The organism is Pseudoalteromonas sp. DL2-H2.2 (genome assembly GCF_021532535.1).
Lineage (GTDB): Bacteria > Pseudomonadota > Gammaproteobacteria > Enterobacterales > Alteromonadaceae > Pseudoalteromonas > Pseudoalteromonas rubra_A.
The window spans coordinates 112,588-163,587 of the sequence record NZ_JAKGBD010000011.1 but is presented as its reverse complement, the minus strand read 5'-3'; the positions used below and the strand labels follow the sequence as shown (position 1 = coordinate 163,587).

Sequence of the window (51,000 nt, the reverse complement as noted above, 5' to 3'; positions counted from 1 at the left end):
ACAGATGATTGCTTCATATTTTTAAAGAACAAAGTAACTAACCTTGGTTAGTTACCGCAGCCTTGCTGCGAAGTGGAGCGCCATATTAACCGCTTCACTTTTAAAGTCAACTAGAAAATTTAATTTTTCTTAATTAAGCTTTCCGTTTGGCTTTCCCATCACTTGGCTCGTTGCTTTTCAGCGTTCTACGTCGTAGCGAGCGCCCCGTGTCGGTGGATGCGCATTATAGGGAAATCGAAACTCAGCGCAACCCTTTTTTTGAAGAAAAGTGAGAAAAACTCGCCTTTCGTCCACTTTACATACAGAACACGACAAAACCACCTGTTTTGTCATCAAATATTCACCTATTTGACACAATTTAACTGCTAGGGGATCTAAGTATTGTACATTTGAGAAGAGACGCAAGAAAAAATGGCGCTTTTTTGCGCCATTTTTATTAGAGAAAAGAATTAATACAAAAGACTGTAGAGTTTTCGTCGGTAGCGAGCCGCAATTTCATCGCCCTCGGGTAAAGACGCAATGATATCAAGGTAGCCCTTCTTGGCGTCTCCAAAGTTCATGTCTTTTCTTAGCACAGATATCAAGCTTTCCAATGCATCGGCTTTCTTTCCTGCGTCGACCTGAGCCTGAGCCAGTTGACATAATATAGATAAATCATCTGGTGAAGCTTCAGCTTCAACCATAAGACGCTTAAGTTCAGGTGACTCCTGAGCCTCTTTTGCTTGTTCCAGCTTTGACTTTAAGTTAGTGAAGTAGGCATCCTGTGCTTGCGCCGGGACAGACGCTAATAGCGCCTCCGCTTCTTCTACTTTTTGTATCTGAATACAGATATCTGCAAATACCAGCAAAACTCTTGGGTTATCTTTTGCAACACCATAAGCCTGCTTTGCCAGTGCAAAGGCATCATTCAGTTCGCCATTAGCAAGCGCTTGCTTGGCTTGATCAAGTAAGATCAGTTCAGGTGAAGGCAGGTGCGCCGACAAAACCTTGGAAATCTCTTCTTGTGTTTTCGCACCTGGTAGAACATCTACAGGCGTACCGCCTTTCAGCACTACCAAAGTTGGTAACGCCTGAAGGCCCACTTGTTGTGCCAACTGAGAAGCAAGCATTTGTTGTTGATCACAATCGACCGTAGCGACCACTATATTATTTGGATATTGCTGAGCAAGCGCATCGAGAATATCAGCTTGTGCAATACAGTTTGGTTCCTGGGCGCTAAAAAACGTCATTAATACGAGCTTTTCAGGATCCGAAGATGCCAACACCTGTTGAATGTTTTCCGGTGTAAGTAAGATTTTATTTTCCATGTTCAAACCAGCTGTGATATTTGACTATCTATATGGTGACATCCATACCAATTACAAGGCAAATATAAAATCCGATTAAGCCGCCGACTTTCGACGACCATTCAGAGTACTTGCGCGCTTTTTAGTTCTTTTTTTAGAAAATGAACCTCTCGATCCTGATTTACCACTTTTCAGGCCGCTAAATATGGAACTGTCACTCGTATTCGCGCGTTCAATAATACCTGTTATTTCATTTTCAAGGGGATGCATAAAAGTCTGATAGGTTTGCTCTTTCATTGCGATTTTCGCCAGTTGTGACTCCCACAGTGCCGTTCGGTCTGGCAAAGAGAGATCTTCGGGAAGTGTCTTGACTAGCGCTGCGCCTAGTTCAGTTGATTTAATGCTTTTACCATTACGTTGCAAAAAGCCTCTTTTAAATAATAAATCGATAATTCCGGCTCTGGTTGCCTCTGTACCGAGCCCATCAGTCTCTTTCAACACTTTTTTGATGTCAGCGTTCGACACAAATCGGGCGATGCCAGTCATGGCGCCTAATAATGTGGCTTCTGTAAAGTGATTGGGGGGTTGAGTATGTTTCTCGATGACTTCTCCTTTAAAGCAGTGAAGTAATTCGCCAACTTCCAGCTGAGGCAACATAACTTGTTTCTTTTCTTCCACTTTAAATAAGCGTTTAAAACCAAGGTCGATGATCTGCTCCGCCTTAGCAACAAACACTCCGCCTGCAATTTCTAGCTCCACTTTGGTTTCTGTATACTGATAAGCAGGATAAAACTGCGCGAGATACTGAGTACAAATGAGCTGGTAGACTTGCTGCTCGTACTGGCCTAACTGGGCCGTCTTTAGCTTCTTTGCTGTCGGAATGATGGCGTGGTGCGCCTCAACTTTTGCATCATTCCAGCATTTGCTTTTCAGGCTCAGATCTGCGCCCGCAACTTTATCTTCTTCCAACCCCTGGTTATTTAGTGCCGCATCCAATACCTGCTTAGACTCGCCAAAGTGCCCCTTCGGTAGGTAGCGATTATCCGATCGGGGATAAGTGATCAGTTTATGTCTTTCATAAAGCGCCTGACAAACATCCAACACTTGTTTAGCCGACATACCAAAGCGTTTGTTGGCATCGATTTGTAGTGCCGATAAGTTATAAGGTAAAGGCGGGTTGTGCTTCTTTGGCTTAGCATCAATTTTTTTGACCTGAGCGTCCTGCCCCTGGATCCTTGACGCGACATTTTCTGCCAGCCCTTTAACCAGCACTCTGCCTTCCTCATCCATATATGGCTGACATGCCTCACTGGGTTGCCACTTGGCACTAAACTCTGCCCCGTCGCTTTTTCTTACCAGAGCTTGCACCTCAAAAAACGGTTTAGAAACAAAGTTGGCTATTTCCATATCCCGCCTGACAACCAAACCAAGGACTGGCGTTTGTACTCTGCCAACTGACAACACCCCCTGAAATCCTGCTTTTTGCCCGACCAAGGTATACGCCCTGGTCAGGTTCATACCATACAGCCAGTCTGCCCTTGCTCTGGCCAAAGCCGACACACTTAAAGGTACAAACTCCTGGTTCGTACGCATTTGGTTTAGCGACTTCTTGACTGCCGCAGGGTTTAGATCGCTGATCAGCAGTCGCTCAGTGGCTTGCTTTTTAGATGCCGACGGCTTTGCTTCTTGCAATACCTCATCAACCAGTAACTGACCTTCCCTATCAGGATCACCCGCATGGACAAGACTGTCGGCTTGCTTGATCAGTTTTTTTACCACACTGAGTTGCTTTTTGGTTTTGGGTTTGGCTTTGAACTGCCAATGCTCTGGGATGATAGGTAAATGCATCATTTGCCATTTTTTGTATTTAGGGTCGTAGTCCTCGGGAGCGGCCTGCTCCAGCAAATGACCAATACACCAAGTGACACAATCTCCATTGGCTACTTCAATATAACCATCATGCTTTTTATGTGGCTTAGGCAATACGTCTGCAATGGCTCTGCCCAGAGAAGGTTTTTCGGCAATATAAAGTTTCATTCTTCAGAACAACTGTATGTATTTACAGTTATGATAGTCAACTCTGGCAGTAATTACCAGAGCTGACTCGATCGGACATAGTGACTGGAGCGGGACTTAGGTTTTCAGTAAATTTAACTGCTTGTGCTTTTGCTCCACTATATACGTCATTGCACTCGCCGCCTGCTCTACCTCATCGGCAAAACCAGACAACTCAGCTGCCGCATCTGATATACCTGTTGTATTGGTGCTGATCTCCTCAGTCACCATGCTTTGCTCTTCTGCTGCGGTCGCGATTTGTGTTACCTCATTTGAGATACTGCTTAGTTCGCCCACTAAGCTACTCATTAACTCGGCAGACTCCTGGCAGTATGAAACCGCCTGCCCACCTTGGCTAACCGTTCTTTCGATGATCTGCTCGGAGCCCGTGACTTCACTTTGCAGATTATCAATCAGCTTACTGATGTCATCCGTTGAGGCCTGTGTTTTTGACGCCAATGCCCGTACCTCGTCGGCAACCACTGCAAAGCCTCTCCCTTGCTCACCTGCCCGCGCGGCTTCAATTGCGGCATTAAGCGCCAGTAAGTTGGTTTGTTCAGCAATGGCGCGTATCACATCCAAAATCTTAGAAATGTCTCCGCTGCGCTCAGAGACTTTCCCGAATGCGTTTTTGGCTTCCAGGACCTGCTCGGCAATTTGCTGAACCGTTTCTGTCGTTTTTACTATGCTACGTTCGCTGCTCTGCACCGTTTCAACAGCATGGTTTGTACTTGAGGCGGCTTTTTCTGATGCTCTGGCCACTTCTGTTGCCGTTGCACTTAACTCGTTAATCGCTGTAACAACACTGTCTATTTCAAGATGCTGATTAGAAACCTTGTTTTTGATATTAATCGCGGCCTCAGTGGTTTTATGCGACTGAGCATAAGACTCCTCTGCCAGTTCTTTGAGGTCAACTATCATGCTTCTTAGTTTATCGGTGAAGCGGTTGAAGCCGTTGGCCAAAGAGATCAACTCAGCATGATGACTCACTTCCAGTTTATGAGTTAGATCGCCTTCACTGGAAGCAAGGCTCTCTACCCGCTTTTCAATATAGGTGAGCGGACCAATAATGGTATTGATCAGTACCAAAGCAAGTCCAAGCGCCACAACCGCAACCACAGTACCCAAAAACAGCATCCAACGCCCTAATGAGTTGGTAGATTCCTCTATCTGTTGCTCTATCTGAGTGACAGAAGCCAGCGCAACCTCTTTGGGTAATTCAATGACTAAAGACCAGGTCGTGTTAGCAAGCTTGATTTCAATAGGCACCGCAATCGCAAGCATATCACCTATTTCGCTAAATCCACCCTGTTGGTGTAAGTTAAGCAGTTGCTCAGCCACATTGGGATTTACGGATTCGTTCAGTGGCCTGGCAAGTTTATCGTAGTGACTGGCACCCACAACCAGCCCAAGTTTACTAAGTAAAGAAACTTTTGCCTGTCCCTGATAAAGAGATTCAGATAACTCATCGACCAACTGCTGAAACACAGGTAAGTTCACATCTACCCCGACCAGCCCCTGAAAACGCCCGTTGGCATCAACTGGCACAGTTAATGAGGTCATCAACATTTTATTGCCCGGAGAGATTTCGTACAGGTAAGGTTCCATAATACAAGGGGCAACACTGTCGCGCGCGCACAGATACCATTCGGCTTCCCTGAGCCCAAACTCGTTGCGCTTGTCTAAATATTTGTCGGCAGCCGATTCAATTTGGTGCTGGGTGATGCCACTTGCATCTCGGGTAAAATATAGCTCCAGCGTACCGTCGCCTGGCGCCGAGTGGCTGGCCCCGGATGTATAAGCCTGATCTTGTCGATCATAGCCATTGGGCTCAAACTGGGCATACATGGAAGAGACAAATCGGTTTTGTTTCAATGCACCTGCAACAAGGTCTTGTACCTGGTTACGTGCAAGAGGTTCGCTAACTGAGGTTTCTTTCAGCGCACCTGCTAATGTGTATGGCACCCGATAAGCCGAATTGATAAATTCAGCTACCTGCTGTGCATAATATTGTCCCTGCGCTGTTAGCCCGGTTCTTATCTCCTGATAAACCAGCTCTCTGAGCTGTTTACTTTGCGTTTTGTTCTCTTTTTGCAGGTTTATCCACATGGTTGTTACTAACAAGGCAACGAGGGCGGTAACCAGCGTAATCACAAACAGGATAAGCTTCTTCTTGATGGACATATGCTGCATATAAAACACTCACAAATGGTTGTTTATTTAGATAACTTTAGCAAAAGTTTCGCTTTTTTGGGTATTCTAAAATGACAGCTTTAAGTAATTATGACTACACTAATCCGCGATTTTTTTTACACCAAACAATAATAGTACATTAATTGAACTAATTTAGTGTAAACGAACAAGGTATAACAGTATCAGAAATTCAGGCAGGTCGTATAACAGGGTTTGTTGACTAGAAAAAGAGTCGCTGTTGAACAGCGACTCGGTATTAAAAGGAAACTCAGTCTTCCTCAATCTTATCTTTACCACGGGTAGACTCAATGCTATCTAACCTGTGATGAATCGCAGATTTAATCAGCATATATCCACTGATAGGCGCGGTAATCAGCAAGAACATAGAAATAAGCACTTCTTTTACACTCACGCCTTCACCGTAAAAGCCATAATAAGCCATTGCGGCGAACAACAGACAGGCCATACCGAGTGTTGTTGCTTTAGTTGGCCCATGCAGGCGCATGAAAAAATCAGGCATTTTGACCAAGCCTATGGAGCCAACTAAGACTAAACTGCCGCCTAACAATAATAAAAATGAAATAACCCATTCCATCATCTGCTTCCCCTATTCAATGATATCGCCGCGCAGCAAGTATTTACATACTGCAACCGTGCTGACAAAGCCGAGCAAGGCAATTAATAGAGCAGCCTCGAAATACAGCGAAGTGCCCATATTCATGCCATACAGCACTATCAGCGCAATGGTATTAATGTACATGGTATCCAATGCCAGAATGCGATCCGGAATAGAAGGCCCAACAACAAGTCGCCACAAGTTTAGTAGCAAAGATACACCGATCATCGCAAAGACAATCAAAATCACCGTCTCTAACATGCAAAGATCTCCTTAATGGGTTTTTCATAACGCGTTTTAATCGTCTCGATCAAGGCCGCTTCGTCATCCAGATCCAGCACATGGATCAGTAAGTAACGCTGTTGCGGCTCAGCCCCATCAGCCATGTCTTCAGGCCAGGGGTAAACTTCGGCACTCACTGTACCCGGTGTCAGCGATACCGTACTCGCCAGGATCGTAATAGGCATGGACTGAGCCAAATCAATTGGCACTTTCACAAACGCGGGTTTCAACTTTCGTGTCGGTCCCAGAATTTTGATTGCAACTTCAATGTTTGCCATCAAAATATCGTACAGAACCAGCAACAGATATTGCAAAGCTTTGCCTGGCTTCAATACCAAAGGCTGTTTAGTCCGAAACGGAAAAGTGACAAGGGGAATGGCGACGGCCAGGATAGCCGCCAAAATCAAGTGCCCCGGCGCTACGCTGTTATTTAGCAGCAACCAAACAACAAACAACATCAGGCTGCGAAACGGAGTCGGCAACCATCTATATTTAGCTTCCAAACGCATTTAGTTCACTCCTCCCAACACGTCCTGCAGTAGCCCCGTGAAGTCATGCAATTCCTGCGCTGCATGCAGTGCATATTCACTCAGAGGACCGGCAAAAATCACCATTAGCGGCGCGCACATCACCAGTAATAATACGGCACAGATCTGTGCAGGATGAGCCCGCTCTTGTTCGCTTTCGCTCTTACCGGTGTGGTGCCAAAAAACGGTGCTGCCCGCTTTCGACACAGATACCAAAACGGCCAAACTTGCGACCAGATAAACCAGCCAGAACCAGTTTCCATAAGGTGTGTCCAGAGTCGACCTTAAAATCCAGATCTTTCCCACAAAGCCGGATAGAGGCGGCATGCCAATGACCGCGACCGCGGCAATCAGGAAAGCGCCGCCAAGGAATAAAGGTTGTGCAACTGGCCGGCCTGCGGTGATCCTGTCTGCTACTTTGCCTCTTTGTCTGGCGATCAGATCAGCTAACAGGAACAAAGCTGCACTAACCAGGGTCGAGTGCACCAGGTAATACACGGCAGCCGCGCTGCTTTGTACACTTTGAACAGCCACCAGAGCAACCAAGGTACCCACAGATACAACCACTAAATTCGCAACCATTTTACGTAAATCCTGGCTCGCTAATACACCGATAGCGCCCATTACTATGGTTGCCATGGCCAGCCACCAGAGCCAGTTTTGCGCCATGTGGCTTAGTTCACCCGCTTCTTCACCAAAGATCAGGGTGTATACGCGCATCATGGAGTACACACCTACTTTGGTCATGATTGCGAACAACGCAGCCACTACTGGCATTGCCGTCGAATAGGTGTTAGGCAGCCACAAGTGAAGCGGAAGCAATGCGCCCTTCAGAGCAAACACAACCAACAGCAACAAGCCACCTATCTTAGCCAGGTATACATCATCGCCTTGCAGCAGCGTTACTTTTTGTGCCATATCAGCCATATTCAGCGTGCCCAATGTACCGTACAAGATCCCCAGGGCAATCAGGAAAACGGACGAGCCGACCAGGTTTAAGATCACATACTGCAAAGCTGCTCGCGTGTTGCGCTTATCTCCACCGTGCATTAGCAAAGAATATGACGCAATTAACAAGACTTCGAAAAATACAAACAGGTTAAACGCATCTCCCGTAAGGAAAGCCCCATTAACCCCGAGCACCAGGAAGTGTAACAACGGGTGGAAAAAACTGCCGCGCTCATCGTCGCCGGCGCAGCTGTACAGACCACAGACCAAGCCCAGGAAAGACGTTAGAGTGACCAGCAAGGCCGATAGTGGATCGGCAACTAACACGATACCAAACGGCGCAGACCAGTTACCTATGGCGTAAACCGAAGTACCATGCTCCTGCGTCATCAACAGCAAAATTGCCGATGCTATTGTCGTGATCACGCCCATCCCAACCGAGACAATGCGGCGCGCTCTGAGGTTCTTGCCACAGGGCGGCATTAACATAAAAATAGCGGCCAGCATTGGCAACAATACTGGCAATGAAGTTAAATGCTGCGTCATGCTTTACCTTGCTCCTTACGCTGAGAACCAGCGTTACGAGAAGTTGCAGGTACTTCACTGCCATTGACATGATCATTACCTAAATCTGCACGACCGCGGATAGCGAGAATGACCACAAATGCCGTCATAGCAAAGCCGATCACTATCGCGGTTAAAACCAATGCCTGCGGCAGGGGATCAGCGTACCCGTCGCTAAAGCCCAAAACCGCGGCTTTGTTCATCGTCAGTCTGCCTGATGCAAACAAAAATAGGTTTACTGCATACGACAGCATCGTCAGGCCCAAGACCACCGGAAAGGTGCGGGCTCGTAAAATCAGGAACACACCGCAGGCGACTAACAAGCCTACGCAGGATGAATACAATAGCTCCATTAAATATTTACCTCTTCTTTAGGTGCATTGGCTGTCAACTTACCCAGGCTTGCCAGGATCATCAAAGTCGCGCCAACAACCGTAATATACACACCCAAGTCAAATACCAATGCGCTGGCAAGCTCAATCTCACCAATCACCGGCAAATCAAAGTAATCAAACCAACTGGTCAGGAACGGTCGGTCAAATGCCCAGCTACCTAAGCCAGAAATCAAGGCTATCGCAATGCCCGAAGCTATGATCTTCCGGTAGTTAAGCGTAAAGCGCTCTGAGATCCAGTTCGACCCGTGTGCGATATACTGCAAGATAAAGGCAATCGCGGTTACCAGACCAGCAATAAAGCCGCCACCCGGCAGGTTATGACCACGCAAGAAGATATAAACCGACACCAGCAAGGCAAGCGGCAACAAGCTCTGTGAGATAGAGGCTAACAGAATAGGATAACGCTCTTTCGCCCATGGGCGACCTTCTGAGTCACTACCCGGCATAAACAGTGGCAGATTGATCAACAGCTTATAAATACCCAACGCAGCAATACCAAGCACGGTGATCTCTCCTAAGGTGTCAAAGCCACGGAAATCAACCAGGATGACGTTCACTACATTGGTACCGCCACCGCCGGTCTTCGCATTGGCAAGGAAGAAGTCGGAAATTGAACTCAAAGGACGTGTGATTAAGGCATAGCAAATGCTTCCTACAATGACACCAATCGCAGAGGCAATACCTAAATCGCGCAACACGCGCACCGAGCTGCTCTCTTTGGGTGTTCTTTGTGGTAAGAAAAATAAAGCCAGCATCAACAGAATAATAGTGACTACTTCTACCGTTAGCTGAGTTAGGGCCAAGTCCGGCGCAGAGAAACGGGTGAACGCCACCGCCACCATCAGGCCTACGACCGAGATCATCAACAAGGCAACCATTCGAGTGCGATGCCAGATCACCGTGCCAATGGCTCCAATCATCAGAAGGCTAGCACCAATGGCGTTGTGCACATCAATAGGAGTCGGTTTATTTTCGCCTACCAGCTGACTCATCTCGAACAGCGGCCAACCAGCGCTTAACATCACCACCATCAGCATCAGCATCAGATAGCGTTGCAATGAACCATTTTCAATGGCATCAATGCGGGCGCGGCTCCAGCTCACCACCTTATACATGGCATGTTCGAAGCCTTTTTTCGCATTGATAGGCGGCAACGAAGCCTGGAACGCAAATAAGTAGCGGCGCTGAGTATAAATGAGTAAACCACCACACACTGCAATACCACTCATCAGCAGGGGCAGATTAAAACCATGCCAGATTGCAATCTTAAACTGCGGCGGCTCTGTGCCTAGCACAGCAGCCGATGCCACATTCAGGATGTCGCTAACGATAAAGCCCGGGAACATGCCCACAATCAGACACAGTGCGACCAAAATTTCGATAGGCACACGCATATAGCGTGGCGCTTCGTGCGGCTCCTTAGGCAGGCCAACCGGCTCCCCGTTAAAGAATACGTCGTGGATAAAACGCGCTGAGTATGCCACAGAAAAGGCAGCGGCAACGGTTGCCAAAATCGGGATCAGCCAGGACATTGAGCCAAGCAACTGCTGGTGCAAGGTTTCAGCAAAGAACATTTCTTTTGATAAGAAGCCGTTCAACAGCGGAACACCCGCCATAGAGGCTGCAGCGACCATAGCCAGCGTTGCTGTGTACGGCATAAATCGCCACATGCCGTTGAGCTTGCGCATATCCCGCGTACCGGTCTCATGATCTATGATGCCCGTTGCCATAAACAGCGACGCTTTGAAGGTCGCGTGGTTAATGATGTGGAAGATGGCTGCCACCGTTGCCAGTTCGGTGTCCAGACCCAACAGCAAAGTGATCAAACCTAAATGGCTGATGGTCGAGAATGCCAGTAGCCCTTTCAAGTCATGCTTAAACAAAGCGATGTAAGCACCTACCAGCAAAGTCACAAGACCGGTCAGGCCAACCAGAATAAACCAAATTTCCGTTCCGGCCAGTGCCGGATAAAAACGCGCAAGCAGGAAAATACCGGCTTTCACCATAGTTGCCGAGTGTAAGTAAGCACTCACAGGCGTGGGTGCCGCCATGGCATGAGGTAACCAGAAGTGGAACGGGAATTGCGCAGACTTAGTAAACGCCCCCAGCAATACCAGGATCAATGCCAGTTCATACAGGCCATGAGCCTGAATAAGCTCACGACTGGCCAGGATAATATCCAGGTCATAACTGCCAACAATGTCACCTATCAGCAACAGACCGGCTAACAGTGCCAGACCACCGCCGCCAGTGATCGCCAGCGCCATTTTTGCCCCTTTACGGGCTTCGGATTTATGCCACCAATAGCTTATCAGCAAAAATGAGCTGATACTGGTTAATTCCCAGAACAGCCAGAGTTGCAATACGTTGTTAGACATCACAATGCCCAGCATGGCGGTCATAAACAACATTAGGTAAGCGTAGAGTTTGGGCATAGAGTCGTTACTACTGAGGTAGTAACGCGCGTAGAAGATCACCAGTACGCCAATTCCCAGGATTAGGAAAACGAACAGAAGTGATAAACCATCTAAGCGGAATGAGAGTTCCAAGCCCAACAGCGGGATCCACTCTATGGTGGTACGCAGCTGTTCATTGGCGAATACGTCGGGTGCCAAATAGCAGGCCAACGCAAGTGCCAATCCGGGCGCAAGTAAAGTCACCGCAGTCGATTGATTGCGGGATAGTTTACCTGTTAATGATGAGAGTAAACTGCCTAATAAGGATAGCAAGGGTATCCAAAGCAATGTCATAAAGAAAACCTTTTATCTTCAATAACCGTAAATAAACGGAACAGCGCGCAGTATGTAGCTAGTGTTATGCATAGACTATCTGATTTATTTAGCGCACGTTTTTATCACACATAACGCTTACCAGTTATACTTGATTAGTATTTGAGTTGTCTAGACTTTCTCGATCTATACGCTGCCATTTTAGCCAACATTTACAAACAATTCAGATTAAATTCATAAATAAACTCGGCTTTTAACCCTTTGCGGCCAATCTAACCTGAATAAATTGCTGAAAGTCGGTGGGTTTATTTCTTTGTTGCTGAAATGCCAACAGCCAGAGCGCTTTGTAACGCTTGGTCAAAGCCAGACTCTGATATTGCATGTTAGACATCGCTTGCTGTGGCTTATAGGCGGGTAACAGCCCAGCCTCGCAACTGCGACTGGGATACCAGCCTTCAGGCGGCTGATGGCCAACATATAAATTAGGCGCTTTCAGCCCGGGAGTTGCACATAACCAGCGAGCTTTTGATTCGCCAATGGCGTATTCGTCTTCAAAGCCGCTAAAGTGCATCAGCTCATGAATAAACACATTATAGTCACTGCTCAGGCTCAAGGTCATCACACCCCGGCTGACATTGGCATCGCCGTGCGTCGTCATCAGCACCAGATGATCAGCCGATGACCATTTGGCTCTGCCGGGTAATGTCAACAAGTCACAGAAGGCGAACTTCTGCGCTTTTAACCGGCACTGTAAGTCTGCCCCCAAATACACTGGATCGGCAAAACAATAACTGCCAGCAAACGGCAACGGTGCTCCGAGATACTGCGCTTTCAGTTGTGTCAGCTTATTCAGCCCCTGCCACGAATCGCTCAGCATCACTACCCGCCGGGCACATTGAGTGCTCCCCCAACTGATCTCATCAAGCGTTTTTATCTTCAGCGCCTGTAGGTCAGCGCCGCTCAGTGTACTGGCCGGTGCTCCCTGCATTATCCGTGACAGCGTCATATACGGGTGAGGCAATGTAAATTGAGAAGCCAACTGCTGTACTTCAGATACCGCCTCTGCACCGATAAGTGATTCTAATAAACGCCGCCGGGAGTGCTGACTGACCGCTTCCCAGTGCGCACTGGCCAACAGCAGTGCCGTATGAAGCTCCCCCTGCATGACTTGGCGAAGCGCCCATTCAAACGCCGCCTCAGGGTGTCCGAGCTGACGCAGTGCTAACACCGTGTCGTCTGGTAACTCAGGCAGGTGTAATTTCGCCCGCTGGACATCAAGGTAAAAACTCTGCGGGCTGCGTTTAAGTACAGAGAGCTGCGCCTGGCGTGCGTTAGGAGAGTGAATTTGCCAGGGGTTGAAGGTGCTGCTCGCGATGAGGGTGCAGCAAACAAGCAGCACCACATAGCGAAGCATCAACAAAGACATAAGCTCAGCTTACATCCGCCCGATTCATTTCATCGGCAATAATTTGTAGCTCCAGCCGGGCATATTTATGCTCTACAAATTCGTATACATTGGTCGCCAGGGCCAGTTTAAAAAACTCAATCGCTTTGCCGGTCTTGCCCTGAGCTTGATAGCGTTTTGCCAGATAAAAATAGGCCTCACATAGACGCTCTGCAAACTCCTGCTGCGATTTAACACCGTCTCCCACCTGAGCAAGAAAGGCTTGCTGAGACAGCTCACCCAGATAAAGCTGGACCAATTGCGTTGCCCATTCGTCATTATTTAACGCCTGGCTATGCTGCTTAAGCGCCGCTTTTGCCGCAACTGGATCGACTTCTGATTCAGCCAGATAAAGCCACATCAGCCGATACGGGTCCTGAGGAGAACGCGCTAGAAAGGATTCGAAATCACTCACTGCCAGCGCCGGGCGCTCACCATAATACAGCGCGATGCCACGGTTTAAATAGGCATACTCATGATCTGTGTTCAGCTCCAGCACCGCGTCAAACATTTCATAAGCCGTGCCATACTCTTGTCTGAGTGTGTGGTGAATGCCCAGAAAGTTGTAGACCTCTGCCAAGTCTGGCTTTAGTTTGACGGCACGATTGAAGTCTATGCGTGCCAATGTGGTTAGGCCCAGACTGTCGTACAGCATGCCACGGTTATAAAACAACTGGGCTTGCTGTTCACTATCTAATGTTTTGTTCTGTAACAGCTCGCTGTATCTGGCAATGGCTATTTCATTGCGAAAATTGGCCGCCAGAGGCACGGCAAAAGGTACGGTTACATTCGGTACATCCGCCGCCTGCTGAGTTGACTGACACCCCAGCAAACTCATACATAGCAAAGGTAATAATAACAGTCTCAATCTATTTCCCCTTTTGGGCATGGTGCGAATTGGTGATCCGCTTGTCGCTACTCGGTTTGAGCAATCATTAAAGCATAAAAAAAGGGGCCATTCAGCCCCTTTCATCGAAACTCATTGTTTCTTTGTCAGATCTTACTCAGCAGCAGGTGCCGCTTCTGACTCTAATGCTTCTTTGATGCTCAGACGCACACGACCCTGACGGTCTACTTCCAGTACTTTTACCTTCACTTCCTGGCCAACGCTCAGGTGGTCAGCTACGTTGTTTACGCGCTCTTTGCTGATCTGTGAAATGTGTACCAGACCATCTTTACCAGGCAGTACATTTACGAATGCACCAAAGTCTACGATACGGTTTACTTTACCTGTGTAGATAGTGCCTACTTCCAGCTCAGCAGTCAGCGCTTCGATGCGAGCAATCGCTTCTTTCGCACTGTTACCGTTGGTTGCAGCAATCTTAATAGTACCGTCATCTTCGATTTCGATGGTTGTATCTGTTTCTTCCGTCAGCTGACGGATCACAGCGCCACCTTTACCGATTACGTCTGCAATCTTCTTCGGTGGAATGCTCATAGTGTAGATGCGAGGTGCGAACTCAGACAGGTCCTGAGATGGGCTGGCGATTGCCTGGTCCATCACGCTCAGGATATGCAGACGTGCTGCTTTTGCCTGACGCAGTGCGATCTGCATGATTTCTTTCGTGATACCTTCGATCTTGATATCCATCTGAAGTGCAGTTACACCGGCGCTGTTACCCGCTACTTTAAAGTCCATGTCACCCAGGTGGTCTTCGTCACCCAGGATGTCAGAAAGTACGACAAAGTCATCGCCTTCTTTAACCAGACCCATCGCAATACCCGCAACAGATGACTTGATTGGTACACCCGCATCCATCAGGGCCAGAGACGTACCACATACAGACGCCATTGAAGACGAGCCGTTTGATTCAGTGATCTCAGAAACCACACGTACAGAGTACGGGAATTCTTCAAGGGTTGGCATAACCGCTTGTACACCACGCTTAGCCAGGTTACCGTGACCAATTTCACGACGCTTAGGCGAACCGATGAAACCTGTCTCACCCACACAGAATGGAGGGAAGTTATAGTGCAGCATGAAGTGATGCTTCTGCGTGCCAATCAGGTTGTCCATCATTTGTGAATCGCGTTCTGTACCTAAGGTAGCAGTAACCAAAGCCTGAGTTTCACCACGAGTGAAGATGGCTGAACCGTGTGTACGTGGCAATACGCCAGTCATCACGTCAAGTGCACGAACCATATCTGGTTCACGGCCATCGATACGCTTCTCACCCGCAATGATACGGCCACGTACGATTTTCTTCTCAAGTGAGCTGAACAGCTTAGACACTTCCTGCTCGTCCAGCGCTTCGCCTTCAGCCAGCTCAGCAGTCAACTTCTCAACCACTTCCGCTTTTGCTTCGCTTAGTGCATCTTTACGAGCCACTTTATCAGTGATGCGGTAAGCGTCACCTACTTTTTGTTCAGCGATAGCTGCGATTTTGTCAGACAGCTCAACATTTTTCTCTGGTGCAGCCCAGTCCCAAGCCGGCTTGCCTGCTTCTGCAGCAAACTCGTTCACAGCCTTGATGATAGCCTGTGATTGCTCATGACCATATACAACCGCGCCCAGCATTTCCTCTTCAGTCAGAATTTCAGCTTCTGACTCAACCATAAGTACAGCACCTTCGGTACCAGCAACAACCAGATCAAGCTTGCTTTGCTCAAGTTCTGTTACTGACGGGTTTAGTACGTACTGACCATCAGTGAAACCAACGCGCACGGCACCGATTGGACCATTGAATGGCACGCCAGAAATTGCCAGCGCTGCAGAAGTACCAATCATTGCAACCATATCTGGTTGAATTTCAGGGTTTGAAGAAACCACTGTCGCGATAACTTGTACTTCGTTTACAAAGCCGTCCGGGAACAGAGGACGGATTGGACGGTCGATCAGACGCGCAATCAGCGTTTCATTGTCTGAAGGACGGCCTTCACGCTTCAGGAAGCCACCAGGGATACGGCCTGCCGCATACATTTTTTCCTGATAGTTTACTGTCAGAGGGAAAAAGTCCTGACCAGGTGCCGCTTCACGCTTACCTACAACAGTGACTAGTACAGAAGTGTCGCCAATACTGGCCAATACAGCACCGTCAGCCTGACGCGCAATCGCGCCTGTTTCCAGGGTTACTGTGTGTTGACCAAGTTGGAATTCTTTAATAATTGCTTGCACAAATATATTCCTTACAAAAATAACATATAAGCGCCAACAACGACCAATTACAGTCTTAAGCGGACTAATAAGGCTAATAACTATTTGATAAAACTGATTAAACCAAACAGAGCTAGGTGATCCGCTTAAGCACTACAATTGGCTGCAGACTTGGCGCTGAACCGCCAGAATAGAGGTTCGGGCATAAGTATACTGAGTATATACCCACAAAAAAAGGGGCGATTTAGCCCCTTTTTTCTTATCGGATAAAAATCCGACAAATAATCAAATTCTTAGCGACGTAGGCCAAGCTCTTTGATTAGTGCAGAGTAACGCTCTACGCTCTTACCTTTAAGGTAGTCAAGCAGGTTACGACGCTGGCTTACTTTACGTAGCAGACCACGACGTGAGTGGAAGTCATGCTTGTGGTTCGCGAAGTGACCTTGTAGCTTGTTGATATCAGCAGTTAACAGTGCAACCTGAACTTCAGGAGAACCAGTGTCGCCTTCTGCGCGTGCGAATTTTGCTACGATTTCTGCTTTTTCTTGATTGCTTAGTGACATAATAAACTCCAATTGTTTAAGTAATGCTTTAGCCGATCACTAATTCAGCCAAAGCGACAAAGCGGGCGGCATTGTATCAGCAATTACCCCCGCTGACAAAAAATTTTATTGTGCGCTGGATAAGGCCCGCTTGGCCTTTAAATGGCCGTGCTGGTTGCGCTCGCCAATACCGACAAAACGACCATCAGCCACGACTTTTAATACGCCCTCTGGCAGCTCACCAACCACCACGGTCTGACCGTGGCTGAATGCCACGCCCTGCTCCTCACTGATCTCTACCGCCGGTAAATCTACCAGCGCCGTATCCATCGGGAGTAACAACGCATCGATGTAAGTCGACGGCGGCAAGTCTTCAGCTTTGGCCTGCTGAAGTTTTTCTTCAAGCTCTTCCAGCGTGATCATTTTATCACTCGGATAATGGCCCACTTCAGAACGATGCAGCATAATGACATGCGCCCCACAGCCAAGCTTTTCACCCAGGTCATCCACTATGGTACGAATGTAAGTCCCTTTTGAGACATGCACCGTCATCTGGATCTCTTGCGCCTGCTCGTCGTATTCATCCAAAGTGATCGAATAGACGTTGATCTTACGACACTTGCGCGGCACCTCGATGCCTTCACGGGCGTACTTGTATAAAGGTTGGCCCTGATACTTTAGCGCTGAGTACATCGACGGATACTGATCCGACTCTCCCAGGAAGCTGGCGACGTCCTGCTCTAGCTGCTCGCGAGTGATCTGCACCGGGCGTGTTTCAACCACTTCGCCATCAGAATCCGAGGTCGTGGTACGCTCGCCTAATTTGGCACGCACGACGTAGGTTTTATCGGTATCCAGCAGGAACTGGGTAAACTTAGTCGCTTCACCAAAACAGATTGGCAGCATACCCGTTGCCAGCGGATCGAGTGCCCCCGTGTGACCGGCTTTTTGTGCAAAGTAAATGCCTTTGGCTTGTTGCAGCGCTTTATTGGAGGAGATCCCCTGCGGCTTGTTAAGCAGCACAATCCCGTCTATTGGACGGCCTTTACTACGACGCGCCATCAGGCTTCTCCGTCGTCGCTTTTCGTATCTGGCTGCGCTTCGTCACCACGCTTTTCATTGTCTTTGCGGATCACTTCATCAACCAGATTAGAGATGCGCATACCTTCCATCAGGGAGTTATCCAGCACAAAACGCAGCTCCGGCATGATCCGAGCGCGGATCCGTTTACCCAGCAGTGAACGGATATAGCCTGTCGCTTCATTTAAAATCGACAGATTTTCTTTGGTTTTGTCATCGTCACCGCCAAGCACAGTGATAAAGACCTTGGCGTAGGACAAGTCGCGCGACACTTCTACAGCCGATACGGTGACCATGCCCAAACGTGGATCTTTAATCTCACGCTGTAGAATCACGGCAATTTCTTTTTGGATCTGTTGTGCAACACGATCAGTACGAGAAAATTCTCTCATTTTCACCACTTCAATTTAATCATTAAAACGGGCAATGCATACACTCGCCCACTAGAGGAAACACAAACACAAATGGGGGCTAACGCCCCCATTTCAAGGTTTAACCCCGATTGGATTACAACGTACGTTGTACTTCAACGGTTTCGAATACCTCGATTTGGTCACCGACCTTAACGTCATTATAGTTCTTAACGCCGATACCACACTCCATGCCGTTACGAACTTCTGCCACGTCATCTTTAAAGCGGCGTAGTGATTCAAGTTCACCTTCGTAAATAACAACATTGTCACGCAGTACGCGGATAGGTGCACTACGTTTAACCACACCTTCAGTTACCATACAACCCGCAACAGAGCCGATCTTAGGCGACTTGAACACGTCACGTACTTCAGCCAGACCAATGATTTCTTGCTTGAATTCAGGTGCCAGCATGCCCGACATTGCCTGCTTCACTTCTTCGATCAGGTCGTAGATTACGCTGTAGTAACGCAAGTCCAGGTTTTCAGCTTCAATCACTTTACGTGCAGAGGCATCAGCACGAACGTTAAAGCCAACGATGATGGCGTTAGACGCAGCAGCCAGGGTTGCGTCAGTTTCAGTGATACCACCTACGCCGCTACCAACGATCTTCACTTTAACTTCGTCTGTAGAAAGCTTAACCAAAGAATCAGAGATAGCTTCGATTGACCCCTGTACGTCTGCTTTCAGTACGACGTTCACTTCAGACACATCGCCTTCAGTCATGTTAGTAAACATGTTTTCAAGCTTCGCTTTTTGCTGACGCGCCAGTTTCACATCACGGAATTTACCCTGACGATATAGTGCAACTTCACGGGCCTTACGCTCGTCTTTAACAACAGTAGCTTCGTCACCCGCAGCTGGTACACCCGACATACCCAGGATCTCAACCGGAATTGAAGGACCTGCAGTCGTGATGTCTTTACCGTTTTCGTCTTTCATTGCACGAACACGGCCATATTCCAGACCACACAGCACGATGTCGCCCTGGTTAAGCTCACCAGACTGAACCAGTACAGTTGCAACCGGACCACGACCTTTATCAAGACGAGATTCGATAACCACACCTGACGCCATGCCTTTGTGTGCTGCTTTCAGCTCAAGCAGTTCAGACTGCATCAGAATCGCTTCTAGCAGGTCGTCAATGCCAAGACCAGTTTTCGCTGAGATGTGAACGAATTGCGTATCACCGCCCCATTCTTCAGGGATAACGTCCAGCTGAGCCAGTTCGTTTTTAACACGATCCGGGTCAATGCCTTCTTTATCCATTTTGTTTACAGCGATGATCAGAGGTACTTCTGCCGCTTTGGCGTGTTGTACCGCTTCTTTAGTCTGTGGCATTACACCATCATCAGCCGCAACAACCAGTACTACGATATCCGTCGCTTTGGCACCACGTGCACGCATTGAGGTAAACGCTGCGTGTCCCGGAGTATCCAGGAAAGTGATCATGCCACCTTCGGTTTCAACGTGGTATGCACCAATGTGCTGGGTAATACCACCGGCCTCGCCTGCAGCAACCTTAGCTTTACGGATGTAATCCAGTGTTGAAGTTTTACCGTGGTCAACGTGACCCATTACGGTAACAACTGGTGCACGTTGCTCAAGCGCTTCACTTTCGCTACGCTCGCTCAGTACTTTTTCTTCCAGTTCATTCTCTTTTACCAGAACAACTTTGTGACCCATTTCTTCGGCCACAACCTGCGCAGTTTCCTGATCGATGACCTGGTTAATAGTAACCATTTCACCCATCTTCATCATAGCCTTAACCACTTCAACGCCTTTCACTGCCATGCGTGATGCCAGCTCAGCAACTGTAATGGTCTCACTGATGCGTACTTCCTGCTTCACTTCACTCACTGGCTTTTTAAAGCCATGCTGTAGTGAGGTAGGTGCCTTAAGCTTGCCTTTTTTACCTTTGCCACGTACTGGCTGAGCCGCTTTTTCAGCTGGCTTTTTCTTTTTCTTACGACGTGCACTCTTTTCTTCCTGTGCATCTGACTCGTCTTCGGCTTCACGCGCGTAAGTCGAGGTCGTAAGGTGGTGATCTGCAGAAGCTTCGCGACGTGCACGCTCTTCTTCTTCAGCTTTCCAGCGGGCTTCATTCTCTTCTGCTAAGCGCTTTGCTTCTTCTGCTTTACGCTTGGCTTCTTCTTCTGCTTTCTTTAGGGCAGTCGCTTCTGCTTCTTTGCGCAGACGCTCTGCTTCTAGTTTCTCTTTCTCTTGTTGGGCGCTATCCACTTCTTCACTCTGCTGTTCTTTCGCTTGACGTTCAGCTTGCGCTGTACGTTTTGCCTCATCTTTAGCCTTGCGCTCAGCTTCCTCTTTTGCCTTACGCTCGGCTTCCTCTTGTGCCTTACGCTCGGCTTCTTCTTTGGCTTTTTGCTCAGCTTCTTGCTGAGCTTTCAACTCTGCTTCTTTGCGCGCAGCTTCCTCTGCAGCGAGTCTTTCCTGCTCTTTTTGCTGCTCGATTGCGCTCTTTTTAACGTAAGTGCGCTTTTTACGTACCTCAACCTGAACGGATTTTGCTTTGCCATGCGAGCCGGTCACACTTAATGTGCTCTTGCTCTTGCGTTGCAAAGTCATACGCTCCGGTCCTTCCGAACCGGTGCCGCCATGTTGCTTACTCAAATGGTCCAGCAATTGTGCTTTCTCGTTTTCAGTAACATGGTCGCCAGTGGCTTTGGTGATCCCTGCATCTGCCAACTGCTGGAGTAATTTATCAACAGTTGTACCAATGTTTTCGGCTAGTTTCTCTATGCTCACTTCTGCCATATTATGCGTTACCTCCCGTTAATAAACTACTATTGATCACCAAACCAACAAATATTACGTGCGGCCATGATCAAGTCACCCGCCTGTTGTTCAGATAATTCAGTGATTTCGACTAATTCGTCAATGCCTTGCTCAGCCAGGTCTTCCAGCGTGATGACGCCTTTGCTGGCCATCACGAATGCCAGGTGACGATCCAACCCTTCCAGGTTCAGCAGATCTTCCGCAGGCTCAGCCCCTTCAAGGCTTTCTTCGTCACGTAACGCTTTGGTCGTCAATGCATCTTTTGCACGCTTACGCAGCTCTTCCACTGTGTCTTCGTCCAGACCATTGATTTCCAGGAACTCTGCAACTGGTACGTAGGCCACTTCCTCAAGTGTTGAGAAGCCTTCGTTGATCAGTAACGTTGCGAAATCATCGTCAATGTCCAGCGCTTCGGTGAACAGATTGATCAGTTTGTCGGACTCTTCTGCGCTCTTACGCTCCATGTCTTCCACTGTCATCACGTTCAGTTCCCAACCCGTCAATTGGCTGGCAAGACGTACGTTTTGACCGTTACGACCAATCGCCTGCGCCAGGTTGTCGGCTTCTACCGCGATTTCCATCGTACGTGTGTCTTCATCCATCACGATCGATGCTACTTCTGCTGGCGCCATTGCGTTGATCACAAACTGAGCCGGGTTGTCATCGTACAGTACGATGTCAACGCGCTCGCCACCTAATTCGGTAGACACAGCCTGTACACGCGCACCGCGCATACCAACACACGCGCCGACAGGGTCGATGCGTTTATCATTTGATTTTACCGCAATTTTAGCACGCGATCCCGGATCACGCGCTGCACCTTTGAGCTCGATCATCTCTTCGCCGATTTCTGGTACTTCAATACGGAAAAGTTCCATCAACATTTCAGGCTTAGAGCGTGTTACAAACAGCTGTGCGCCACGCGCTTCTGGTTTAACCGCGTAAAGCAGGCCACGTACACGGTCACCCGGACGGAAGCTTTCACGTGGCAGCATGTCTTCACGGTAAATAACGGCTTCTGCGTTATTACCCAAGTCCAGTACAACCGTGTCGCGTGATGCTTTTTTGACTACGCCAGTAACCAGCTCGCCTTCTTGATCTTTGTAGGCGTCAACAATCAACGCACGCTCAGCTTCACGTACTTTCTGTACGATAACCTGTTTAGCCATCTGCGTTGTGATGCGGTCAAACTGAATTGATTCAATCTGCTCTTCAACATAGTCACCCAGCTGGATCTCAGGCTCTTCTACCTGAGCGGCTTCAAATGTGATTTCTGCATACGGGTTTTCCAGTGAGCCATCTTCTTGTGGGTTAACCACCATCCAACGGCGGAACGTGTCATACTCGCCCGTTTTACGGTCAATAGATACGCGTACTTCGATCTCACCATCGTGTTTCTTTTTGGTGGCCGTCGCTAGTGCGAACTCTAATGCTTCAAAAATCTTTTCTCTTGGGACTGCTTTTTCATTGGAAACAGCTTCTGCAACCAATAATATTTCTTTTGCCATAAGTATTGCCTCGCTTGCCCTTTTTTCCTTCGCACCTAATTTTTAAAATTTTGCGATGATGTTCGCGCGCTCGATGTTGCTGAGCATAAGGTGATGCTCCTGGCCATCGACGGTTAGCGTGATCATATCGCCATTAACTGCAACTAAGTCGCCTTTAAAGTTGCGGCGACCTTCCTGAGGAAGCTTAGTACGCAAACGCACTTCTTCGCCCACTGCCTGCTCATAATGAGCTTGTTTGAATAATGGTCTGTCTACACCAGGTGAAGACACTTCCAGGTTGTATTCGTTTGTAATGGGGTCCTCGACATCCAAAATGGCACTCACCTGACGGCTCACATCGGCACAATTGTCCACATTGATGCCATTTTCATGGTCAATATAGATGCGCAATGTCGAGTGGCGACCGGCTTGCATCACTTCCAGACCGAGCAACTCGAAGCCACAGGCTTCAACAGCCGGCTCTAACATAGTTGTTAATTCTTGCTCGAGTTTTGTCACAAATTACCTCCATACAAACAAAAAAAGGGCCTAAAAGCCCTAATGATTCAGCTGTTTGCTTCTGGGCTGGGCTTAGTTGCTTAGCTCCAGATACAACAACGCCCCGAACCAAGCGGGGCGTCACACCAAAAACAAACTGTGTGGCCAGTGGCCGAGCTTGGTTGCGGGCTGTATCAGCCTAAATAAGCATATGCTTAAACGCAAAACGCGCATTACGATGAATGCGCGAACTGTAAGAAATGAACCATTTCTTAAGCTTGGTTGCGGGAGCCGGATTTGAACCGACGACCTTCGGGTTATGAGCCCGACGAGCTACCAGGCTGCTCCATCCCGCGTCAACGTGCAGTCAATGCTGCATCAACTGGCGTGTATTATAGAGAGAGTTGTATTAATACGCAACCTTAGTTCAGTCCTTTAACCGAAAAGTCCATTTCAAACGGCCCGATATCTCAGGCAATCTTGCGGGTATTCAACGCTCACGGCCAACCTCAAATGATCGCAAATAATTTACCATAAAAACATAAACACTCGAGAATAACGAATAAAACCATCCAAATTAACTTACAATAAACTACAGGTTTACAATATTTTACCATTCTGCTTGTTCTTAAAAGTTAAACATCTATACTGGCGGCCCATCGAGTTAATACAAATGATGGAGAAACAGTCATGAAAAAGGCATTAATTGGCGTCTCGATGACAGCGCTAACACTACTATCCTTTGACACCCTTGCGAATAGCTGCGACGGCTTTGGCCCGCAAACTCCGCGCGATATCGACCAGCTGCATGGTGAGAATAAGCGGGTATTTTCGCTTGCTCCCCCAGCCAGTGAAATGAACCTGTGTAACATCCACTTTCATAAAAACGCCGAGCACAAAGCAAAAGATTTTTCGGTATTTGCCGGCAATGGTAAGTACGGAGGCTATCAATGTAATGCCACCAGCAGCCTGACCGAGGCCGAATTGCGGGCACCCAAAGGCAAGGTCTGTAAAAACGTGAAGCCAGGTGACACCATAGAGGTACACTGGGTGCACAGCTCATGTGACGTTGCGCCCGGCAAAGGCCTGGGCTCTTGTTTAAGTAATGAATGTGCCAATCCGGACTTACGCGTCGAGACCCAGGTTTTTCTGGTTGTGAATGACGAAGATGCTCTGGACTTTAATGACTTAAGCTATGATGGCAACATAGTCAATGGCTATCATCAGGCCAAATACATCCCGCAAACGACCGGTAAGCCAGTGGAGTTTCTGGGTTCAACCACAGGACCCAGTTATAACAACAAGCAGTGTTCGCCGCTTCAGGTTACCTGGAGTGTCAGACCCGCCTGTGCCAAGGTAGATATCAACAGCCTGGCCCAGTGGTGTGAGGACAATGTCTTTGAAGAAGACCACGCCCACGGTGTCAGACAACTGGTCACCGACCCGAAGCTACTTGCCCCCATTAAGTAACTGACGACAGGCTGCAGCCAGACCTGAGCGTCTGGCTGATTTGCTTTACATAACTTCAAACAACAATAAAGTTTGCCGAACTGATCAAAGTCTACCTATACTGAAAAAGTGGGCGCTCGCAGCCATACTGTTTCGGTGTGCCCTATCACAACTTTTACCCAAGTTACTGCAGTGCTTTTTGGCGAGCCCAGCGGCTGATGTCTATGTGACTGCACAATTGCTTGAGCAAATGGATTCGCTCTAATCGTATGTGGAGCGATTATGAGTATTTCACCTTATCAGTACCAGTTATTAAATCAGTCTTTCACGACTCTGAAGCCGAACTTTCACTGCTTCTGTGTCAGCTTTTACAACCAGTTAAAACAACACAAGGTCACCATGGCGCTGCCTGAATCCGAGCGCCATATGCTGTCGCTGGAGTATCGCTTGCATGATTTTATGCAACAATGCCTGATGCATTTGCCCCGCCAGCAAGAGCTGACGCGTTTCCTGCGCCACCAGAGTATCCTGATAGCTTCTTTGGCCCCTTCAGTGAAGGACATCAGTGTCTTTTGTAATAGTTTGCTCGAAGTCCTGAAACTTCATTTGGGCGCACAATTTACCCTGGCCGTCCGTAATGCCTGGAAACGCGCGTTACATGTATTTGCCAACATTCTGAAATCCGAGTTGTTTGGTATTTCGAATGTGGTAGAACTGGCACGCTTTCGGAGTCAGACAAGGGCACGCTTACGCACCTGATAATGCCAATATTGTGATAATGACAACCGACCCGTAAGACAGTAAACTGCGATCAAGTGGATTGATTTTGGATACTTATATGACGCGTTTTTTATTTTGTGGTATCGGTTTAGTCGCGCTTGCAGGGTGTGACTTTCTTGGTGATTCTAAAACTCAGATAGAACAACAATATCTGGCAAATAATCAGGAATTAGAACAGGTCATCGAAGACATCAGGGCGCATGGTCTGACGGCGATGAGCCAATCAGCAGAGGCCGGTACCCTGGCAGGGTGCGTAGTTAAACAATTAAACGGCGATCCAATGGGCGCTATGATTGAAGTTGAGGGTGCACTGCAGGACAGCGCAAACCTGGCTGACTTAATGGATACCATTACCGGCCTGGCCGATCAGGAACTGTCATTGGAAAGTCTGCCTGATTTACTGCAAGCCGGTGCGGATACGATGTCTTATTTAAAAACCCTGTTGGCAAATTACGAGCTGGCTGAGCTGCAACAACAAGTACAGACTTTACTTGAACAGGGACAGAGCAAAAGCGAGGATATTGGCACACATTTACGAAGCCTGGTTGAGCAGTGCCAATAGAGAACACAAAAACAGGCTAGTTCAGGCTAGCCTGTGCATTTATCTTAACTTAAAACAAGCGCTGCCAACGGCGCTTTTTATTACGTACCTTATGGACCCAATTGACATTGATGGTTGTCACTGCCAATACATCACGCTTGGTTTTAGATATTAACTCATAGCTGACACTTTGCGCTGAACCAAAAGCTAAGAGATACTCGAAGTGGCTCACATTTGCCCAGCACTGCAAAATCTTTTTCGAGTTGCTGTCTCTAATGCAATAATCCCCGACTTGCGGCGCAGAAATTGAAAACGTCACATCAGCGTAGCAAGTTCTTCCTTCGTGCAGTGCAACACACTTATTTGGTGCAACCTGTAATATCCCTTTCCTATCGTCGTTTGCTGCTGCATGCGCCGCAGAGGCCATACACAGTGCGCCGATAGTCATCGCTGAAGTGAGTTTAAAATACATATTTCACCCCAGTAAATAGTACTCTGGCAGTGTTAGATTCCAGCAGTGGACTGTCTTTTGCTTCACTAGACCCAACTAGGAATGACAGACCCGCACTGAACTCCCAGTCTTCTGCTATTGGGTAGCTTAGCTGTGCCTGAACAAACGCCGATGCGCCACTGCCGGGCTCATAAGGCGTCAGATAATCATTGCGTTCTTGTTCAGTCACACCATAAAAATAGTTATTAAAGTTGCTCGAATAGTAATTGGCGCCAAAATTAAGCCACAGATCCCAGTTGCGCAGTTCAAAGTTGCGCGTTGCCTCTAGGTGAAACACCCAGCCGTTAGTGTCGCCGAATACATCATAGACTAGCTCAGCCACAGCCAGGTAATCACCCACAGTGCGATAATAGGCGACCCCCAGCGATTGATCCGGATCTCTGTCTCTAATGCCTTCTAGCTCTTTAACAACAGGATCACTGGTGTCAAAGTAACCGGTTTCGGTAAAAGCGAGTTGATAACTGCCATAGATGAAATCCAGACCCCATTCTTCCTCCTGAATGAATTGATATCCTAAATCAGAACCACCAAAAAAGTCACCGGAGTAAGTCACCAGATAAAAGTTTTTGTACTGTAGTTTTATATCAGCTCGAAGGGTAGGTGGTGCCGGAGAGTTGTCGGCGCCAATTAACTCAGGAAGTGCCATGTCGACATAAAAAGCACCTATGCTCAACTGCCATTCCAGTCCATTGTCTTCCAGCCAATCTTCTTCCTGACTGGCAACGCTTTGCTCAGCGAAAGCCTGTTGCGTCAGGCAAAGCAGCACAGCAGAAAGTAGCTTTATCATTTTCATCGTTATTGTGGCTTTTTATGTGCCTAAATTAAATACCAATCATACCTGAGCTCTGTCGTGACAACAAGACATGCACACCCAGATTTAATTTAACCTATATTTAATATAAATGTAACACAAGGGCATTGTAATGCCCGCTGCTCTGATAGAGCGTAAATTCTAACTCAGGAATAACACTACAATGAAAATACAATTATTACTCTGTGCGCTGACACTCGCCTCCACCGGGGCACAGGCCTTTAGTCAGGAAACGCACAAACGTATCGTTATCGATGCCGTCAACTACATGGCACAAAATCCGTCGACAACCCAATATGCCAAGCTTCAGGCTTATGCCCAGTCACACGGCATGAGCGTCTCTCAGCTGGCCGAAGTCATGGGACAAGCCGCCTATGATGTTGATGACTTTGAAGACACTTTCTTCTGTGGCGCGATTACAGGCGACTGTGTCCAGGCACCTTTGTGGGGTGCAGCCGAAAGCATTGTCAAATACACCAGCTACTGGCACTTCCAAAACCACACCCAAGGTGCTGACGTCCATGGTAACGATTTTGGTGGTTATAATTATGACAAACTCACTGTCTGGGGCACCATAGACAACATGGCGGCTACCTGGTTAAAAGGCGACTATCTGGATGACGGTAAAGGCGGTGAAACAGGCTGGTTCAGCGCCGACGACAGTGAATATGACAGCTATGGTATTACTGAAAAAAACTACCGCATAGACAGTCACTCTACATACAGCATGTATGACGACTTTGAAGAAATGCCGTTCCAGCCCATCGACAACCTTGGCCAGTACTGGTACCAAAGCTACTTGCAAAACGGTAATCCACAGATCCTGGGATTCGTCTTTCACACCACAGATCTGCTACAACCGCACCACACCTGGACGACCTCAGATCTTAACCATGCTGGCTGGGAATCCTGGGTAAAAGACTATTATGATCAGGAAAACCTCAACAACCTGAGCTTAGTGAAACAAGCCATGGCCAGCTTCAGTGCCCCTGATGCCGCGAACAAAGACATTCGCCCATTGCTTACCCAGGGCGGTGCTTATTCCTATTCGCAGGGCGGGATCGTACTAAACTCAGAAGATCACTATGATCGTGTCACTACGGCTCGCCAGGTTATTCCTCATGCGATAGCCATGGTTGTACACATGCTAAACCATGCTATGGTAGCACGTTAAATGTATTATCTGGTATTACTCCTGGCAGGCTGTTTAAGCCTGCCATGTTGGGCATCCCTGACTCAACTGACCAAGCCTGAGCTGGCTCTGATGCAGTCTTTATACCAACAGCAAGACCGTGCATTATCCGGTACTGAACTCAACAAACACTTACTTGAGAATCAATTTTTGCTGGCAACAGCACGCCAGCTTAACCCCGAGTTGCTCAAACGACAGTCTAGCGTCGGATTTAACAACGACTATCATATTCGCCGTATGATGGTGACATTGCTCATACATCAATTCCCGGCACTTAAATCCGTGCCTAAAGTACAGCTAGAGGCCCCCTTTGACGCAGCGGCGTTATCTGGTCTTTTGGGTTCATATCCGGCCGACGGTGATTACCAGCCTGAGCAGCTCGCACACTGGGCGCAGATTAAACTGCTGGATACACCCAAAGTCACACTGGCACAGCTACTGACCAGCCAGTCAATGCAAAACCGCTTTCGCCTTCACCAGGGCGATATCGACTTGCTCACGCACCAGTTAATCGAGTGGCGCTATTATGCCGACCTGGCAGCGGCAGCAACACCACTTTTAGCTCAGCAGGGCCTGACACTGACGCGCCTGAACGCACTTGCAACAGGAGAGCTGTTACGCCCGCCCATGCTGGCTTATTTAGGGATCAAAGCGCAGCTTCATGGCGAGCGCAGTCCCTACCTGGAAGCACTCAGAGCAAACATCCCAGACAGCGAAATCCAGCGTTACTACCAACGTCACCGCGATGATTTCAGGTATCAGTCTCAGCTGTCAGCCCTGGCGGTAACCTTTGATACCATGAAAGAGGCAAAGCAGTTTCATAAACAGCTTGGAAAAAGAGGCCCATTACCTGCGCTAAAGGCGGCAAAACGTCGCAATGAATTTGCTACGGATGAAAAAGCAGCTTTGCATGCCATTACCCGCGAGCATACTCAGCGCTGGCTTGCCCAGCTGGCGTTTAGCAGCAAGCCAGGCAAAGCGACTTCGCCGGTACGTACGCCTCAGGGGCGTTGGGCTGTTGTGTATGCAGAGCAGCCTCAGTATGCCTACTATCCTAAGGACAGTGAGACCGTGCGTTATCGGGCGCTGGAATCGCTCACTACGCAGCATGCTGTAGCGGCTTATCAAAAGCGCTTTAAACACTGGCAGCAACAGCATGGAGTGAAGCTTTAATGGGTCGCATACAAGCACTTTTGCTTGCCCTCGTCCTGGGAGGGCTGGGCTATGGATTGTGGACCTTGCACACTCTTTCGCCATTGCGAGTGAACTCAGAAAAGGCGCAACAAGAGCACCTGCAAACGCTGCCCGTAGGATCTGTAACAGCGACTTCGGCTGTGGCATTGTCCGCCGGCAGTGCCACACCACCCAAAGCCGTCACAGCTCCCGCCAATTTACAGCCTGATGCGCCGTCGCAAGAAGTCAGCGATGACGCGCCCTACATTCCGCCCATTTCAGCCGCTACGCCTAAGCCTGCTTATCAGGGCGACTTGTCTGATCATCAAGCCTACCTGGCACATCAATCCGCCCGCTCTGCTCAGATGAAACAGGCCTATATTGCCGCGGTAGACAAAAAGGTTGAGCGACTGGAAGCGTTACTTGAAAAGGGCATTAGACATAAGTTGCCGCCACAGCAACTGCAAGAAGCAAGGGAAAAAATACAGGGACTCAGAGCCATGCAGACGCAATTGCGCCGCGAGCTGGCGCAATAATCGCTGTAATGAAGTTCACTCAGACGACAAAGTAATCGCATAAAATCGCGCGGTAGATCTCCTCAATGGCGTGGAGATCGGCCACCGACACGTGTTCATTCACCTGATGAATGGAGTCGTTCTTTACGCCACATTCAATCACCTGTGTCTCACTGGAGGCAAAAAAGCGACCATCCGATGTCCCTCCGGCAGTGCTCAGTGCCGGAAACTGTCCTCGCACACGTAAAATAGCCTGCTCTACCAGATTAAGAAAACATGCCGATTCGCGCCCGCCCGTATAATAGGATTCACAGGGACGTTCCCACTGCACACTGACATTATCGTGCCACGGCGCCAAAGCCTGTGCCACTATCTGATAGATTTCCTGACTTTTATAAGCATGGCTGTAGCGCACATTAAAGGTAATTTCACAGCTTGCCGGTACCAGGTTGTCAACGATGTCAGGTACCGTCAGGCCGGTTACCTGCAAACTGGTTTGTGAGCCCAGCACATCTTTCCACCAGCTGATATTGGCCAGCTCATTCACCAGCTCACCGGCAATATGCGCCGCATTAATGGTTTGCTCAGGATAAGCAACGTGCCCTGCTTTCCCGCTGATCTGTATTCGCCCCGAAATCGCGCCACGACGACCATTTTTAATGGTGTCACCTACTTGCTGATGTGAAGTGGGTTCACCAACCAGGCAGGCATCAAGCACAATCGCCTGTCGCGCCAGATGTTCGGCCATGATTTTTGAGCCATACTCAGCTTCCCCCTCTTCATCTGAGGTAATGAGCCAAAATAAGGTGCCCTGGCACTGCTGCGCCCGCTCACACAAGTACTCGGTTGCACTCAACATGGCAGCAACGCCTCCTTTCATATCGGCAGCGCCCCGCCCGTAAATCACGCCATCTATCACGGCAGCGGCAAAAGGGTGTGCAACCCAGCCCTGTGGATTCGCAGGAACGACATCAACATGGCCTGCAAAGGCCATCACAGGTCCTGGGCCAAACTCACGCCAGGCAACCAGATTACGTACCCCATTGCAATCGAGGTGCGTGTATTCAAAGCCCAGTGTCGCCAGACGTTCCGCCAGATAGTCAATGGTACCCGCATCATCCGGTGTAACAGAGGGCGCGTTGATTAAGCGTCGCAGCGTTTTTACCGTATTGCTATTGGTATTGTGTTTGACCGAAGGTTTTATTGCGTGGGAAGGCATAACATACAGTTCCTGTGTTCTGATATAAAAGCAACAACAGGCATAGCTGCATTAAGGCGCAGCCTGATCATTCCATGTCCTGAGGTTGCTCAGTTGCTCTCGATTACAGCGCCTGAGCATGACCAGTTCATGTCGACTGCAAGGCAATTTTGTGACAAATATGTATTGCACAGGACTCAATAAAGCCAAGCAGAGCGTAATATATTGGTCAATTTCGATAACAGGTTGTCAATTGCTCTGCGTATGCTAGAACTAAGTATGTAAAGGTTAGTATTGTTAGCCTAACCTGGAGCTCCTACAGATCACGACTCCGTTCTATTTACTGCAAGATAAGGAACTAGTAATGCAGGAAGTCAGTTTCTTGGTCGTCGACGACTGCCAGCTGGTTAGAAATCTGGTACGTACAACCTTAGTCAACCGCCTTGGTGCCGAAAACGTCTACACCGCAGAAGATGGCAAAGAAGCCCTGGAGTTGCTGGATGCCCGACATATCGACATCATCATTGCCGACTGGCAAATGCCCAACCTGGATGGTGAAGAGCTGCTTAAACGGGTGAGAAAATCAAAAAAGCACAGCAAAACACCTTTTATTATGATGAGTTCACTGGGCGACAGAGAGCATGTGGTGTGTGCCATTCAAAACGGGGTCTCACAATATATGATGAAACCCTTTACCGCCGACAAGCTTGAGGAAACAGTTCATAAGTCCTGGAACACCATCAGTCGTCGTGGCGCGGTACGCTTATCCGGGTTGCCTGAGCACAGCGTGCGGATCCGCACCGGCAGCCGAACCCTGTCCGGCCAGGTTAAAAACATCAGCCAATCCGGTATGTTGCTGCAATCCCCCTACAGCCGCGAAATGCACTTGTTTAATACCTATGAGCTGGAGCTGGATGTATTCGAACTCAACGGCGGCAATTTATTGATCTCACCTTTATACGCCGTGCCTGTACGTATTGTGGCAGTCGAAGGCTTTGTTGACACCAAAATGTGCCAACTGGCCCTGCGCTTTAACCGCGACATGCTCAATGACGCCACCAAACGCCACCTTGATGAACTATTAAAGCAACTTGGCGGGTGTGAAACTGAGCTTATTCAGGATAACTAGCTGCCTGAGTCGGTAAATCTGGCTGAAAAACTTAATCTAAATCAAATTTTCAATTTTTTCTGAAATTTCGCAATTTGAATATTGATCTAGAACAGCTTTTGAAAAAACGCATCGGCCTATGATAGCTGCAACAAAAAGATTTGCCTTGTACAGGTTCAGGAGATGAAAATGAAAAAATTTACTGCCGCTATCCTATCTACGCTTATGCTAACTGCTCCACTAGCTCAGGCTCAGCTCAGCGTGAATGTAGGTGCGATTAATGTTAATCCTAGTGACACAGCATCAGCGTTGAATGAAATCAAAACAGCAGGCCTGGTCGCTGACTCAGACACACAACTGGGTATTACCTTTGACTACCAGTACAACGACAACATTGTATTTGAATTAATTGCAGCCACCCCGTTTTCTCATACGGTTGAAGGCGAAGGTTATATTCCGGGTAGTCCAAACACACAACTGGGCGGCGTAGAAATTGCCTCTGTAAAGCACTTGCCGCCTACATTGCTGGCTCAGTACCACTTTTTTGGCGCCAATGAGAAGTTCCGTCCGTTCATCGGCGCAGGCTTGAACTACACCGTATTCTTTGATGAAGAGGCCAGTGCTGCACTTAAGGGTGTTTTGGGTACAGATGACGTAAAGGTGGAGCTGGATAGCTCTTTCGGTGTCGCACTTCAGGTCGGCTTCAACTACGACCTGAACGACAAATGGGGCCTGCATGCCATGGTTTCTAAAATGGACATCAACACGGATGCAACCGTTTACGCAGACGGCAAGCAAGCGCTAACTTCAGACGTTGAGTTAGACCCGATTGTTGCCATGTTCGGTGTTAAATACAAGTTCTAACGATTTAAGGTGCCCACACTGTGTGGGCACACTACAGAGTTACTTTCTCAATCCCCAGGGGCCATCACACAGGCCCTTTATGCAACCTTCGCGTTGCGTGCTTTTTTCTGTTCCAACATGGCTTTCCAGTGCACAATTTCTTCTGGCAAAATAGGCGCTTCACCTTTGAACCCGGCAACTTCCAGCATTTCTTCCACACTGATCACACCCTGACGGCTTCTGAATACGCCACGTACATAGGCGATAGCGTGCAAACCTCGCTCTGAGTGAAACTTCTGCTCAATATAAAAGTATTTGTGATCCCAGCCAACTAACCGGGTCGATACCGTAAACTCCTGAAGTGGCTTGATATCGCGGATATAAGTAATGGCAGTGGCATTCACAATGGGAAACCAGCGACGTTTCATAATCGCACTAAATAGCCCCACCCGCTCAGTCATCCAGGTGCGCGCCAGGTCCATCATGGCAAGGTAACGCGAGTTGGTCAGGTGCAAATTAATATCACAATCACTCGGCAGCGCTCTGAAATTAATATCAATCACATCCAGTAAAGGTTGCGTGGTTTTATTCTGACAGATCCGCCAGAATAACCACAACAATCGGAAATACAAATTCATAACATTGGTCCAACCAGTTAGCATAAAATCCGAGTTTAGCACAGCCGGGTTTCACAACAAGCAGGAATTAAACCACACTGCACACGCGTAACTTGCGAAAAGTGCGTTTGTGCATTAACTTTTAGGCAAGACTTAAAAGAGTGTAACTTAATGAAATATATAACCAAGCTCGTGTATTTATTGACCTTATTCAGTACCGGGCATGCCTGGGCTGACTTTGATTTGCCCGGCAAAGGTCAACTGGTTTATCCCACCGGCATAGAAAAGGACTTTAACTTTGGCTTCGGCTGGCAAAGTGACACGCAAAAATTTCGTATTGGTGAGCGCAGCTATGACATGGCACAGCTCCCAGAGTCCTATTCCATTGCCATTACGCTTAGTAAAGATGACTCTAAGGTCTGGGTTCAGGAGTTTAATCCCGGCTTTATCGAAGGGTTCAGCTGGCAGCTTGGTGAACATAAGCTTGAGCTGTTTAAGAAGCAATTTATGAGTCCCGTGAAAGGAGACTATGTGCTGCGCCTGGATGATATTGATTATTTTCTGGTACGCAATAACCTCAGCGTGACCATCAAGTTTACCGAGCAAGGCATTGAGGACATTAAGCTGGATGGCGTAACCAAAAATATGGGCACCAAGCAATAACAGCCCCAGTGACAAAAAGGGGCGTGACGCCCCTTTGATTATACTTTTACGGTTTTGCGATTAATGCCATATTCTCTGAGCTTATTAGCCACCGCGGTGTGGCTCAACCCTAACCTTTTAGCCAGTTGGCGTGAGCTCGGGTAGGCCGGATAGAGTTTACGCAGTAGTGTTGCTTCAAACCGCTTAACCGCCTGCTCCAGCGTGCCCTCAAAATCCGACTCCAGATAACCCAGGTCATGGGTGAAGGTAGGCAACTGCAAGTGTTCAATACGCAGCTCGTTGTCGTCTAACATAGACACCGCACGATAAATGGCATTTTCCAGCTGTCTGACATTACCCGGCCAGGGGTATTGCTCCAGAAATTGCAGGCATTCTTCATCCAGCGCCGGTGTTGAATGACCACTTTGCTGTGCATATTTTGAAATGAAATGTTCGGCCAGAGACTTGATATCGGCCTTACGGTCACGTAATGGGGCTATCTCCAGTGTCAGTACATTGATGCGATAGTAGAGATCTTCACGGAAACTGCCTTCCTGCACCATTGCTGGTAAATCTTTTTGCGTTGCAGCAATGATACGTACGTTGACCTTCACTTCATTCTCATCGCCCACTTTACGGAAAGTGCCATCTTGCAAGAAGCGCAGTAACTTGGTTTGTAACTGCGTAGACATCTCGCCAACTTCATCAAGGAACACAGTGCCACCATCGGCCTGCTCCAGCACACCCCGTTTGGGTGCACTGTTTTCCTCATAACCGGCATAACCAAATAGTTCGGATTCCGCGACATCATCCGGGAGTGAAGCACACGACAGGGCAATAAAAGGTTTCAATGAGCGATTGGAAGCATAATGACAGGCGCGGGCCAGTAGTTCTTTACCTGTACCCGTTTCACCGGTAATTAGAATAGGCGCTTCCAGTTGAGCCATTTTGCGCGCCTCACGAACCACTCTGCGCATGGCGGTACTCTGGCTGTGAATTGCCGCAAAGCTCTCCTGTCCGTAGCGACGAAACGCACTGACCTGCTGACCGAGCCGGCTTTGCGATTTTATGTTGATCACCGCACCGGCCAGCACATCCCCTTCGGGGCCTTGCGGTACAGAAATAGGTAAAATGTCGGCAATAAAGTCTTCACCACCCACTTCAACCCGGGTTGTCTGACCCAATACATCTTTGCCTTCCAGCCAGCGCGTAAAGTTAAACCCTTTCAGCAGGTTATTAATGTTCGCCCCGATGATCTCCGGCTCAGGCTGGTTCAGGTCACGGCACGCCGCATCGTTACAGTGGCGCACCCAGCCCTTTGCATCAATCGAAATAACGCCGTCGGGGAGCGCACTGAGCAAAGTGTTCAGTTCGTTGTGCTCACGCTCAGAAGGCAAAAAAGCCGTCGTTCTGACATCCTCAACCCCATCAATCAACCTGATCTCAGGCATAATCTTCTGAAACTGTTCAAACTCAATGGGGGGGAAACTCACATACATTCTGCAATTGACGGAATCAACTTCTATTCCTTTTAGGTCAACCCGGTATTTCACCAGGATATTCAAAATTTCCTGCGCAATACCGATCCGATCGGCACAGTGAATTTCTAAACGCATTTGTTCCTCAAAACGGTTTTCTACCTTTTGCCGGGATCATACTCTAAGAATAGACCTCAGACTAGCAAAACGTAAACATTTTTGGACAGAGATTTTGACCAAAACAACTATAATAAAAATAACCGCTTACTCTTATAAAGTAGTAGGTAAAAATACGGGCCTTTGGTGGCTGCAATAATCGCAGTTAACGATTGCAGAAAGGTTAATAATCAATTTACAATACAAAAGACCTAGTTATTAAGCCGTACAGGTTAAGGGGCCTCCTTGAATATTTACAAATTACTTCCATTTGTTCCTGTTTTTTCTTTTTTGAGCGCGTGTTCTGTGGAAGACCCTTATGAGAGTGGCCCGACGCAGGCACAAGAGCAAGAGCAGCAACAGCAACAAGAGCAAGCACAACAAGACCAACAACGAGGCTTAAACCTGCAATTGCAAGGATCGGGCGATACAGCCCTGTCAGACGTCAGCGTAGAAGCGTTGGGCAGCCAGTATCGCACAGATGAACAGGGCCAGCTGACCCTGACAGATCTCAATACAGGTATGCTGACCTTAACCCTGACCAAACCCGGCTATCAACGCGCGGTGATCACGGTTAACAGCCGTGATTATCAGGATAACCCATTGGCAGTTCAGTTAAAGCCCCTCACTGCCACCAGCAGCGAGTTGATGTTTGGCGGAGATACAATGTTTGGTCGGCGTTACATGGACCCTTCATTGACCACCATGGGTAACCTGTTACCAGATGTCGAAGAAGCCATGATCAGGCCCGGCAACGCGGCCAGCAGTGCCATTGCTCTGACACAGTTCGTCAAACCTATAATGACGAGTGCCGACTTTGCCTCGGTCAACCTTGAATCTCCGGTCCTTGCAGTCCCCACCACAGTGCACCCAAGCAAAGAATTCGCCTTTTTCTCACTGCCAGACACTTTGCAGGGATTAACCGAGATAGGTATCGACTATGTCGCGCTTGGCAATAACCACGTGTTTGACTATCAGCAACAGGGGCTGGAAGACACCCTAAAATATGTCGAGCAAGCGGGGTTCAGCCACAGTGGTGCTGGTAATAACACCGCAGAGGCTTATGCACCCAGATTGGTTGAAGTGGGTAACACCACGCTGGGACTGGTATCGGCCACGTCTATTACCGGCGAGGATCACCTTGTCACTTATATTGCCACTGCCAACAAAGGGGGGGCTGCCGATCTGACCGACAGCACCGCACTCAGAGCCGCAGTGGAACAAGCCAGAGATAGCAGTGATTATGCCATCGTTCAGCTGCACGGTGGTGATGAGTATTCTTATGCCCCGACGCGTTATATCGACAACCGCTTTGAGTTTGTCAGCCGCCGGGAGCCCGATCTGATGATAGCCCACCACCCGCACGTTGCGCAGGGCTTTGCACTTTATAACGGGGTACCCGCCTTGCTCGGACTGGGTAACTTTGTGTTCGAACAGAATCGTCATGAGACCTTGCTGGGCGTAGCCGTGTCAGTCACCATCGACCCGTCACAAACACCGAAAACACAAGCTGCAAGAGCCTATCCTGTGTACCTCGAAGACTACCAACCCAAACTGGTTGGTGGGTTTTTAAGTGACTACCTGATCCGCCGTCTGGCCGAGTTTTCAGGTCCTGAAGTTGCGATTGTCCCGGGGCCTGGATTTGGCGATGTGTATTTTCACCAAGCCCCTGTCCCCCAGGAGATTGATACCGTTACTCTGACTTTACCCTCTGGCGAGCACATTATTGATCTGCGCGAATACGCTCCCAGTCATGCCTTCTTAAGTAAGATCAGTAGCACAGGCACGCCTGATATGACCCTTGGTCGGGATTTAATGTGGTTTGGCGATTTCGAAGACTGGGACAACGATACCGAGACCAATGAAGTAACCCGCTGGGAACATGAAAGCGATGACATCACCCCCTGCCTGACTGGTGCCATGCGCGGATTGCAGGGCATGTGCCTGTCACGTACTCAGTTTAATAATCGCCCGCTGCGCATGCCCTTTAAACAAACGCTGCGGACTATGCCCATCACACCCGCTGAGTCTACACTTCAGGCTTACTCCGATCTGAGCCTGTTTGGCTATGCCAAAGGAGATAACGCAGGAGACGTGAGCGCTGAGCTGACCATAGTCACCGCCGAGGATAACCTGGAGTTCTCCAGTGAAGAAGTCAGTTTGATTGAACCTGGCAGCTACGACTGGAAAACTTTCCGACACGATATCAGCCTGCCCGACGACAGTCAGACCCTGGGCCCGGAACAGCTGCCAGCACGTGCAGTTAAACTGGCATTTAAGCAGGCACCACCTGAGAATGGCGAAGCAACCCTCATGTTGGACCAGCTCGCATTGATCTCCTGGCAAAAACCCCTTAGTCTAAACAATGGGTTATGGCAGGCAGAACGTATGCATGGGATGGACTTTATCGCCGTACAGACCAGTAACTCAGTGACACTGACACTGCATTTTTCTGCTTACGACTAACGTAACCACACTAACTCGGGGGGCGTGTGTCGCTCAAACAACAAGTTTTTATGATTAAACGGCAAAAGCCATTCTGGTCGATTTTGCTGCTATTTATGGTGGTGCTGGTGATTGCCATACACGGCTCGTTTGCGCGCCTGAATGCCTATGTATATAGCCAGTTTAATCAGCTGTTTGAGCAGCAAAGCAGTGACATTGTGGTGATCGAGTCTGCCAATCTGCAACATCAGCAGTCAAGCCTTATCAGCCAGTTGCTCACCCAGGATGTTAAAGCCATCGTGGTGCTATCCGACGTTGCCTCCAAACAAAGCATGTCTTTTGCTAATGTGTACTTCCCCTTTGCCGATCCGCGTTATTGTCTGCCAGCCGTACAACCCTGGCTGGGGTATAATATGGTACTCGGCAAGCCGCAGTCACAATGTCAGAATGTTTGGGAGCGTATTTACGGGCCACAGCAAAACAACACAGGTAAGCTGATCAACTTCGCGCTGGCGCCCAGTGCCCTGCCCAAATTTTCGAGCACCCGGCTGCTGGAGGAAGATGTACTCATCAGCCAGCTGGCTGGCAAAGTGGTACTCATTGCCCAACAACAGTTAGGCTTTAGCGTGCCGCTGCGAGCCCCCAAGTTACAAGGTGCCAATAACCCCGTTTACCTGCACGCCTATGTTGCAGATAGCATGGCCAAATCACAATTGGTCACGCGCCTGGCACAGTGGCAATCCGTTGTGCTACAACTGAGCTTACTGGCGCTGCTGTTGATCATTTATCAAAAAAACACGTTGACCCTGAGTATTATTATTGCCGTTGGCCTGTCCGCCGTCGGCCTGCTGAGCAGTTATCTGGTATTGCTGTTTGCACATTACCTGCTGCCAATCGGCCAGCTGCTGGTGATCAATGTGATGACCATGTTGTGGGTGTTTTTCTCGCGCAAATGGCTTGAAGAAAACGAGCTACTGGAACTCATTGCCAATGTCCACCAGCGCATGATGGGTCGCTATCTGCCGCGTTCAATCAGTACCGAGAGCACCCCTTGGGATGCCATTATTACCTTAGTTAATCAGCAACTTGCCCTAAACCGCTCGATTTTTCTCGCACGCCTTGAAGGCGATCACCGGCTTGAAGAGATCCGCGCTATTAACTGCAATATCGAAGATATCTTAGAGCAGCGCCGGGATTATCAGCGCCCACCCTATTCAGATGCCATTAAAGCGTTTGGCGCAGTGCAAACCGCCCGACCCTTTTTCACTGGTCTTCAGGAGCAGGAGCGGCAATTTGTCGTGCCTTTGATGTACGCAGGCGACATTCGGGGATTCTGGGCCATGACGGTGATCCCTAACGAGCATTTCGACGAGAAGGCATTTGTCAAAAACGTCAACCGCTTTGCCAGTCAGATTGGCGAGCTGTTATTCCACTACAGAATGCTGCAAAACCAGCAACGTGCCACCTTGAGTCCCTTAACCCGGGCACTGACACTGACGCTCGAAAAACCCCTGAGCCAGAAAGTGAGAACCGCCATCGGTGAAATGGAACAAAAACTGTCTACGCTGGAGCAGGTCTTTAACCAGATCCGCACCGCTGCGGTGTTGTTTAATTTATTTGGCCAGGTGGTGCAGACCAATCAGCCGCTCGAACAACTGGCGAAAAAGCACCACCTCGCACTGTTCGAAATGACGGCGCTGGATCTGCTGGACAAAATCATTGCCATGCCAAAGGAAACGCTTAAAGGTAAGCTGCGCTATCTGACCCTGCAACAGGGTGAGCTGTTTCTGCCTGCCACGCTTGGTAAAGACACTTATATTTTGAATATTCGCTCTATCTCAGCCAGTCAGGTCAGCAGTACCATAGGCGAGCCCTTTTCGGTAGCCGGGATCTTATTTGAATTTATCGACATCACCACCTTGCTACAACAACTGGAAGACCCCCATGCGCTGCTCAGTCAGCTGGCGTCGGTCTCCCCCGATAACAATGAAGACAGCAACGAGGAGCACACGCTGTAATGGACTGGGTGTTACCACTTTTCCCGGATGGCAGCGGACTCGGCCAATCTGTTATCACCACCGTCTGGGTGGGAATTGCCGTGGTATGTATGCTGAACCTGCGGTTTGGCTTTCCGCTTACCGGTTTGGTGGTGCCCGGCTATCTGGTGCCTTTACTGATTGTCAGCCCGGTCTCCGCCGTGGTCATTGTCCTTGAAGCCATTGTGGTCTATGTACTAATGCGATGCAGCGCCAAAGTGGCGATGGAGCGGCTGGGGTATGCCGAAATGTTTGGCCGGGACAGGTTCTTTGCCATTATTTTGATCAGTATTCTGGTCAGGGTATTTATGGATACCTTGTTCTGGCCCCAGATTGGCCAGGTACTGGCGCTGTGGGACATTACCTTTGATTACGCCGGACAGCTGTATAGCCTGGGCCTGGTGATCATTGCACTGACCGCCAACGTGATGTGGAATGGGGGTTTTCGGTATGGTATGCGGGTAACGCTCATACAGCTGGCCATAACCTTTATCTTAGTGCGCTTTGTCCTGATGCCGTTTACCAATTTCAGTATTGCGAACCTGGCCATCATGTATGAAGCCGTTGCTGCCTCTATACTGGCTGCGCCCAAAGCCTACATCATTCTGGTGATCACCGCCTTTTTGGCCTCCCGGGCTAATATCCGCTACGGCTGGGAGTTTAATGGCATCATGCTGCCGGCCTTGCTGGCACTGCAACTTATGCAGCCCAGTAAACTGATCACCACCTTTATCGAAACCACAGTGATCTTATCGCTCGGTGCCATCTTGCTCAATCTGACCCGCCTCAAACATGCTAATTTCGAAGGGGCACGGCTGCTACTATTGTTTTTCAATATCGGCTTTTTCTACAAGCTCGTGCTCAATTACTTCGTGGTTGACTATTTCCCAACCCTCAAAGCCACGGATACCTTTGCCTTTGGCTATATGTTATCAACGTTACTGGCACTCAAAATTTATCAGAAAAATGCCCTGGGTCTGGTGCTGCGTGCCACTTTCCAGACCTCGATGGTCGGCGGCTTACTGGCATTTGGCATTGGCTTTGCCATCATGTTTGTGCCGTCGCTGATCCAACCCCCGGCGCAGCCCATCGAGGTAGAAAAAGTCCAAAGCGCACCGCTGAGCCATCATGTCAGCGAATACAAAAGCTATCTTTATACAGCAAGATACGATTTGCTGAACCTCAGTCACTACCAGCAAGCCCAACAGATACAACGCTTCAGGGGCGCTATCAGGTTACTGAATGAAAATCGCCAGGACCCGGATACTCAGCAGCGCGCCGCGCAGGTGCTGGCGGATCTGGGTTTTGCACTGATCGATAACCCGGCGACTTTGGTGATCAAAGACACCCAGACAACGCACCCAAGAGGCTTTTTTGCCCTTGCTAAATCTCCCGTGCGAGAGCACATAGTCACGGTGCCCTACCCGACCAGTGAACGCCTGGCAGGCGATGCGGCCGGGCAGCTTTTTGCCATTTTAGGCAGCAGAGCCCTGGCGCTCGGCACCCGGGTAACGCCCTCTGTGGCAAGCCAGCAAACACGCCCTCAAAGTGCCTATTATCAGGCCTTTATTGCCGCCCTGAACAGTAACGAAGTGCTTCAGCTGAGGGCTATTAACCAATATACCCGGCCACAGTTAAAGCTCACACGCTTTGCAGAGCAAAGCCAGTTTTGGATCTACAATCAGCTACCCGAGTCACTGTCACAGCGCCAGCTAACGCGGTTGCTGGGGTTTGAACGCAGCCAGTTTGGTCTGCTCAGCGAAAACAATCTGCCCTATCCGGGTTATCAGGGCGCCATGCTGGAAACCTTTTTTGACAACCTGAGTTACTCCACGCTGCTTTCACATACAGCAAGAAGCAACGCCAATGCGGTGCAATATCCCGTTGAGCAGCTTAGCCTGCCACTGGACGAACTGGTAACTCAGTTTTCTCAGCATATCAGCGCCAAGGGCAGTGGTCATTTTCGTATGCTCGAAGAAAATGAAGCGGCATTGTGGGAATACGAAGTACTTGACCCCCTTTTTAAGCTGTCTCATGCCTTACGCTCACGCGCTATCAATGAAGATGACCTTAATCGCCTGGAGCAACTTAACCGGCTCGCCAATATGGTGGGCTATCGACTGCAACTGATCATAAACAATGCTCATCGCCTGGTGGTCATCAGTCCTTTACCTGAAATAAACTACTATCAGCAAGGACAGGGGTTTTACGCTATCAACCTCAATACCACCCAGCCGTTGACCATTCAAGTGCCCCGGCCCCTGTTCGAAAGTAATACCTTGCAGTTTGCGACGGACTTGTTTCAGACCAGTGGTGCGCGCGCACTGCTCATTGCCGGTGCTCACCCTTATGCCAGTGAAGAGGCAAATGTGATGGCACCTACCAATACACGAACGCTGTATAATGTGGTGCACCAAAGTGCGGTGCGTCATAACCCGGGTATGCCGGTATTGAGCTTGCAGGTACGCAGCCACAGTGCACCGTCACAGATCCGTCCGAGCGCCCTTGCCTATCAATTTACCCAGCCTGATTTTCGTCATACCTCCACCATAAATGCTCTGCGTAAGGCCATGGCGCGATTGGGTATTAGTGTCGAAAAAGTATCGGGTCAGATTGCCACCCGGGGACTGGAGATTGGCTCGTCCCCGCAGTCGGGCTATCGCCTGTTCAGTCCCGACAGTGAACTGGCCACCCTGTGGCTGGCCTCAGACTTTAAGCAACACTATGCCGTTTCTGAACAAGCGCTGCAGGAAAGGTTACTCGCCGTATCCGCCATGCCCCGGTTTATACCACTGCGCCTTGCGGCCACCGGACCAGATGACTGGATTAAGCTATCAGACGAGCAAATGCAAAAGCTCAACAGGAACATAGGACGCTACGCACAAACCCAGCATCTGCCCTGGCTAAGCGCACTCTGTGATGAGCTGCCGCGCTGTCAGTTGCAGGCTATCCGCCTGTCTGACAACCAATTACTTGGCTTGCACGTGCAACTGGCCGGCAAAACCGCGGCTGTGTACCTTGCTCAGCGTAACCGATTGATCACCCTCGAGGCGCTTGAAAACATGATGCAGGGAGGGCCAAATGTACTGGATTAAACGTCTGTTGCAAGCCCTGCTGTTAATCATGTTATTGCTAGCAGGATACCGTATGGCACTGCATGTATACGTCTGGCTGAATTCAGCTGAGCGCATTGCGGCGCGCAGTGAAGAGGAAACTCGTTCGGTGGTGCACTGGCTCAGCCCGGACCGCCCGCTCATTTATACGTTCCCCACTTCCAGGACCGTTGCAATCCGGGTGTTGTCGAATGCCATTTTTGCCAGCCAAACTGTGTTTGACCGACCCATCAATTATGCCATTGAATATCGCTTGCTGGACAGTCAGGACAACGAACTGGAAAAGCATGTCTATCATCACGCCTCTAAACTTGCACTGGAAGAAGGTCAGCAGCAGGTTAAACAACTGATTGAAGACAGGCAGGCACTGGCCGTAACATCTGGCCAGTCATTTTACGTCGACTGGCAACAACTGACCCGGGCCAGTAAAATTTCCCTGCGATTAATTCCCGAAGAACCCAGCCTGCGCGGTGTGGTGGTGCGTATTCATGGTAAAACCCCTACCAATGCGGACGATGTTACCCGCACCTGGCTTAAGTTGCCCGAGCAGTGGCGGGAGCGGATGACCAGCTACCACACACTTGGCAGCAGCGGTTTGCAGCCTCAGCAAGTTGCCAACGCCGTCTCTTACGACTGGCGAAAGCTCGCCCCGCAAGGGATCCCGGGGATCGATTTTGACGCCGATATTCTGTATGAATCTCTGCCTTACAACGTGATCACTTACGATTTTTCTGCCGAGCAATTTGATTTGGATGGATACTATACCCGAGCAGGTCTGTCCGCCTCAATTCGCCTGACCAACACAGGTAGTTTAAGCGTACAAACACAGGGCGATGTTAGCGATTTACAGCTGATATGGCACGATCTCACACAGCGCCAGGCACCGCAAACTCTTAACCTGACGAGCACTGACGACCCGACACGCTTTTTGCTCCCAGAGTTACAACCCGGACTGTTAGTGATCCACTCCCAAACGGAGATGATCACCACCTGGCGTGACCAACAGGGTCAGATCATTGCGCCCTTACACAGCTACTATTATCAGCTCGATGAAGCCAGTCAGGTTGCCTACACAGTGCAAGGTGGCAGTGATATCCAGCTGGATATGCGAGGCCCGGCCGGCAGTACCATGCAACTCAACATTTATGATAGCCAGCTGCAACGCTTGCGCACAGAGACCCTGGTCCTGTCGGGCCAAAGTGGTGGGTTCGATCGTTTAATTACCCCGGAAACCCGCCGGGAAGCCATTACCGACAGCGAAAAGCGCTTTTTGCGCCTTAGCCCGCAGGCACACAGAATCACGCTCAGCAGCACCAATGCGGTCGCCGTAAAACTGCAAAGCCGGCACAGCGCCATGCATCATCAGAATTATGTGTGTGCCACTTTGTGCGATGCACCACAAACCGGATTTACTGAGGTCGGGGCCTGGTTTAGCCAAAGCGCCGACAATGAATTTGATTTTATTGAACAGCAAAAGATCCTCAAAGTACGCTTGTTCAGTGCGCCACCACCGCTTGAGGAAAAGCAAACGGGCTACTTGTCTCAGGCGCTGTTTGTACGCCTGCCAGTATCCAATACCGCGCTGGTTTACAGTCCACCCAAGTACTTTGCCCCACCAGAGCCCCCAGCGCCGTTTCAGTATGCGCCGCTGACTAGTCTGGCGACATTGCACAGTGCTCAACGTAGCATTCAGGGGTTGGGAAGTTTGACAGCCCCCATTCCCAGAGTCATAACCCTCAGTGATAACGGGATCCGCTACACTGAGCAGGACATCACCCTGCTTGATCCTCTGCCCGATTTATCGGACCCGTCTGCGCGGTATTTTATCAATCTGGGCAAGCCACGTGACTACTGGAAAGTGCGTTTGTTTCAGCTTCAACCGGGCCAGACCCTGAAGCAGGACTATCGGGGCAAGGACAAACCAATGGCGATTGTGATAAAACCCTTTACCCGAGGCACACACGCGGCAGATCCGCTGCTCATCCAGACTCAGCTGGACGGCCGTTTCAGCCAAAGTGTCACCGATGAGTACAGCATTGCCCGTAAGCGTTATGCACTGGCCCCCGAGTACGGATTGCCCGCCTTTTTACTGCATCCGAAAAACCCGGCACTGACGGCTTATCCCTCTGTTACGCTGACAATCGGCTCGGATATAGAAGCGCTCAATGAGCTGAGCGTGTCCGCAGAGCAGACCCTGTGGTTTGCCCTGCTCGAAGAATATGCAACACCGCCTCCCCAACCTCAATGGTGGCAACATGAATATTAAAAAACTGCTGTTTTTATCACTATTACTGCTGACAGGTAAGGGACTGACCAGCGATACGGCTGAGCTGCAAAGCCCCAGCTGGCAAATGCTGTACAACTGGTTTGCAAAGCCTGCAGCCCTGCCGCCCTGGCAATTGCGCAGCCAGTCGGGCCTGGTCAAACTACAGGCCAGTTCAGCGCACTTTGGCGGCGGCGATTTGTATTATCGCCCACAAGGCTCGGCTTGCATGTTGTCCATACCGCACCAGTTTCACGATATGCTGACCGGAGAAATAGGTAAGGCGGTCTTTGCGACCCAATGTCAGGTGATGGTGATCAATACCGAACATCGCAACGCGCCCAGCCCCGACTTGTATAGTATGGACTACTCACACCGCCCAAGCGGGCTGCATGTGGCGGCCGCGCAGGCGTTTGCCAGGCGTTACCCAACCCGTCATCTGTACCAGTTGCATGGCTTTGCTCAGGATAAACGCCGCACACCGCAAGCCCGTCAGGCCGATTTCATTATCAGTCAGGGCAGACAAAGCACTGCTGCTTTGTCACAATTGCGCCTGTGCCTGTCAAAGTTGAGCGTACACACCTATCAGTACCCGCAGCAGGTGTCTGAACTGGGTGGTACACGCAATGTTATGCATCGCCTGGGATTACCGGCAGGCTATTTTATTCATATTGAGATCAGTCGCCCGATGCGCGAGCGGCTGGTCGCGCAGCCCGATACTCTGGAACAGTTTGCTCTATGCCTTATTTGATTGTGTTGTTTCTGATAAGCCTTCTGTTGCCTGTGCAGGCAAAACCTGCCGCACTACACAGCGCCCCTGACTGGTATGCACCTGACACACTGCAGTTGCGCCACAGTGCCGCGGATATCAATCTGGAGCCCAGACGGTCGCGCTTTATTTTGCTGCCAGCCGGAAATTGGTTGAGCCTGGAAAATTCACCGAACACCGTGCAAGTGTTTCAGGGGCAGTCTCCTTCTGCCATGCAGCGCGTTACCCGCGCAGAGTTACACTGTGAACAACATCAGTGCCAGCTGCCTGCAACCGCGACAACCCGGCTGCTGCGCTTTTATAATCCCACTGATGAGATCCAGCCGGTGTCGGCCTGGCAGGGTCAGTTTCACAGTCACAGAGATCCCTTTCGTATTCCGGTCAAGCTGGCCCTGCCAGCCATGCAAGTCTATGAAGCACAAACGCATACCACCTTGTATCGCCTGAACGACGGCCAGAGTGTGCAACTGTTTTTTGATAAGGCCATCAAGCTCAGGTTAAATGCCCGACGTATTCTGCAGAGCCAGGCTCAGCCGCAAGCTCAGCGTGGCATAGTGACAGCCAGGCTGGATGATACGCTGATCAGTCAGCTCTCACTGAGCGACACGCCTGCCGATGAGTTTACCCCTCAACTGCGCAAACACCGGCTTGGTCATGATATTACTTTCAATGATGATCAGGTCATTGGTCTGAGTAGCAGCGACTATATCGCGGTGCCTGCCGGGGGCTACCTGCGCATTACGGCGCAGGGCGATACGCTGCTTAATCTGATCCAAATGGAGCGGGGCTTATACGATACCGATGCCGCACAAACCTGGCCGGAGTCGCTGTTTAACCCCTACTGGACCGATAACTTACAGTGGCAACTGGAGCAGGTCTATCAGCATCATGATATTTCATCGCTGCTGTCGGCGGAGATTGCGAGGGCCAGCGCGCTGGGACGACAACGCCTGTCAGAACTGCAAGACACGTTAGCGACAGTGCGCTTCTTGCTGCCCAAAAAGTCCGAGCAATCATACACCAGCCATGTCAGCGAGCAGCCGGTTATTCATGCCTACCGCCAAGCCATAGACCGCCTGTATGCCACTGTGCAAGACCAGACTTTGCATTATCATAGTGTATCCGGCGCGGTGCAGTTTGAGTTACCCGCTCAACAGCGCCTGTCTCCAAAGCTGCGGCTGTATGTACGCACAGTTTCAGCCACGGAGCTGACGCTGGTCATTGACAGTTACCGCCATACCATCAACCTGTTGCCTTCAGAGCACTTTGCCATGCTGTCACTGCCGCTGCCTCTGGATGCCAAGCAGCTCAGTGTAGCTGTCAGTGATGATGGACAGGTTGACCTGGCCCTGCGTGTCAGGGAGTTGCAATCTTTACCAAATAATGCGCTGCTATATCAGCGCCCGGGACTGCTTCGGGATAAAAGCCCGGCCATAGCCTATCGCCTGGAGCAACAACTGCAACGCCTTGCTCACAGCTATCAGCAGGGTCTGTCTCGTTTTTCTCTGACCCACACAGACCATATGCACAGCCCGGATAGCCTCAGCGCCAGCCATTGGCACTACCGCCTTGGCGAAGCCGAAATGCAGGTTCAGCAAGATCCACAGCAAGCTCTGCCGATGCTCAAAGCCCTGATTGACAGCCCGAATAAGGAAGTGGTGATCCGAGCCTGGCAGCTGCGCATTGCAGCCTTTCGGGCGCTGGGCGAGCACAACACTGCAGAGCGTTATCTGGGGGCATTGCTGAGCCATCCGTATCAGGCGCTACAACGTTATGCAGCGCAGCAACTGTTGCAACACTATCAAAACACCCAGGCCATCCACAGTATTCAGGGATTATGCAGTCTGTGGTACACCGCCTTACCTGACTGTCGAGACGCTCTGATCGAAAGCTTTGCAGAGCTTCAGCAAAACCTCTTTGCATTGTGGCTGGGCCATGACTTGCGCACTGAGGATGACACCCTACAAGTGCTCAAAGAGCAACTCGGTTATACGCAGCCGGTAAGCGAGCCGCCCGTACTTGATTATTCAGTGCGCCACTTTGGCGTTAGCACCGTGCTCAGTGAGACCAGCAACACAAGCGCCTACCCGCTTGCTGAGCAGCCACTTACCATCACCGCGCATCAGCCTATGATACTCAAGGTCAGCGCTCGGGCAAAGGCGGCCGACACCGAGCAGGGTCAGATCTCCTGGTTACATGCACATCAGGGTGAGCTGCGTAAAATCATGCCTGTTTTTGACGATGTGCCGGCGTCCAGCGTGCTGCATATCGATGACGACAACCAACCACGCCTGTCTATTGCCAGTAGCGGCTATTTTAAGTTGCGTGGCGGAGAGCAATTAACCCTCAGCAGCACTCAGTTGCTACTTTTGCAATTTGATGCCCTCCCCCCAACTCACAGCCTCACTCACAGCCAGAACCTGGCAGGTGTACTTTGGCAGCAAGACTTTATGTCCCTGCTCTATCAAACACCGGTCAGTGGTGAGCAATCAGTCGCCGCACAGCGCACTTTACTGCTCAATGCCCTTCTAAGGCTTGAATCTCAGTCGCTCAGTGAGCATGAATTCACCGCCCTGTCAGCCAAGTTGATGCAGCGCAGTGAGGTGGCGCCACTGGATATTCTGTATAGTCGCATTCAGAGCTTTGGGCACTGGCAAGCGTTTGACATGTATCAGAATTATGCTGGCACTCAGCTGGTCGATTTATCTGCGCTGTTAAAGCGCAGCAGCGCTGAACAATTTAGCCGTCATACCAGTCGTAATGATGCGCTGCCCGGACTTACCTTGCGCCCCAATCATAGCCTGGCGCTGGACTTGCGCGAGCTTGCCGCTTTGCAGGTCAGGCTGGTGTTTTATTTCTCGAACGCCGAGTTACTGCAACTACAGGAGCGTCCGCAGGTTAGTATTGAGCGCGCAGAAGGCACGATTAACTGGCCGCTTGATGACACCCGCAGTGAGCTGGGCCTGACTCGCGCAGATCTCGATGCTGGCAGCCTGATAGTGCGCTGGCTTAACCCATTTGCCGCGCAATTGCTGAGTGTAGAAGTCGAGGCCTATCAGCAGGGTCGCTGGCAGGCCATCGAGTTAGCGGCTGAGCAGCTGTTCTATTATGGCGATGAAGCAAACCCTATTACCGCAAAGCTCAGTAAAGACGCGGTGCTCAAGCTGGAATATGTCGAGCACAATGCGCGACGCGAGCAGTCGGGATTCTACCCCGCCGGCCTGATCACTCTGGCACCACAAACGGCAAGCCTGGCCAGGCTCTATCGCTGGCAGCTGGACCCCAATCGTCATAAACTGGCTGTGGCACCACCCGTCGTGCCTTACCGAGTGGCAGATCCTGAGCTGCTATATACCCAGACCGAGCACACCTATCATGAGCCCGTTATGCAGGCCAATGGCAACCTGACCCACGTGGAAGGCGTGATGCAATATAACCGTGATGGGATCTATCAAAGCAGTGAACCGCTGGGCTCAGAGCATACGCTGGACCTTGGCATTCGACTGCGTAACCGCTATAAACAGCATTGGTATCGGCTGGAGAGTTTTTTCCGTCTGAACAACACCAGCGAACCCTCGTTCAGCATTAACGGCTTGTACGACTGGCTCGATGATGAGGACGACTGGTTTGCCAAAGCGCAGTGGTATAACCGCTGGCAGGAGTCACCTTTGAGCCGGGAAACCCACCTGACCAGTCAGTGGACGGTGGCAATAGGCGAGATCTGGCGAGAAGATCAGCACTGGCGTCATCAGTGGTGGTGGCAGCCTTTTTATTACTACACCAGCATAGACAAAGCCGAATACCTGGCGGATGAAACCATCAGCAATGCCATGTTTAACTTTTATCGTCACAATCACAGTGACGGCTGGCGCGGCGGCTATCGTATTCGTCATCAGAGTCGGGTGGACAGCCAGCTCAGTGCTCAGCTCACAACGACGTCGAATTCAGACTGGACCTCACTGGACGTGGCGTCACTCAGTGGCGTCTGGCAGCAATATTATCAGGGCCATATTTTCTCGGCTGGCCTGAGCAGTAGCTACGTGTTTGCCGATGACCACAGACCTAACGCAACCTGGCAATACCTGAGCACAGTAAGCTGGCAAACGCTGTTTGACTTCACTGAGCACACCGGTGGCTGGGTAAGCCTGAGCTGGACACAAGACTGGTTCAGAAATAATCACAGCGTTCGCTTAGAAGTCACCCTGGGCAACTTGCAACGCAGTGGCTTTGGACCATTTGCCCACGACGAGATCATTTTTGAATCACTGCAACTGACGCATTTTTTAGAGCAGGACCTGTATGGCAGATAATCAATTAAAATCCCAGCTTCAGGCCATTTTATTCGCCGATACGGAAAAGTTCTGGCTAAACCTGCACCGTCACAAATACCATCAGCTGCTCGAAGAGCTGGCC

At 49.7% G+C, this 51,000-nt stretch carries 39 protein-coding genes and 1 tRNA gene (1 of these 40 only partly in view); 16 read left to right on the top strand and 24 right to left on the bottom strand.

Annotated elements, in window-relative coordinates; translation table 11 throughout:
- Window positions 1–449 precede the first annotated feature (449 nt).
- The 19 genes from L1285_RS17900 to L1285_RS17810 form a co-directional block, all read right to left on the bottom strand.
- Window positions 450–1,307 carry a tetratricopeptide repeat protein gene (locus tag L1285_RS17900; protein WP_235413545.1) on the bottom strand — a complete coding sequence of 286 codons (858 nt, stop codon included), beginning with the start codon at window positions 1,305–1,307 and terminating at the stop codon, window positions 450–452.
- A 75-nt stretch (window positions 1,308–1,382) separates the two neighbouring features.
- Window positions 1,383–3,323 (bottom strand): DNA topoisomerase III, encoded by a 1,941-nt coding sequence (locus L1285_RS17895; RefSeq protein WP_235413544.1) that lies wholly within the window; start codon window positions 3,321–3,323, stop codon window positions 1,383–1,385.
- 96 nt (window positions 3,324–3,419) lie between these two features.
- Window positions 3,420–5,534: a methyl-accepting chemotaxis protein gene (locus tag L1285_RS17890; protein WP_235413543.1), complete on the bottom strand. Its 2,115-nt coding sequence runs from the start codon at window positions 5,532–5,534 to the stop codon at window positions 3,420–3,422.
- Window positions 5,535–5,802: 268 nt separating this feature from the next.
- The gene (locus L1285_RS17885) at window positions 5,803–6,132 is read right to left on the bottom strand and encodes a Na+/H+ antiporter subunit G (RefSeq protein WP_046005478.1); all 330 of its coding nucleotides are present in this window, start codon (window positions 6,130–6,132) and stop codon (window positions 5,803–5,805) included.
- Window positions 6,133–6,141: 9 nt separating this feature from the next.
- Window positions 6,142–6,411 (bottom strand): K+/H+ antiporter subunit F, encoded by a 270-nt coding sequence (locus tag L1285_RS17880; protein ID WP_010385043.1) that lies wholly within the window; start codon window positions 6,409–6,411, stop codon window positions 6,142–6,144.
- On the bottom strand, window positions 6,405–6,941 hold the full coding sequence (locus L1285_RS17875; RefSeq protein ID WP_235413542.1) for a Na+/H+ antiporter subunit E: 537 nt from the start codon (window positions 6,939–6,941) through the stop codon (window positions 6,405–6,407). Before L1285_RS17875 ends, L1285_RS17880 begins: the two co-directional genes overlap by 7 nt.
- The gene (locus tag L1285_RS17870) at window positions 6,942–8,453 is read right to left on the bottom strand and encodes a monovalent cation/H+ antiporter subunit D (protein WP_235413541.1); all 1,512 of its coding nucleotides are present in this window, start codon (window positions 8,451–8,453) and stop codon (window positions 6,942–6,944) included.
- On the bottom strand, window positions 8,450–8,824 hold the full coding sequence (locus L1285_RS17865) for a Na+/H+ antiporter subunit C (protein ID WP_046005481.1): 375 nt from the start codon (window positions 8,822–8,824) through the stop codon (window positions 8,450–8,452). Before L1285_RS17865 ends, L1285_RS17870 begins: the two co-directional genes overlap by 4 nt.
- Window positions 8,824–11,616, bottom strand: coding sequence for a monovalent cation/H+ antiporter subunit A (locus L1285_RS17860; RefSeq protein WP_235413539.1), 2,793 nt, complete (start codon window positions 11,614–11,616; stop codon window positions 8,824–8,826). Before L1285_RS17860 ends, L1285_RS17865 begins: the two co-directional genes overlap by 1 nt.
- Before the next feature lie 232 nt (window positions 11,617–11,848).
- Complete coding sequence (locus tag L1285_RS17855; RefSeq protein ID WP_235413538.1) at window positions 11,849–13,021, bottom strand: hypothetical protein; 1,173 nt, start codon at window positions 13,019–13,021, stop codon at window positions 11,849–11,851.
- Between the two features lie 4 nt (window positions 13,022–13,025).
- The gene (gene nlpI, locus L1285_RS17850; protein WP_046005483.1) at window positions 13,026–13,928 is read right to left on the bottom strand and encodes a lipoprotein NlpI; all 903 of its coding nucleotides are present in this window, start codon (window positions 13,926–13,928) and stop codon (window positions 13,026–13,028) included.
- Window positions 13,929–14,039: 111 nt separating this feature from the next.
- Window positions 14,040–16,154 carry a polyribonucleotide nucleotidyltransferase gene (gene pnp / locus L1285_RS17845; RefSeq protein ID WP_235413537.1) on the bottom strand — a complete coding sequence of 705 codons (2,115 nt, stop codon included), beginning with the start codon at window positions 16,152–16,154 and terminating at the stop codon, window positions 14,040–14,042.
- Window positions 16,155–16,426: 272 nt separating this feature from the next.
- The gene (rpsO, locus tag L1285_RS17840) at window positions 16,427–16,696 is read right to left on the bottom strand and encodes a 30S ribosomal protein S15 (RefSeq protein ID WP_010385052.1); all 270 of its coding nucleotides are present in this window, start codon (window positions 16,694–16,696) and stop codon (window positions 16,427–16,429) included.
- Window positions 16,697–16,801: 105 nt separating this feature from the next.
- On the bottom strand, window positions 16,802–17,737 hold the full coding sequence (truB, locus tag L1285_RS17835; protein WP_235413536.1) for a tRNA pseudouridine(55) synthase TruB: 936 nt from the start codon (window positions 17,735–17,737) through the stop codon (window positions 16,802–16,804).
- Window positions 17,737–18,147 (bottom strand): 30S ribosome-binding factor RbfA, encoded by a 411-nt coding sequence (gene rbfA, locus L1285_RS17830; protein WP_125719883.1) that lies wholly within the window; start codon window positions 18,145–18,147, stop codon window positions 17,737–17,739. The genes truB and rbfA overlap by 1 nt, the downstream gene beginning before the upstream one ends.
- 115 nt (window positions 18,148–18,262) lie before the next feature.
- A complete protein-coding gene (gene infB / locus L1285_RS17825; protein ID WP_235413535.1) occupies window positions 18,263–20,941 on the bottom strand; it encodes a translation initiation factor IF-2 in 2,679 nt (892 codons plus the stop codon).
- Between the two features lie 29 nt (window positions 20,942–20,970).
- Window positions 20,971–22,470: a transcription termination factor NusA gene (gene nusA / locus L1285_RS17820; protein ID WP_235413534.1), complete on the bottom strand. Its 1,500-nt coding sequence runs from the start codon at window positions 22,468–22,470 to the stop codon at window positions 20,971–20,973.
- A gap of 42 nt (window positions 22,471–22,512) precedes the next feature.
- Entirely contained in the window at window positions 22,513–22,968 is a 456-nt protein-coding gene (rimP, locus tag L1285_RS17815; protein WP_125719889.1) for a ribosome maturation factor RimP, read from the bottom strand.
- Between the two features lie 258 nt (window positions 22,969–23,226).
- A tRNA-Met gene (locus tag L1285_RS17810) sits at window positions 23,227–23,303 on the bottom strand.
- A 334-nt stretch (window positions 23,304–23,637) separates the two neighbouring features.
- On the opposite strand from L1285_RS17810, the gene L1285_RS17805 reads away from it, so the two are divergent.
- The 3 genes from L1285_RS17805 (at window position 23,638) to L1285_RS17795 (ending at window position 25,738) form a co-directional block, all read left to right on the top strand.
- Window positions 23,638–24,417, top strand: a complete 780-nt coding sequence (locus L1285_RS17805; protein WP_235413533.1) for a delta-class carbonic anhydrase — start codon at window positions 23,638–23,640, stop codon at window positions 24,415–24,417.
- Between the two features lie 261 nt (window positions 24,418–24,678).
- On the top strand, window positions 24,679–25,155 hold the full coding sequence (locus L1285_RS17800) for a globin (RefSeq protein ID WP_046005491.1): 477 nt from the start codon (window positions 24,679–24,681) through the stop codon (window positions 25,153–25,155).
- Between the two features lie 79 nt (window positions 25,156–25,234).
- Window positions 25,235–25,738 carry a hypothetical protein gene (locus tag L1285_RS17795; protein ID WP_235413531.1) on the top strand — a complete coding sequence of 168 codons (504 nt, stop codon included), beginning with the start codon at window positions 25,235–25,237 and terminating at the stop codon, window positions 25,736–25,738.
- Window positions 25,739–25,787: 49 nt separating this feature from the next.
- Here the strand turns inward: L1285_RS17795 and L1285_RS17790 are convergent, their stop codons facing one another.
- Window positions 25,788–26,189 (bottom strand): DUF3019 domain-containing protein, encoded by a 402-nt coding sequence (locus tag L1285_RS17790; protein WP_235413530.1) that lies wholly within the window; start codon window positions 26,187–26,189, stop codon window positions 25,788–25,790.
- Complete coding sequence (locus L1285_RS17785) at window positions 26,179–27,015, bottom strand: MipA/OmpV family protein (RefSeq protein ID WP_235413528.1); 837 nt, start codon at window positions 27,013–27,015, stop codon at window positions 26,179–26,181. The genes L1285_RS17790 and L1285_RS17785 overlap by 11 nt, the downstream gene beginning before the upstream one ends.
- A 187-nt stretch (window positions 27,016–27,202) precedes the next feature.
- Here L1285_RS17785 and L1285_RS17780 point away from each other — a divergent pair, with 187 nt between their 5' ends.
- Genes L1285_RS17780 through L1285_RS17770 form a run of 3 tightly spaced genes read left to right on the top strand, consistent with a single transcriptional unit; the run spans window position 27,203 to window position 29,940 of the window.
- The gene (locus L1285_RS17780) at window positions 27,203–28,213 is read left to right on the top strand and encodes a phospholipase (protein WP_235413526.1); all 1,011 of its coding nucleotides are present in this window, start codon (window positions 27,203–27,205) and stop codon (window positions 28,211–28,213) included.
- On the top strand, window positions 28,214–29,404 hold the full coding sequence (locus L1285_RS17775; RefSeq protein WP_235413524.1) for a peptidyl-prolyl cis-trans isomerase: 1,191 nt from the start codon (window positions 28,214–28,216) through the stop codon (window positions 29,402–29,404).
- Complete coding sequence (locus tag L1285_RS17770; protein WP_235413523.1) at window positions 29,404–29,940, top strand: hypothetical protein; 537 nt, start codon at window positions 29,404–29,406, stop codon at window positions 29,938–29,940. Before L1285_RS17775 ends, L1285_RS17770 begins: the two co-directional genes overlap by 1 nt.
- Before the next feature lie 19 nt (window positions 29,941–29,959).
- Here L1285_RS17770 and dapE read toward each other — a convergent pair whose 3' ends face one another.
- Window positions 29,960–31,138, bottom strand: a complete 1,179-nt coding sequence (gene dapE, locus L1285_RS17765) for a succinyl-diaminopimelate desuccinylase (protein ID WP_235413522.1) — start codon at window positions 31,136–31,138, stop codon at window positions 29,960–29,962.
- A 343-nt stretch (window positions 31,139–31,481) separates the two neighbouring features.
- Between dapE and L1285_RS17760 the strand changes: the two genes are divergently transcribed.
- Window positions 31,482–32,246 carry a response regulator gene (locus tag L1285_RS17760; RefSeq protein ID WP_235413520.1) on the top strand — a complete coding sequence of 255 codons (765 nt, stop codon included), beginning with the start codon at window positions 31,482–31,484 and terminating at the stop codon, window positions 32,244–32,246.
- A gap of 168 nt (window positions 32,247–32,414) precedes the next feature.
- Complete coding sequence (locus L1285_RS17755) at window positions 32,415–33,089, top strand: OmpW/AlkL family protein (RefSeq protein WP_235413518.1); 675 nt, start codon at window positions 32,415–32,417, stop codon at window positions 33,087–33,089.
- A gap of 77 nt (window positions 33,090–33,166) precedes the next feature.
- Here L1285_RS17755 and L1285_RS17750 read toward each other — a convergent pair whose 3' ends face one another.
- Window positions 33,167–33,706: a thioesterase family protein gene (locus L1285_RS17750; protein ID WP_235413516.1), complete on the bottom strand. Its 540-nt coding sequence runs from the start codon at window positions 33,704–33,706 to the stop codon at window positions 33,167–33,169.
- 150 nt (window positions 33,707–33,856) lie between these two features.
- On the opposite strand from L1285_RS17750, the gene L1285_RS17745 reads away from it, so the two are divergent.
- On the top strand, window positions 33,857–34,348 hold the full coding sequence (locus L1285_RS17745; RefSeq protein ID WP_235413514.1) for a hypothetical protein: 492 nt from the start codon (window positions 33,857–33,859) through the stop codon (window positions 34,346–34,348).
- Between the two features lie 38 nt (window positions 34,349–34,386).
- Here the strand turns inward: L1285_RS17745 and tyrR are convergent, their stop codons facing one another.
- Window positions 34,387–35,943 (bottom strand): transcriptional regulator TyrR, encoded by a 1,557-nt coding sequence (gene tyrR, locus L1285_RS17740; RefSeq protein WP_046005501.1) that lies wholly within the window; start codon window positions 35,941–35,943, stop codon window positions 34,387–34,389.
- Window positions 35,944–36,267: 324 nt separating this feature from the next.
- Here tyrR and L1285_RS17735 point away from each other — a divergent pair, with 324 nt between their 5' ends.
- The 7 genes in view from L1285_RS17735 to L1285_RS17705 are tightly spaced (at most 50 nt apart) and all read left to right on the top strand, a layout consistent with a single transcriptional unit that may run on beyond the window.
- Window positions 36,268–38,427, top strand: coding sequence for a CapA family protein (locus tag L1285_RS17735; protein WP_235413512.1), 2,160 nt, complete (start codon window positions 36,268–36,270; stop codon window positions 38,425–38,427).
- Between the two features lie 50 nt (window positions 38,428–38,477).
- Window positions 38,478–40,424, top strand: coding sequence for a hypothetical protein (locus L1285_RS17730; protein ID WP_235413510.1), 1,947 nt, complete (start codon window positions 38,478–38,480; stop codon window positions 40,422–40,424).
- A complete protein-coding gene (locus L1285_RS17725; protein WP_235413508.1) occupies window positions 40,424–43,537 on the top strand; it encodes a poly-gamma-glutamate biosynthesis protein PgsC/CapC in 3,114 nt (1,037 codons plus the stop codon). The genes L1285_RS17730 and L1285_RS17725 overlap by 1 nt, the downstream gene beginning before the upstream one ends.
- Entirely contained in the window at window positions 43,524–45,821 is a 2,298-nt protein-coding gene (locus L1285_RS17720; protein ID WP_235413507.1) for a hypothetical protein, read from the top strand. The genes L1285_RS17725 and L1285_RS17720 overlap by 14 nt, the downstream gene beginning before the upstream one ends.
- Window positions 45,811–46,569 carry a hypothetical protein gene (locus L1285_RS17715; RefSeq protein WP_235413505.1) on the top strand — a complete coding sequence of 253 codons (759 nt, stop codon included), beginning with the start codon at window positions 45,811–45,813 and terminating at the stop codon, window positions 46,567–46,569. The genes L1285_RS17720 and L1285_RS17715 overlap by 11 nt, the downstream gene beginning before the upstream one ends.
- Window positions 46,557–50,897, top strand: a complete 4,341-nt coding sequence (locus L1285_RS17710) for a hypothetical protein (protein ID WP_235413504.1) — start codon at window positions 46,557–46,559, stop codon at window positions 50,895–50,897. Before L1285_RS17715 ends, L1285_RS17710 begins: the two co-directional genes overlap by 13 nt.
- Window positions 50,887–51,000: the 5' end (the start) of a poly-gamma-glutamate synthase PgsB gene (locus L1285_RS17705; protein WP_235413502.1), read on the top strand. The gene runs 3,996 nt beyond the window's last position; the window shows 114 of its 4,110 coding nt (coding positions 1–114); it begins with the start codon at window positions 50,887–50,889; the stop codon falls past the right edge of the window. The genes L1285_RS17710 and L1285_RS17705 overlap by 11 nt, the downstream gene beginning before the upstream one ends.

Coding starts and splice junctions, on each gene's coding strand:
- L1285_RS17720 (WP_235413507.1), top strand. CDS start 43,524: ATGTACTGGATTAAACGTCTGTTGCAAGCCCTGCTGTTAATCATGTTA.
- L1285_RS17755 (WP_235413518.1), top strand. CDS start 32,415: ATGAAAAAATTTACTGCCGCTATCCTATCTACGCTTATGCTAACTGCT.
- L1285_RS17710 (WP_235413504.1), top strand. CDS start 46,557: ATGCCTTATTTGATTGTGTTGTTTCTGATAAGCCTTCTGTTGCCTGTG.
- L1285_RS17760 (WP_235413520.1), top strand. CDS start 31,482: ATGCAGGAAGTCAGTTTCTTGGTCGTCGACGACTGCCAGCTGGTTAGA.
- truB (WP_235413536.1), bottom strand. CDS start 17,737: ATGGCGCGTCGTAGTAAAGGCCGTCCAATAGACGGGATTGTGCTGCTT.
- L1285_RS17785 (WP_235413528.1), bottom strand. CDS start 27,015: ATGATAAAGCTACTTTCTGCTGTGCTGCTTTGCCTGACGCAACAGGCT.
- nlpI (WP_046005483.1), bottom strand. CDS start 13,928: ATGCCCAAAAGGGGAAATAGATTGAGACTGTTATTATTACCTTTGCTA.
- L1285_RS17855 (WP_235413538.1), bottom strand. CDS start 13,021: ATGTCTTTGTTGATGCTTCGCTATGTGGTGCTGCTTGTTTGCTGCACC.
- rpsO (WP_010385052.1), bottom strand. CDS start 16,696: ATGTCACTAAGCAATCAAGAAAAAGCAGAAATCGTAGCAAAATTCGCA.
- L1285_RS17790 (WP_235413530.1), bottom strand. CDS start 26,189: ATGTATTTTAAACTCACTTCAGCGATGACTATCGGCGCACTGTGTATG.
- L1285_RS17870 (WP_235413541.1), bottom strand. CDS start 8,453: ATGACGCAGCATTTAACTTCATTGCCAGTATTGTTGCCAATGCTGGCC.
- L1285_RS17890 (WP_235413543.1), bottom strand. CDS start 5,534: ATGCAGCATATGTCCATCAAGAAGAAGCTTATCCTGTTTGTGATTACG.
- dapE (WP_235413522.1), bottom strand. CDS start 31,138: ATGCCTTCCCACGCAATAAAACCTTCGGTCAAACACAATACCAATAGC.
- L1285_RS17730 (WP_235413510.1), top strand. CDS start 38,478: ATGATTAAACGGCAAAAGCCATTCTGGTCGATTTTGCTGCTATTTATG.
- L1285_RS17745 (WP_235413514.1), top strand. CDS start 33,857: ATGAAATATATAACCAAGCTCGTGTATTTATTGACCTTATTCAGTACC.
- infB (WP_235413535.1), bottom strand. CDS start 20,941: ATGGCAGAAGTGAGCATAGAGAAACTAGCCGAAAACATTGGTACAACT.
- L1285_RS17800 (WP_046005491.1), top strand. CDS start 24,679: ATGAGTATTTCACCTTATCAGTACCAGTTATTAAATCAGTCTTTCACG.
- nusA (WP_235413534.1), bottom strand. CDS start 22,470: ATGGCAAAAGAAATATTATTGGTTGCAGAAGCTGTTTCCAATGAAAAA.
- L1285_RS17795 (WP_235413531.1), top strand. CDS start 25,235: ATGACGCGTTTTTTATTTTGTGGTATCGGTTTAGTCGCGCTTGCAGGG.
- L1285_RS17900 (WP_235413545.1), bottom strand. CDS start 1,307: ATGGAAAATAAAATCTTACTTACACCGGAAAACATTCAACAGGTGTTG.
- L1285_RS17860 (WP_235413539.1), bottom strand. CDS start 11,616: ATGACATTGCTTTGGATACCCTTGCTATCCTTATTAGGCAGTTTACTC.
- tyrR (WP_046005501.1), bottom strand. CDS start 35,943: ATGCGTTTAGAAATTCACTGTGCCGATCGGATCGGTATTGCGCAGGAA.
- L1285_RS17885 (WP_046005478.1), bottom strand. CDS start 6,132: ATGATGGAATGGGTTATTTCATTTTTATTATTGTTAGGCGGCAGTTTA.
- rbfA (WP_125719883.1), bottom strand. CDS start 18,147: ATGAGAGAATTTTCTCGTACTGATCGTGTTGCACAACAGATCCAAAAA.
- L1285_RS17865 (WP_046005481.1), bottom strand. CDS start 8,824: ATGGAGCTATTGTATTCATCCTGCGTAGGCTTGTTAGTCGCCTGCGGT.
- L1285_RS17805 (WP_235413533.1), top strand. CDS start 23,638: ATGAAAAAGGCATTAATTGGCGTCTCGATGACAGCGCTAACACTACTA.
- L1285_RS17780 (WP_235413526.1), top strand. CDS start 27,203: ATGAAAATACAATTATTACTCTGTGCGCTGACACTCGCCTCCACCGGG.
- L1285_RS17725 (WP_235413508.1), top strand. CDS start 40,424: ATGGACTGGGTGTTACCACTTTTCCCGGATGGCAGCGGACTCGGCCAA.
- L1285_RS17750 (WP_235413516.1), bottom strand. CDS start 33,706: ATGAATTTGTATTTCCGATTGTTGTGGTTATTCTGGCGGATCTGTCAG.
- L1285_RS17895 (WP_235413544.1), bottom strand. CDS start 3,323: ATGAAACTTTATATTGCCGAAAAACCTTCTCTGGGCAGAGCCATTGCA.
- L1285_RS17880 (WP_010385043.1), bottom strand. CDS start 6,411: ATGTTAGAGACGGTGATTTTGATTGTCTTTGCGATGATCGGTGTATCT.
- L1285_RS17875 (WP_235413542.1), bottom strand. CDS start 6,941: ATGCGTTTGGAAGCTAAATATAGATGGTTGCCGACTCCGTTTCGCAGC.
- L1285_RS17770 (WP_235413523.1), top strand. CDS start 29,404: ATGGGTCGCATACAAGCACTTTTGCTTGCCCTCGTCCTGGGAGGGCTG.
- L1285_RS17715 (WP_235413505.1), top strand. CDS start 45,811: ATGAATATTAAAAAACTGCTGTTTTTATCACTATTACTGCTGACAGGT.
- L1285_RS17775 (WP_235413524.1), top strand. CDS start 28,214: ATGTATTATCTGGTATTACTCCTGGCAGGCTGTTTAAGCCTGCCATGT.